This window comes from Eximiradius sp., from assembly GCA_937127445.1.
Taxonomy (GTDB): Bacteria; Bacteroidota; Ignavibacteria; order Kapaibacteriales; family UBA2268; genus JAKIZO01.
On sequence record CAKZLY010000022.1, the window covers coordinates 1 to 47,859 of the forward strand.

The 47,859-nt window shown below is 32.0% G+C and carries 43 protein-coding genes; 10 read left to right on the forward strand and 33 right to left on the reverse strand.

The genetic code is table 11. The annotated features are described in order from the left end of the window. Window positions 1–6: 6 nt before the first annotated feature. A complete protein-coding gene (locus AC6QZF_RS07340) occupies window positions 7–114 on the forward strand; it encodes a hypothetical protein (RefSeq protein WP_499799270.1) in 108 nt (35 codons plus the stop codon). Window positions 115–280: 166 nt separating this feature from the next. On the opposite strand, the gene AC6QZF_RS07345 is transcribed toward AC6QZF_RS07340, so the two are convergent. The 7 genes from AC6QZF_RS07345 to AC6QZF_RS07375 form a co-directional block, all read right to left on the reverse strand. Beyond that, window positions 281–1,171 (reverse strand): T9SS type A sorting domain-containing protein, encoded by an 891-nt coding sequence (locus AC6QZF_RS07345; protein ID WP_499799228.1) that lies wholly within the window; start codon window positions 1,169–1,171, stop codon window positions 281–283. Window positions 1,172–1,274: 103 nt separating this feature from the next. Then, window positions 1,275–2,987, reverse strand: coding sequence for a M2 family metallopeptidase (locus AC6QZF_RS07350; RefSeq protein WP_499799229.1), 1,713 nt, complete (start codon window positions 2,985–2,987; stop codon window positions 1,275–1,277). A gap of 82 nt (window positions 2,988–3,069) precedes the next feature. Beyond that, window positions 3,070–3,972: a hypothetical protein gene (locus AC6QZF_RS07355; RefSeq protein ID WP_499799230.1), complete on the reverse strand. Its 903-nt coding sequence runs from the start codon at window positions 3,970–3,972 to the stop codon at window positions 3,070–3,072. Window positions 3,973–4,127: 155 nt separating this feature from the next. Next, window positions 4,128–5,633: a T9SS type A sorting domain-containing protein gene (locus AC6QZF_RS07360; protein ID WP_499799231.1), complete on the reverse strand. Its 1,506-nt coding sequence runs from the start codon at window positions 5,631–5,633 to the stop codon at window positions 4,128–4,130. Between the two features lie 121 nt (window positions 5,634–5,754). Then, complete coding sequence (locus tag AC6QZF_RS07365) at window positions 5,755–6,258, reverse strand: hypothetical protein (protein ID WP_499799232.1); 504 nt, start codon at window positions 6,256–6,258, stop codon at window positions 5,755–5,757. Between the two features lie 543 nt (window positions 6,259–6,801). Beyond that, a complete protein-coding gene (locus AC6QZF_RS07370) occupies window positions 6,802–7,431 on the reverse strand; it encodes an HmuY family protein (protein ID WP_499799233.1) in 630 nt (209 codons plus the stop codon). Between the two features lie 9 nt (window positions 7,432–7,440). After that, on the reverse strand, window positions 7,441–9,747 hold the full coding sequence (locus AC6QZF_RS07375) for a TonB-dependent receptor (RefSeq protein WP_499799234.1): 2,307 nt from the start codon (window positions 9,745–9,747) through the stop codon (window positions 7,441–7,443). Window positions 9,748–9,984: 237 nt separating this feature from the next. Here AC6QZF_RS07375 and groES point away from each other — a divergent pair, with 237 nt between their 5' ends. Continuing rightward, window positions 9,985–10,272: a co-chaperone GroES gene (gene groES / locus AC6QZF_RS07380; RefSeq protein ID WP_499799235.1), complete on the forward strand. Its 288-nt coding sequence runs from the start codon at window positions 9,985–9,987 to the stop codon at window positions 10,270–10,272. 74 nt (window positions 10,273–10,346) lie between these two features. Then, window positions 10,347–11,969 (forward strand): chaperonin GroEL, encoded by a 1,623-nt coding sequence (groL, locus tag AC6QZF_RS07385; RefSeq protein WP_499799236.1) that lies wholly within the window; start codon window positions 10,347–10,349, stop codon window positions 11,967–11,969. Window positions 11,970–12,033: 64 nt separating this feature from the next. Here the strand turns inward: groL and AC6QZF_RS07390 are convergent, their stop codons facing one another. The 19 genes from AC6QZF_RS07390 to AC6QZF_RS07480 form a co-directional block, all read right to left on the reverse strand. Next, window positions 12,034–12,312, reverse strand: a complete 279-nt coding sequence (locus AC6QZF_RS07390; RefSeq protein WP_499799237.1) for a hypothetical protein — start codon at window positions 12,310–12,312, stop codon at window positions 12,034–12,036. 84 nt (window positions 12,313–12,396) lie between these two features. Continuing rightward, on the reverse strand, window positions 12,397–13,089 hold the full coding sequence (locus AC6QZF_RS07395; protein ID WP_499799238.1) for a hypothetical protein: 693 nt from the start codon (window positions 13,087–13,089) through the stop codon (window positions 12,397–12,399). A 560-nt stretch (window positions 13,090–13,649) separates the two neighbouring features. After that, complete coding sequence (locus tag AC6QZF_RS07400; RefSeq protein WP_499799239.1) at window positions 13,650–14,927, reverse strand: adenylosuccinate synthase; 1,278 nt, start codon at window positions 14,925–14,927, stop codon at window positions 13,650–13,652. Between the two features lie 45 nt (window positions 14,928–14,972). After that, the gene (gene nadD, locus AC6QZF_RS07405; RefSeq protein WP_499799240.1) at window positions 14,973–15,581 is read right to left on the reverse strand and encodes a nicotinate (nicotinamide) nucleotide adenylyltransferase; all 609 of its coding nucleotides are present in this window, start codon (window positions 15,579–15,581) and stop codon (window positions 14,973–14,975) included. A 122-nt stretch (window positions 15,582–15,703) separates the two neighbouring features. After that, complete coding sequence (locus AC6QZF_RS07410) at window positions 15,704–17,077, reverse strand: tryptophanase (RefSeq protein ID WP_499799241.1); 1,374 nt, start codon at window positions 17,075–17,077, stop codon at window positions 15,704–15,706. A 144-nt stretch (window positions 17,078–17,221) separates the two neighbouring features. Then, window positions 17,222–17,896 carry a fructose-6-phosphate aldolase gene (fsa, locus tag AC6QZF_RS07415; RefSeq protein WP_499799242.1) on the reverse strand — a complete coding sequence of 225 codons (675 nt, stop codon included), beginning with the start codon at window positions 17,894–17,896 and terminating at the stop codon, window positions 17,222–17,224. 27 nt (window positions 17,897–17,923) lie between these two features. Continuing rightward, entirely contained in the window at window positions 17,924–18,127 is a 204-nt protein-coding gene (locus AC6QZF_RS07420) for a DUF6485 family protein (protein ID WP_499799243.1), read from the reverse strand. Window positions 18,128–18,130: 3 nt separating this feature from the next. After that, window positions 18,131–18,793: a 16S rRNA (guanine(527)-N(7))-methyltransferase RsmG gene (gene rsmG, locus AC6QZF_RS07425; RefSeq protein WP_499799244.1), complete on the reverse strand. Its 663-nt coding sequence runs from the start codon at window positions 18,791–18,793 to the stop codon at window positions 18,131–18,133. An 8-nt stretch (window positions 18,794–18,801) separates the two neighbouring features. Then, window positions 18,802–19,350 (reverse strand): M23 family metallopeptidase, encoded by a 549-nt coding sequence (locus AC6QZF_RS07430; protein ID WP_499799245.1) that lies wholly within the window; start codon window positions 19,348–19,350, stop codon window positions 18,802–18,804. After that, window positions 19,350–20,114 (reverse strand): gamma-glutamyl-gamma-aminobutyrate hydrolase family protein, encoded by a 765-nt coding sequence (locus tag AC6QZF_RS07435; RefSeq protein ID WP_499799246.1) that lies wholly within the window; start codon window positions 20,112–20,114, stop codon window positions 19,350–19,352. Before AC6QZF_RS07435 ends, AC6QZF_RS07430 begins: the two co-directional genes overlap by 1 nt. 8 nt (window positions 20,115–20,122) lie before the next feature. Continuing rightward, window positions 20,123–21,313 (reverse strand): phosphoglycerate kinase, encoded by a 1,191-nt coding sequence (locus AC6QZF_RS07440; protein ID WP_499799247.1) that lies wholly within the window; start codon window positions 21,311–21,313, stop codon window positions 20,123–20,125. A 69-nt stretch (window positions 21,314–21,382) separates the two neighbouring features. Continuing rightward, a complete protein-coding gene (gene amrB / locus AC6QZF_RS07445) occupies window positions 21,383–22,588 on the reverse strand; it encodes an AmmeMemoRadiSam system protein B (RefSeq protein ID WP_499799248.1) in 1,206 nt (401 codons plus the stop codon). A gap of 5 nt (window positions 22,589–22,593) precedes the next feature. Further along, window positions 22,594–23,478: a 1,4-dihydroxy-2-naphthoate polyprenyltransferase gene (locus AC6QZF_RS07450; protein ID WP_499799249.1), complete on the reverse strand. Its 885-nt coding sequence runs from the start codon at window positions 23,476–23,478 to the stop codon at window positions 22,594–22,596. A 2-nt stretch (window positions 23,479–23,480) separates the two neighbouring features. Beyond that, window positions 23,481–25,118: an arginine--tRNA ligase gene (gene argS, locus AC6QZF_RS07455; protein WP_499799250.1), complete on the reverse strand. Its 1,638-nt coding sequence runs from the start codon at window positions 25,116–25,118 to the stop codon at window positions 23,481–23,483. After that, window positions 25,118–25,558, reverse strand: a complete 441-nt coding sequence (rsfS, locus tag AC6QZF_RS07460) for a ribosome silencing factor (RefSeq protein WP_499799251.1) — start codon at window positions 25,556–25,558, stop codon at window positions 25,118–25,120. The genes argS and rsfS overlap by 1 nt, the downstream gene beginning before the upstream one ends. A gap of 60 nt (window positions 25,559–25,618) precedes the next feature. Next, window positions 25,619–26,200 (reverse strand): DNA-3-methyladenine glycosylase, encoded by a 582-nt coding sequence (locus AC6QZF_RS07465; RefSeq protein WP_499799252.1) that lies wholly within the window; start codon window positions 26,198–26,200, stop codon window positions 25,619–25,621. Next, window positions 26,176–27,156 carry a VWA domain-containing protein gene (locus AC6QZF_RS07470; protein WP_499799253.1) on the reverse strand — a complete coding sequence of 327 codons (981 nt, stop codon included), beginning with the start codon at window positions 27,154–27,156 and terminating at the stop codon, window positions 26,176–26,178. Before AC6QZF_RS07470 ends, AC6QZF_RS07465 begins: the two co-directional genes overlap by 25 nt. Further along, window positions 27,153–28,016, reverse strand: a complete 864-nt coding sequence (locus AC6QZF_RS07475) for a hypothetical protein (RefSeq protein WP_499799254.1) — start codon at window positions 28,014–28,016, stop codon at window positions 27,153–27,155. The genes AC6QZF_RS07470 and AC6QZF_RS07475 overlap by 4 nt, the downstream gene beginning before the upstream one ends. Next, complete coding sequence (locus AC6QZF_RS07480; RefSeq protein WP_499799255.1) at window positions 28,013–29,089, reverse strand: hypothetical protein; 1,077 nt, start codon at window positions 29,087–29,089, stop codon at window positions 28,013–28,015. Before AC6QZF_RS07480 ends, AC6QZF_RS07475 begins: the two co-directional genes overlap by 4 nt. Window positions 29,090–29,309: 220 nt before the next feature. Between AC6QZF_RS07480 and AC6QZF_RS07485 the strand changes: the two genes are divergently transcribed. From AC6QZF_RS07485 to AC6QZF_RS07505, 5 genes are read left to right on the forward strand one after another with little or no spacing between them, the layout of a single operon-like run. Further along, window positions 29,310–29,843, forward strand: coding sequence for a hypothetical protein (locus AC6QZF_RS07485; protein ID WP_499799256.1), 534 nt, complete (start codon window positions 29,310–29,312; stop codon window positions 29,841–29,843). Further along, the gene (locus AC6QZF_RS07490) at window positions 29,844–30,683 is read left to right on the forward strand and encodes an acetyl-CoA carboxylase carboxyltransferase subunit beta (RefSeq protein ID WP_499799257.1); all 840 of its coding nucleotides are present in this window, start codon (window positions 29,844–29,846) and stop codon (window positions 30,681–30,683) included. It abuts the gene before it with no gap. A 9-nt stretch (window positions 30,684–30,692) separates the two neighbouring features. Further along, window positions 30,693–31,310: a DUF2179 domain-containing protein gene (locus AC6QZF_RS07495; RefSeq protein WP_499799258.1), complete on the forward strand. Its 618-nt coding sequence runs from the start codon at window positions 30,693–30,695 to the stop codon at window positions 31,308–31,310. A gap of 5 nt (window positions 31,311–31,315) precedes the next feature. Continuing rightward, complete coding sequence (locus tag AC6QZF_RS07500; RefSeq protein ID WP_499799259.1) at window positions 31,316–32,329, forward strand: glycosyltransferase; 1,014 nt, start codon at window positions 31,316–31,318, stop codon at window positions 32,327–32,329. Beyond that, window positions 32,329–33,084 (forward strand): class I SAM-dependent methyltransferase, encoded by a 756-nt coding sequence (locus AC6QZF_RS07505; protein ID WP_499799260.1) that lies wholly within the window; start codon window positions 32,329–32,331, stop codon window positions 33,082–33,084. The genes AC6QZF_RS07500 and AC6QZF_RS07505 overlap by 1 nt, the downstream gene beginning before the upstream one ends. A 272-nt stretch (window positions 33,085–33,356) precedes the next feature. On the opposite strand, the gene AC6QZF_RS07510 is transcribed toward AC6QZF_RS07505, so the two are convergent. Beyond that, window positions 33,357–35,651: a TonB-dependent receptor gene (locus tag AC6QZF_RS07510; protein ID WP_499799261.1), complete on the reverse strand. Its 2,295-nt coding sequence runs from the start codon at window positions 35,649–35,651 to the stop codon at window positions 33,357–33,359. A gap of 247 nt (window positions 35,652–35,898) precedes the next feature. On the opposite strand from AC6QZF_RS07510, the gene AC6QZF_RS07515 reads away from it, so the two are divergent. Beyond that, entirely contained in the window at window positions 35,899–36,567 is a 669-nt protein-coding gene (locus tag AC6QZF_RS07515) for a metal-dependent transcriptional regulator (protein ID WP_499799262.1), read from the forward strand. A 47-nt stretch (window positions 36,568–36,614) separates the two neighbouring features. Here AC6QZF_RS07515 and rlmD read toward each other — a convergent pair whose 3' ends face one another. From rlmD to AC6QZF_RS07545, 6 genes are all read right to left on the reverse strand, one after another. Continuing rightward, the gene (gene rlmD / locus AC6QZF_RS07520; RefSeq protein WP_499799263.1) at window positions 36,615–38,024 is read right to left on the reverse strand and encodes a 23S rRNA (uracil(1939)-C(5))-methyltransferase RlmD; all 1,410 of its coding nucleotides are present in this window, start codon (window positions 38,022–38,024) and stop codon (window positions 36,615–36,617) included. A 1-nt stretch (window position 38,025) separates the two neighbouring features. Beyond that, the gene (locus tag AC6QZF_RS07525; RefSeq protein ID WP_499799264.1) at window positions 38,026–39,639 is read right to left on the reverse strand and encodes an endonuclease; all 1,614 of its coding nucleotides are present in this window, start codon (window positions 39,637–39,639) and stop codon (window positions 38,026–38,028) included. A gap of 16 nt (window positions 39,640–39,655) precedes the next feature. Beyond that, on the reverse strand, window positions 39,656–41,224 hold the full coding sequence (dacB, locus tag AC6QZF_RS07530) for a D-alanyl-D-alanine carboxypeptidase/D-alanyl-D-alanine endopeptidase (RefSeq protein ID WP_499799265.1): 1,569 nt from the start codon (window positions 41,222–41,224) through the stop codon (window positions 39,656–39,658). 73 nt (window positions 41,225–41,297) lie between these two features. After that, on the reverse strand, window positions 41,298–44,420 hold the full coding sequence (locus tag AC6QZF_RS07535; protein WP_499799266.1) for a peptidase MA family metallohydrolase: 3,123 nt from the start codon (window positions 44,418–44,420) through the stop codon (window positions 41,298–41,300). 66 nt (window positions 44,421–44,486) lie between these two features. Next, a complete protein-coding gene (gene mtaB, locus AC6QZF_RS07540; protein WP_499799267.1) occupies window positions 44,487–45,782 on the reverse strand; it encodes a tRNA (N(6)-L-threonylcarbamoyladenosine(37)-C(2))-methylthiotransferase MtaB in 1,296 nt (431 codons plus the stop codon). Between the two features lie 128 nt (window positions 45,783–45,910). Next, window positions 45,911–46,552 carry an L-threonylcarbamoyladenylate synthase gene (locus AC6QZF_RS07545; RefSeq protein ID WP_499799268.1) on the reverse strand — a complete coding sequence of 214 codons (642 nt, stop codon included), beginning with the start codon at window positions 46,550–46,552 and terminating at the stop codon, window positions 45,911–45,913. 189 nt (window positions 46,553–46,741) lie between these two features. Between AC6QZF_RS07545 and AC6QZF_RS07550 the strand changes: the two genes are divergently transcribed. Next, on the forward strand, window positions 46,742–47,859 hold a 1,118-nt coding region (locus AC6QZF_RS07550), incomplete at its 3' end, for a cache domain-containing protein (protein ID WP_499799269.1).

Below are 47,859 nucleotides of genomic sequence, written 5' to 3' on the forward strand. Positions count from 1 at the left end.
TATAAATTGGGTTCTAGTTATGGATCGATTGGGCTGATTGGTCCGAAAAGAATGAATTATCCAAAGATTATTTCGCTTGTTAAAGCAGTATCATCAGCCTTGTCTTCAGCTTAGTTATATCGTTATATAAAATATACAATTGTTACGTAATTACTTATAAAATTATTGGGGCGTATTGCTCGCCCCCCAATTAAAAAGATTGTAATCAATATTATAAAATATTATAATTAGATTATAAATCATACCCTATTTCTTTTGCCTTAAGACAAATTACAAAAAATTAATTTAAGATACTAATTTTAGAAATTCCAACATTTTTATTAGACTTGGCAATTATTATATAAATTCCATTGGAAAAACTACTAAACGGGACAAATATACTTTCTTGCTGTCCATTAGAAAAAAATGATTTAGAGAAAATATTTTTACCATCTAATGAAAAGACATTAATTTCGACATCACCAAGTATATCGTCAGAGGAAAGCATCAAATAATCCCCATTTTTTATGATGTTAATAGCATTGAATGCAATTCCCTTATCTTTAATGGAAGCAATTAAATAATTGCAAAAAGTTTGACGTGTCTCAATATTAACCGCTGGGAAAATAAATCCCTTATTATTGGTAAGTAGAATATATGCACCCCAAACAGGTATATTAGCTGGCAATTCATCAAAATTAGTGTTATAGAAAAGTCCGAGATTGAAAAACTCGGGTTTTTCACCGGAACTAGCAAAATCAACGTAAGGTTGGCAGGTATTGAAATAATAATTAGCACTATCACTATCCAGCCATTCAAGATTGTCGAAATAATGTTCATTCAAAAAAGGAAAATCACCTGGATCAATATCTTCTGGGTCAAAAACTTGGGAGAAATAAATAAATAATTTAAAAGTACCAACGACTACTTTCTTTGTGGTATCCTGCCCATCAACAAAACCATAAAGCCAGAAATTAGCTTTCCCAGTTTTCAAATCATATTTTAGCTCACCTAATACTTCGTTATCCATAAAGGTAGTAGCTACAAAAAATAATTTTGGCTCCATAAGGACAGTAGAAGCTTGATCGAAAGCAGATTCATAACCATTTTTTGCAGTAAAATACTCTAAAACCTGTTGCGCATTAACAACCTGTATGAAAAATAGAAATAAAAAAGGTAAAAACTTTTTCATATTATACCTCAAAATGTTAATTTATGATTAATAAACGAAAAAAATATGGCATTATTTTTTTAAAAAAAGGCTGAAAACCAGCCCTTCAAAATTTCAAGAAACATTAATTAACAAACTGCTTAGCATAGTATTTAGGGGTTAATTTTTCGCCGGTAGCTTTCTCTATCATATCGTTCCATTCATATTTCGCTCCAACAGAAAAAACCTTGTCAATGAGGAATTTACCAACTTCTTGATGACCGGTGAAACTTAGAACTTTAAATGGATCATCCTTCAATATTTTTTCAGCAATTGTAAAATAAAGTTGCGAAGCAAATAATTCCCCTAAGTGATAGTTATGATAATAACAAGGGCTTGTTGCAATATGAATTTTTGTTGCCCAATCTGGTGAATTACGATTTTCTTGGCGCTTGATCATTTGGTATTTTTCAACTAAATCCCACCAAAGTTTATTTAAATCTTGATCTGGATTTTCATACATTGATTTTTCGAAGCGATACATTACCTGAGACCAACGGCTAAATACCAATTGCTGCAATTTTAGACGTTTATTAGCAATGTCGAAAAGCCTTGCTTTTTCATCATTTGAAATACCCACCATATCTTGAATCCATTGTGCTTCAGCACCTTTGCGACCAAAAAGCATAGCAATTGCCTCTGTGGTAAATATGTGTGCAGGAGTTCTAAGCAAATAAGGCAAATCTTTCGCATAATGCTTTTCATAGAGTGCATGTCCATATTCATGAAGCATAGTTTCCATCCAACGAGCATTAGGACGAACGTTACAAAGAACTCTTATGTCGTTTTCTCTATCGATATTAATACAGTAAGCATGTTGATTTTTATTTTGTTTTTCATATAAATCGCTGCGAGCAATAATATCATCAATTGGAAGGTCTATGCTTGCATAATATTTTTCGGTCAACTTAACAATGTCTTTATCTTTGAAATATTTGTCGAAGTCCACTTCAAAGATATGTGGAGCTTCTTGGAAAAATCTATTTTGATAATGCCAAGGCATCAGTTGTTCCGGCTTTATTTTCAGTCGAGCAGCAAGGAATTCATCAACTTCAGATTTCAATTTTTTGAATTCATCACGAGTTAAATTATCAAGTTCATCAAATAAGCGGCTAATTTCTTCTGGATCTTGTTCAGAAAGTTTCAAACTCATTTCGTGGTAATTTTTAAAGCCCAGTTCACGAGCTATTTCGTTACGTAATTTTACAACAGCAATAATACTATCTGCAACTATTGGCCCAATTTCTTTATGAGCAAGCCAAACTTTTTTCAATTCTTCATTATTAGTGGAGCTTTTCAGTATCTCCTCCACATCATTATCAGTTAGCAGTTTATTTCCAACTTTAGCACGGAACTTGGAATACATTTGTTCGATATTCGAAACCATGTCTGTGAGGCGGTTAATTTTAGCGGTATCAGCTTGCTTCGATAAATACATATTGTAAAGAATGTCCAGCTGACGTTTTAAGAGTGGATCTTTGACAGCATTTGATTCTTTAATTTGCTTTAAAGTATTAAAATCATCTTTATTGAAGAAAATTAGGTTATACTCTTTCTCGAGATTTGCAACTTTAGCCCAATTTTCTTCTTTACTATTGATAGAAGCATCGAAATAAGCAGTATTTAAAGCTTTTTCTAATGGTTTTGCTTTCTCCACATACTTGTTAATAAATTCAGTTAATCTTTTTTCCATTTGAGCAGTCCCTTCTGTTTTTTCTGTTTTCTTGCAAGAACTACTTAATAATACAATTGCGAAGATTGCGGCAATTGTCAACAAAGATAAAGTTTTCTTATACATATCAATTCTTCGAAAAATGAAACATACAAAATAGAATATTTTGGTATACTAATACGTGATAATTCATTAAAAAGTTTCAAAATTAAAATGGTGTCCAAACAAAACTTACAAACGGAAATGCTAACGGCTCAGTAATAAAAGCCAATCCGAAATCCGAAGAAAATTTAGTGCCAGCAAGGCGAATACCGAGTAAAATCAGAGTATTCGAGGGATTATTTACATCGCTGTTCCAAAGTTCGCCTATAAAATGCAAATCATTTCTTGAAGAAAATTTAGTGTCGAGCCCTAATGCAATCCCAAAAGAACCATTCGGGTAGATTAATTCATAGAGTTCATTCTTGAACCTAATTGGATATATTTCTTTATTCCCGTTTTTTAGGAAAAATAATGCAGAAACAGAAGATTTTTCGCCTTGATATGTGGCATTTGCGTAATAATGTACAAATTTATTGCTAGAATTTATGAAAGCAAGATTTGCTCCGCCTCCAAACCAAATAGTAGCAGGTATATCGCTAATAGACATTGCAGGATAGGAAAATTTCACATTAGTTGTGCTTATTTCCTGATTTGGATAAGCAAATGGTAATATGCTATGTCCGGCATACACAGAGAAATAATCCCAGATACCAACACCCGCATAAAAAAATCCTAATTCGAAATTCCCTGCAAAATGATGATTACTAACCGGTAATGCAGTCGGAAGCAAAAAAACCCTATGGCTGTGTCGATAAATTTCTGATATTTTCCTGATTTCAACTATTTCATTTTCAAAAATGGTTGTACTACCAATAATTGTACTGATCTTTAAAGAAATTATATCGCTATTAATATTTTTCCCCAATACCTTAGCAGTAATTACATCACCATTAACAAGACGAAAATAATATGATTGTTCAACTTCAATATCTTGAATTTTGATCCCTGATGAAAACAGATTGGAATTTACTATAATACAAAATACAAATATGCACAGAATAAATTTCATAAGTAAAAATTAAAATATTATTGAAAAATATATAAATTAAAATTTACATATTTTTTGCAGAATTTTACAATAAAAGTTTAATAGCAAAGTACTTGTTCCCACAAAAAAAGCTACACAAAAAGTGTAGCCAAAAAAATTTCAACAAAAAGTTTATATTACCTGATTACACCAAATTTCCCTCTTTCATTTATCTCTTTTATATGATAGAAATATATTCCATTTTGTAACATACTGATTGGAATATATACTCTACCGTTGTTGATAAATAACTTGTTCTCACCAATCTTATTTCCAACTAAATCAAACAAAGTAATAGTTAAATTTTGAAAATTCGAATTATTTATTTTGACAATAGCATAATCCCCGCTGAAAGCGTAAAAAGTATTTTTGGGATCACCCCCTTTGTCATAATATATTTCTGTTGGGAAATCTTTAAAAAAAATCATAGCAACTCTAATCATTTTTACTGAGACATCGCTATCTGTGTAAGGATCTGCAATTGCTGAATAATATACAGTATCTTCACTCCTAATTTTAGCATTGAAAATTTTAACAATATACTGATTGACAGAAAAATGATTAAATTTGAAAGGAGTTTTAATATATATATTCGCAGAACCATTGTAACTGGAATCAGTTTCAGAGCAAATTTCCCATAGGTTCTTCCTTGAAACTGGTCGAAAAAAATAATAAGTCATTCCAGGATATGAATCGAAAAATGATAGGAAAACATAGTAAAAACTTCGAGGCTTATCTCGCTGACTACCACTAACAGGAATTGGTGGTTTCCCAGACAATTCACATACTTTTGAGAAAGAATTAAAAGTATATTCTTGGAACTCATATTTATTTGAAGAATTTTGATTATACAGTTGGATTAAGTGTTTCCAAACTCTTTCATCTTGCCTAAAACCACGCCAAATTTTTACCTGACCGTGAAGAATTCCATCAGTAAAATCAGCATATTGTTCAGCATTATCTCTACTTTTATTTAACAAATTGAAATTAGAATCAAAAATATGTATACAATATCCCCAATAACAATCAGAAATATGGTAAATGCTTACCACTCCAATTTCTCCATTTTCTGCAACCGAAACGTCTTTTGCTATCAGAGAATGCGCTTTGTCTCCTATTGTATATGTTTGTAACATCTCTCCTTCCGTATTGAATTGAATGAGTGTTACATACGATTTTTCTCCATCATTTTTTACTGTATAAATACCTGTTAATATTTCTCCATAATTTTTTCCCATCATTAATGGATTTTCTGCTAACATCAAGTCGTTACCAAAGACTAATCCAAGCTCTTTGTTTGAAATTATTTCCCCATTAGGACTAACGTCCACAATCCTTATCTTACAGTGCTCTTCATCTACTTTTTGCATTAATATTAATCGTACATTATTCCCAACATTATAAACAAGATGTTTTGTCCCTAAATAGTATTCATTAATATTGCCAAAGTATATGTTCCATTCAATATTGTCATCACGATATTCAATGCTGAGATGATAGTGCTCTCCACTTTTTATTTTAAAAAATTTTAAAACACCTACGTTCCCAGTATCAATCAACACATATAAATATCCATTATTTACTGTAAAAATTTGCTCCAAAAGTATTGGGAAATATGTTATCTCTGTCCGATAGATATGCATTGTAAACGGATTTAAGTTCTTGGGAACTCACTTGGTAAAAACCATATAAATAAAAGAAAAAAGTTAGCACGATAAGAATTTTGTTCATTTTCCTTAATCCTTGAAATAAACAACATAATTATTAACCTTTCATTAATTGATCCATAATATCGCTCATTTTTTCACATTTTGAGATTTTTACTAAAATACTATTTGAAAGATTTGGAACTGTCATCGGAGTATCAGGACAATAAATATTAGTACTTGGGTAATTTATGACAAAATTTGTAATACATCTATTCTCCTGATGATCATAGCATTTCGAATATACTGCACAACATTGAGATTCACCCCCACAAGATAACAATATTTGTTGAATTACACCGGATGTGGTATCTTTATATGTTGCAATTGAATAACAATCTCGCCAGAACGGTACTATATAAAGTTGCTCCTCACCATTACAATCAGGAATAGACTCTCCTAATGTCTTCATTAGTTTTTCCGTACCCATATATAGCAAAACTGCACTAACCAAAAGTGGATTTGAACTTAACAATGAATCGAAACCTTTACATTTCTCGTTGTCATATTGCGAATAAAATCCAGAAATAAAATAAAATGATTTACCTGTTGAAAGAACCATACATCTAAATAAATGATAACCCAATTTAATTTCACAATGAGGGAAATCCTAACCATATTTGTTGTTTTCTTTGGCTAACGTAACATACACATAACGAACTTCACTTTGATTAGTTGTGTCACAAACAATGTCATTTTGATTAGAAATTAATGGACAATCAATTGTATCGGCTACAGAATCTGAAGAAACTAACATAATACATAATACTACCTTTAAATAAGGTTGTTTTCATAACAATCTCCTCTTTAAAATGATTGGACATAAGGGAAAAAACTTATCAGTTCTTTGTCTTAAAATAAGGTAATAAAAATCAATTAATATTCCAAACTATTTTAATAAAGATTAGTAATTTTTTATAAACAATAAATTTTAATACTAAATAAAAGTAATATTATGTATAACTCAATTATAATTTGAACAGTATGTTTACTGATATTCACAGAGTTGGATAGATAATTAATATCTTTTTGGATTTACTTGCTTATAATACAAAAAAGGCTACTCCAAAAAGAGTAGCCACTTATTTTATTATCACAAAAAGTATTATTTAGTAAATTTCTTAGTTCCGTTTGGTTGGAAAACATATTTGAATGAGTAGGTTCGATCAATCCTGTTATAAACATCAGATGGAATACTATCTGGATAACCATAGTAATAACTTAATATCTTAACTTTTGCATATTTACCGTCAGCAGTTCTAATAGCAAGAACAACACCCGGAATCGGAGTAATCTCAAAAGTAGAATGATTATAGTTGTACCAACCTTTGCCACTACCTATTGGAATTGCGCGTTCTGTTTCAGACTTTTCTTCATAAAAAGTTGAATCCTTCGGTAATTCCGCAAGGGTCTCAAAATCTACTCCACGAAGCACAAATGCGCCACCGTTTCCAGGACCACGGTATCCCTGATTAATATAAATGCTTGTTCGATGGAAGCAAATATCCCATTCGGTTGTATTAGCGCGTGATTTGTCAATAATTTTATTCTCGCGAAGGCTAAAATAAGTCATTGTGTCGCCTTGTTCAGGGTTGAAAGTTTTGATGTTTTTCACAGTGATACTTGGCAGAAGTTCACCATTGCCACCATTGGTAGTATTATTGTCATCATCATCAGAACAAGCCACAAATAATAAACCAAACAACGCAACAAATAATAATAAATATTTTTTCATAAAAACCTCCTAATTAAATGAAAAATTATATATAAGATTAGCAAAATAAGTTCTTCCAGGATTAGATGGCAGATACATAGGTTTTTTCAAGTCAAAGATATTATCGCAACCAATTTGCAAAGAAAAGTTGTAGAAGAGCTCTTTTGAAACAGTTAAGTTCAAAATTGAGTATGCAGGAGCATATTCATTATCTTGGTCTAATACGTTACTGTTGTTTCTATCTTTAAAACCATAACGTCCGCGGTAAGTTCCACGAAGAAAAGCATTTAAACCATAATTTGCATTATTGTATTCAAATTTAACATTTGCAGAATGTTTTGAGCGATTCCATAATCCGCCATATTCTGAAATTTTAACTCGACGGTCGCCATCGGTGGTAAGCATAAAAATCTTGCCTTTTTTTATATCATCGTAAGTTTCGACATCAATAGCTTCTAAGTACTGATAACCCAAAGAAAGATTAAAATTCTCAAAGAAATTAATTTTCAAATTAGCTTCCAATCCTTGTGTATAAACTTCACTTAAATTAATATACGACCATACCTGAGCACCATTGTTTTTGTTAGCAACTGGAATTGTTTCTATCATTTCAGAAATATTATTCCTGAAAATGTTAACTTTTGTTTCGATAAATGGATTAATATCCCAAATGAAGCCAAAATTAAATGAAATTGATTTTTCTGGTTTTAAATTGCTTATTTTTCTCAAGTCAAAAATTGTATCAACAATTACACCATCATTGACAAGTTTACCAAACAGATCGTTGAAAAAAGCAACTCCAAAAACACTGTATCCTGCGATGGAATTTGTAAAGTTAAGATATAACTGCTGAAATGTAGGTGCTTTAAAACCAGAACCGACAGATCCTTTGAGCACAAATCCATCAAAAAGGCTGTAAGAGAAAGCAATCTTTGGGCTTAAATTATCAGCATAATCGCTATGCCAATCATATCTTAAGCTTGCAATCAGGTTAAGTTTTTTTGAAGCAATCCAATCTTCTTGCAAAAAAGCATAATAAGAATGAGCGTAAACTTTGCCATTATTTAATCTTTGAGCTTCGACAGATTCATAATTGCCGCCTCCACCAAATGTTAGTATATGTTGACGGGAAATCATCCAGTTCCACTGAGTTTCTAATTTGGTCAAAGATTGAGTAAATGAGTATTTATCATATAAAGCACCACCAATTCTATAATTATATTTCGATTCAGTCCTATATTCTGTATGATACAGGCGTGATTCTACATTGAAAAGGTCTGAATATTGATGTTTGCCAGAAATAGAAACACCATAGTCACGCAATTTGCTATTGTCATCGATAGTAAAAGTGTCAGCATTTTGACGAACATTAAAGTAGTTTTTTTGATCCTCAGTATTTATGCGCAAACCGACTTTGACAAATGTATTTGGATCAAATTTATATGTGAAATTATTATGAATAGTATAATTGACATATTCAGGCACGGCTTTTCCATAATACTCATCAGATAATTTGAAACCATCACTCGAAAGCCTATTAACAAATAAGCTGTTTGACAACTTGCCATTAAAGGAATTGATGCTATTCTCAACTCCCAAATCTAATGTATTGTATGATTCATAACGAGTATTAGTACGAATTGTAGTTGCATCCTCATTATCATCTGTTATAAGGTTTATAACACCAGCGAGCGCATTCGAACCATAAAGTGAGGATGACGGTCCTTTGATAACTTCTACTCTTTTAACATTGCCCATAGCAAAACGACGAGTATCGAGTATTCCACCACTCCTACCAATAATAGGTTCACCGTTAATTAGAATCAGAGCATAATCTGGGTCAAGCCCTTGAATTTGAACGCCTCGACCGTGGTCTTCTACTACCACCATTCCAAGCTCTTCACTTAAAACATTATCAAGGCGTAATCTTGAAGCAGATTTTATTGAAGAACCAGTAACAACATCAGTAGCGATTGGATTAGTTTCAATTTGTTTTGCAGTACGAGTACCGGTAACAACAACATTTTCTTTTAATCTATAAACGTCCAGCATAGTTATTTCTAATTTCAAGGGTAGCTTGTCAACTGTAATTACAGTATCTATAGAGCGACATCCTGCTCTTGATAGTTTAAGACTGTAAGTTCCCTGTTTGACATTTTTAATAACAAAAACACCATTAATATTTGTCGATGTTTGCATTTTAAGATCCGGGATACGTACTGAAACAGCGGAGAGCGGCTGCCCTTCTGGATTTTTAACAATGCCTTGAATTTCAGAAGATAAAGCAAAGACTGAATTACAAAAAAGAAATGCTATTAACAAAAAAATTACTTTCATATGCAAATATTTTGATTATACATAAATAATAGTTTAGTTGTGCTTAACATTATTTTTAAATTATGAAAAATAAATAAAAAATCAATAAAAAAATTCAATCAAAAATAAAAATTGGGTAAAAAACTAAAAAATTTTGAAATATTTAAAATAAAAAAAATAATAATTCGTATTTTTGTTAGCACTCACTTATGTAGAGTGCTAATAATTATTAAAATGTAATTTAATAGGAGGTACAATATGAACTTAACACCATTGCATGACAGAATCATCGTAAAACCTGCAAAAGCAGAAGAAGTTACCAAAGGCGGTATCATTATACCTGATACTGCAAAAGAAAAACCAATGCAAGGCGAAGTCGTTGCAGTTGGGAAGGGCAGAGTTGCTGATGATGGTAAGTTAATCCCAATGAATTTAAAAGTTGGCGACAAAGTCCTTTATGGCAAATATGCAGGCACAGAAGTAAACATTGATGGTGAAGAATATTTAATTATGCGTGAAAGCGATGTTTTTGCAATAATTAACTAAACTTTTAAATAAAAATATTGTAATATAATAATAAAAAAATTTAAAAATGTATCATAAACCAAGGAGATAAAATAATGGGTGCAAAAATCATAACTTTTGATGTTGAAGCACGTGCAGCATTAAAAAGAGGCGTGGATCAACTTGCTAACGCAGTAAAAATAACTTTAGGCCCCAAAGGTCGCAATGTAGTAATAGATAAAAAATTCGGTGCTCCACTTGTAACTAAAGATGGTGTAACCGTAGCAAAAGAAGTTGAACTTGAAGACCCAATCGAAAATCTTGGTGCAAGTATGGTTAGAGAAGTTGCATCCAAGACAAGCGATTTAGCCGGCGATGGAACAACTACTGCAACTGTTCTTGCTCAAGCAATTTTCCGTGAAGGTTTGAAAAATGTAACTGCTGGTGCAAACCCAATGGATCTAAAACGTGGTATTGATATGGCAGTTGCAGCAATTACAGAAAAATTGAAAGAAATTAGTCGTGAAGTTGAGAGCAAAAAAGAAATTGCTCAAGTCGGAACAATTTCTGCAAACAACGACCCAACAATCGGTGAACTTATTGCTGAAGCAATGGAAAAAGTTGGTAAAGATGGAGTGATAACAGTTGAAGAAGCAAAAGGAACAGAAACCTCGATGGAAACTGTTGAAGGTATGCAGTTTGATCGCGGTTATCTTTCGCCATACTTCATTACTGATGCTGATAGTATGGAAGCAATTTTGGACAATCCATACATCTTAATTCACGACAAGAAAATTTCTTCAATTAAAGATTTACTCCCTGTTCTCGAAAAAGTTTCGCAAGCTGGTCGTTCGCTTTTAATTATAGCTGAAGATGTTGAAGGCGAAGCACTTGCAACATTAGTTGTAAATAAACTACGCGGCACTTTGCGTGTTGTAGCTGTCAAAGCTCCTGGATTTGGTGATAGACGCAAAGCAATGCTCGAAGACATTGCAATTCTCACTGGTGGAACAGTTATCAGTGAAGAAAAGGGCTTTAAGTTGGAAAATGCAACTCTTGCATATCTTGGAACAGCAACTCGCGTAATTGTAGATAAAGACAATACCACAATTGTTGAAGGTGCTGGCAAACAAGAAGACATTAAGAAACGCATCAACGAAATTAAAATTCAAATTGATAAAACAACGTCCGATTACGACAGAGAAAAACTACAAGAACGACTTGCAAAACTTGCCGGTGGAGTTGCAGTTTTGAAGATTGGTGCAGCAACAGAAGTTGAAATGAAGGAAAAGAAAGCTCGCGTCGATGATGCTTTGCACGCTACTCGCGCTGCTGTTGAAGAAGGGATTGTACCTGGTGGCGGTACTGCATATTTAAGAGCTCTTTCTGTTTTGGAAAATTTGAAACCAGCAAATGAAGATCAAAAAACTGGTATCGAAATAATTCGTCGTGCATTGGAAGAACCTATCCGTCAAATTGTTTCAAATTGCGGATTAGATGCTTCTGTTGTGGCTAATAAAGTAAAAGAAGGAACAGGTGCATTTGGTTTTGATGCTGCTCGCGAAGAATATTGTGATTTGTACGAAGTAGGCGTAATCGACCCAACTAAGGTTAGCCGCGTTGCTTTGGAAAACGCTGCATCAGTTGCAAGCCTTATGCTTACAACAGAAACAACTATTGTTGAAAAACCTGAAAAAGAAAAACCAATGCCTCAAATGCCAACTGGAATGGATTATTAATAATAGTCCGAATAATCGAAATAAAAAGCTCCGCTCTGATCAGAGCGGAGCTTTTTATACTCTCTTAATAATACCACACCCTAAAGAGTATATACCCAATATAAAATAATATAGATAAAGTAATTATAGATGTTAAAAAAATAATTTTAGCTTTTCTTGATGTAAATACAAGTTTACCATCTTCAATATTTTTATCATTGTAATCTTTTTTATCGTTTTCGTAAGGTACTAATTTAAAGAGTCGTCCTTTTATTAAACGCTTAGTAAGTAAAATACTTAGCACTAAAGGAATAATGATAACAATGATATACTTTAACATTTCTTTTAAAACTTCTTCTATCATAACTTTTCAACCTTTACAATTTTAAAGATTTAATAATCAATTTTTTAATTGCAGGAGATGCAATTTTTGCAGTAGCTAAACCACCTAAGCCCCTTCCAGAACGTGATAAACAATTTCTTCTTTAGTAGGTTTTTTCACTTGATCTATCCACTTTTCAATGTCTTCAGCAGCTGACATAATAGCTCCTGCTAAATCTAGTAAAGCAACCCATCCCAATACACTACTAATTTCACTATCCTCATTTTCAGCATCGAGAACTGGGATATATCCACTCCCTGTAAAGTCAGGATATAATCTATCGTTTACTCGAGGACCAGACCAAAACTCTCTAACTGAAATAGCAAATGAACCAACAAAATTGGTATATATTTTTTGCAATTCATTATATGTTTCATTCTTGTATGAATTTTGAATTTCCAAAATAATTTTGTTTTTATAGCCTGTTTGGAGCATTAAATCAATTATCAAATTTGTTTTATTTGAATAGAATGTATCATTAGTATTAATATCCAATTTGTGTTGAATAATATTTTTCAATTCTTCAACAGTAATATCTTTATCTTCAAATAACCAAAAGGTAGAGTACATCCCACCAAAATACCTTGTTTTATAATCTTTTATTGGATTAAAAAAACTTAATGATGGAACGGAACTCTTAAAAGTATTAAGTAAGCGTAATCCTGTTGTTTCCCAGAATCTATCTCTATTAGACAAATAATAGTTATGAAATGCAATAGAATCGATATTATGAATCTCATTCACTACTGGGTTTATCATTAAATTATGCCATTCACCAGATTGTGAAACAAACAATGAATCAGCTTCCAAATTTTCTTCTTGGATGATCGCGCCTAGGATAGATTGATTTGAAGTTATGTTTTCATTCTTTCCGCAAGAACTAAATGATAAAATCATTAATAAGAAAGATACATACATTTGTGATTTGTGATTATCATAATAACACCTGTAATTATTTAAACAAATACTTACTTGTGCTTTGAGTTTATTAATATTTTTTTATTCGCCAAATGCTTTTTCATGATTTTCTGATAATCATTTTAAATTAAGTTGTATCTTGATGAAATTATCATTAAAGAAATAGAAAGAAGGTGAACTCGTATTGGATTTTGATTCTGGAACAAAAGAATAAATTAATTTATGCGAAACTGCCGTAATCGACTAAACTAAGGTTAGCTGCGTTGCTTTGGAAAACGTTGCATCAGTTGCAAGCCTTATGCTGACAACAGAAAAAATAATAGTTGAAAAACCTAAAAAAGAAAAACGTAACTATTGTGTTACGTTTTTTTATATTTTAGTAAATTAAATAAAGTCTGAAACTATGGTTTTATTATTGTATCGGCTCTATCAGGGCTTAATGAAGCAATCTTTATTTTTGCTCCTGTGAATTCTTCAATATAATTGAAATAGTTTAAAACTTCCACTGGTAATTTATTCCAATTATCAATTCCTTTTAATTTTCTTTTCCATCCCTTAAATGCTTTATATTCACATTTAACATTATTAAGGGTATGAATATCAACAGGAAACGATTTTAATGTTTTCCCCTCGTAAGAATAAGAGATACAGGCTTTTATTTCATCGAAATCATCAAGAACATCTAATTTTGTTATGGCAATTTCTGAAATACCATTAACCATAACAGAGTATTTTAAAGCAACAAGATCGAACCAGCCACAACGACGTGGGCGTCCAGTTGTTGCACCAAATTCAGACCCAATCTGTCGCAAACGCTCACCTGTTTCGTCAAGCAGTTCCGTTGGGAATGGGCCATTGCCAACGCGTGTAGTATATGCTTTCACAATACCAATAACGTTGGAAATCGACGTTGGAGGAATACCAAGTCCAGTGCACGCTCCGCCCGAGGTAGGATTTGAGCTTGTAACATAAGGATAGGTTCCATGATCAATATCAAGTAAAGCACCCTGCGCACCTTCAGCAATAATTTTTTTGCCTTCTTTAATTGCATTGTTAAGATAAAGTGTTGTATCAGTAATCAAGTCGTCAATTTCGGCATCAAACGAAAGATATTCTTCCATTAGTTCATCAATATTGAACCTTTCAAAACCATAAATTTTATGAAGAATATTGTATTTTTCTTCCAAATTATTACGAAGTTTTTGCTCGAAACCTTTTTTATCGAGTAAATCAACAATACGAATACCAACTCGAGTAGCTTTGTCGAAATAAGCAGGTCCTATTCCCCGTCCAGTAGTGCCGATAGCGTAACTTTTGGCATCTTTTTCGCGAACCTGGTCGAGTAATTTATGATACGGCATAATAAGATGTGCTTTATGGCTTATGAATAGTCTATTATGAACATCAATACCGTTTTCTTCGAGCATTTTGATTTCACTTTTTAGCGCAATTGGATCGATTACAACTCCATTACCAATAACACAAATGCAATTTGGATGAAGAATACCAGAAGGAATGAGATGTAATACGTACTGCTTTCCATTTATTACAATTGTATGCCCTGCATTAGCACCACCTTGGTATCGAGCAACTATATCAGCGTCTTGACTAATTAAATCTACAATTTTACCCTTTCCTTCATCTCCCCATTGAGAGCCAACAACTATTGTAACACTCATAATTATCCTAATTTGTTTGAAAACAACGATTAATTTAACAATTTTTCAATTAATATAAAGTTTATTTTCAGTAATATATTCTTCCACTTCTTCTGGGACTAAACCCGAAATACTTTCCTTGTTTTTTAATTTTTCGCGAATTTGAGTTGCTGTTATGTTAATAATTGGAGCGTCAATTAAATGAATTTTATCTAAGTAATGTCCCAATATCACCTTAATATTTTGCTGTAAATAAGAATTATCAATATCTGGACGACGAACGATACAAACATTTGAGTTAGCAAGAATTTCTTCCCAGTTTTTCCATTTGTCGAATGCAATTGCTTGATCGGCACCGATTAGTAAATAAAAATCATCTTCGGAATGAATGTTTTTTAGAAAAACAATCGTATCAATTGTATAAGAAACACCACCTTTGACAATTTCATAATCCAAAACTTCAACATTTTTAAACGTTTTCAGTGCTAATTTAAGCATAAAAAGCCTATCGTAATCAGTAGCTTGATAAACTGAAAAGTTTTTTTTAAAGGGTGAAATAGCAGCTGGGACGACATAGCACTTATCAATCTGCATATGAGAAATAAATTTTTCAAGCATTACTAAATGCCCATTATGCACAGGGTTAAAAGTGCCGCCGAAAATACCAACTTTCATTTTCTAATCTTTCGTAATAATAATAGCAAAAATAACAAATACTATTCATTATAAAAAAGAGAGACATAAAAATTATGCCTCTCTAAATAAAATATTTAGCATTCAATTTTAAAAATTTTATATTAGTCGATATATTCCATTTTAACAGTAAAATGACGTAAAAATTCTGCTTCCCATACAATTTTCATCTTCTTAAGGTTATCTCTATTCTTATATGCTTCAATAACTGCTTCGGCTATATAGTCAAGATGATTTTGAGTATAAACACGGCGGGGAATTGCAAGTCGAACAAGTTCCATTTCTGGTGCTATATGGTTGCCGTTATGATCTTTTTTGCCAAACATAACGGAACCAATTTCCACAGTTCTGACACCACTAATTCGATATATTTCGTTTGCAATAGATTGACCTGGGAAAAATTCTGGTGCAACATGTGGAGCAAAACGCTTTGCATCTAAATATACACCGTGCCCACCTGTTGGTTCAATAATAGGAACACCTGCTTCGAGTAATTTATTGCCTAAATATTCGATTTGGCCAATTCTATATTCCAGGTAGTTTTCATTCAATACTTCTTCGAAGCCAACAGCAAGAGCTTCTAAATCGCGTCGAGCTAAACCACCATAAGTAGGAAAACCTTCTGTAACAATAAGAATTGTGCGTGCTTTTTCGGCAATCTTATCGTCATTTGTTGCAATAAAACCGCCAGTATTAGATAAACCATCTTTTTTAGCACTCATAGTGGCACCATCAGCGTAAGAGAACATTTCTTGAGCAATTTCTAAAATTGATTTATCTTGGTAGCCTTTTTCTCTCTTTTTGATGAAATAGGCATTTTCAGCAAAACGACAACAATCTATGTAAAATGGAATACCATATTTACTTAACACTTCTTTAGTTTTGCGTATATTTTCCATCGACACGGGCTGCCCACCACCACTATTATTAGTTACAGTAATCATACTTAATGGAATATTTTCAGCGCCATATTTTTTAATTACTTCTTCGAGTTTATCAATATCTATATTCCCTTTGAAATCATAATGAAAAGCTGGATTCTTTCCATTTTCATTTAGTAAGTCAAGAGCAATTCCATTATTATATTCGATATTGCCGCGAGTTGTATCAAAATGTGTATTATTTGGGATATATTTTCCTTTAACATCAAAACATTGGAACAGAATACGTTCAGCAGCTCTCCCTTGGTGAGTTGGGATAATGTGTTTAAATCCAGTTATCTTTTTAACAATATTTTCGAATTTGTAGTAGCTTCTTGAACCTGCATATGCTTCATCTGAATCCATCAATGCTGCCCATTGTTTGCTGCTCATCGCGGTAGTACCACTATCAGTTAAAAGATCAATTGTAATTTGTTCAGATTTTAAATAAAATGGATTGTAAAAAGCATCTTTTAAATATTTTTCTCTTTCTTGAACAGTAGTTATAGGAATTTCTTCAACAGTTTTAATCTTAAATGGCTCAATTTTTGTCTTCATTTATCACCCATTAAATATTTTTAATTTTGTTAAAAATAGAAAAGCAAATTAATTATTATTTTACTTAAATCAAATCAATTATTTTATTGAAGGATACATAAATAAAAAGCCCGCTAATAAGCGGGCTTTTTTGAAATTATCATCTTATAAACTCATAAATTTTTGTTTTTCTGTTTGCATTTTATCGTAATCTGCTAAAAACTTTTCCAAGCCCAAATTAGTAAGCGGATGTGCTATGGACTGCATAAGAACCTTGTATGGAACGGTAGCAATATCCGCGCCAGCGAGTGCTGCATCAACAATATGTTGAGGATGTCTAATTGAGGCAGCAATAATTAAGCTATCGTAACCTTGGACATCCCATATTTCACATACTTCATCTAAAACTTGTTTGGAACTTGAAGCGATGTCGTCAAGTCGTCCCATAAAGACAGAAACATACGAAGCACCTGCATTTGCAGCGGCTATAGCCTGAGTTGTGCTAAAAACAAGAGTAACATTTGTAGGAATATTACGAGCAGATAATTGACGCACTGCTGCTAAACCCCCAGGTATCATAGGAATTTTGATAGTAGCCTCAGGAAACCAGCTCAAAATTTCATCAGCTTCTCGAAGCATTCCGTTAGTATCAGTTGAAATAACTTCCACTGATAAATGTCCGCCAATAGTCTCATAAATTTCGAGAATTCGTTTTTTAATATCTACCGATGGATCTTCAAGAGCAAGCAGCGAAGGATTGGTTGTTACACCACTGACAAAACCTAATTTTGCACACTCGCGAATATGCTCAATATTTGCAGTATCAACGTATAATTCCATTTTTCACCTTATAATATATCTGAAAAATTACACCTTTTTTTCGTTCACAAGTCGCACAAAATGCTCGAAACTTCTGTCATAAGTTCGTTCAGCGCTATTTGGGAAGAAACAAGCAGGCAACTGACGGGACCGCCTATGATATACGATGCATTCACAACATATTCCTTTTCTTGAACAAGGTTCGTATGAGCAATTACACATTTGCAAATTTCTTTCTTTTTTGCATTCCATAGACTATTCCATTTTTCTTATGTAAACAATCTTTTTGTCATCTTCTTTAAATTTCGGATAACCGAAGAAATCAATATTCATAACATTAAAGTTGAGTGAAGGAAATTTTTTCATTGCAGTATTTAATTCTTCCGAAATATCTCCTCCTTTATAAAAAACAAAATTAGCATTTTTTTTTGCAATTGGCATAGACCAAGTTAGCAAATCGCTAATTTTTGTTACCGCCCGGGCAAAAATGAAATCAAAGTATTCAAAATACTTATCGTTTTGAGCCAGATTTTCAACTCTCATAGAAATTGCTTCAATGTTACGAAGGCCAGTATGCTTTGCGAGCATATTAGTAATTTTAATTTTTTTAGCAATCGAGTCGATAAGAAGTATAGATATGTTTCCAGCAGCAATTGCAATTGGTATTCCTGGCAAACCACCACCAGTTCCAATATCCAAACATCGCGACCTTGCAGGTACTTCAATATATTTTAAAAGCGAAATGCTATGCAGAATATGGTTTTCTAACACATTTTCTTCATCTTTTCGACTTATAAGATTAACTTGTTTATTCCAATAAACTAATTCTTTAGCATAACGTTCAATACGTTCTAACTGTTCTTTATCAAGAACTATTCCATTACCTGATGCTATTGTCCAAAATTCAGTTAAATCCATATTAAAATTTATTTACAATTTTCAATTAAAAACTTTTCAATATTAAGCAGAGAATTTGGTTTATCCAAACCGAAATAATTGCCTCCAAGGTATGGTTTTAATTCTATGTATGGAAATTTGTGTAACTCAAGGTGGAGCATAGAGCAATTATTGCTTGCAGCTATTCTTTGAATATACAATGGAGAAAAGATAGATAATTTATCAGGATTAATTACTTTCCCGACTAAACCAATTACTTGCCCTTGCTTTATGTGTTGGTGTTTACTAACAAAAATTTTTTTCATCTCAGCATACTTTAAAATATAATCATATTTAAAAGATTTAATTAAAACAAAATAAGTAACATCCCAATAATATATGATATTTGGACCAGTAAAAGTTCCAATCTCTAAAACATAGCCATTTTCACAAGATAATACAGGAGTACTTTCCTCGCAATAGAAATCAATACCACAATGAAAACGGTCCCCACGACTTTCCCAAAATGAACCTTTTTCAGGAAAGCGTGGGAGACAATTTAATTCATAATTTTCTATAGGAAGAATAAACTTATGCATTACTTTTTAAATTGTTTAGCTAAGTTAAGAAATTCAATTCCCAACGGCAAAGATAATTGGCTATTACTCATACGTTCTGGATGCCATTGTACAGCAATAATTGGAGATTTATCAGAATCATCGAGCCACTCGAATCCTTCAACAATTCCGTCTTCCGCAAGCGCGTTTGGAACTAGTCCAAGCGCTAAATATTCGACAGCCTGATGATGGGAAGAAGTCACATTATCTCGGAGAACGCCTGTAATTTTGTTTAACTTTGTGTTCGGAAGTATATCAACTGCATGACATTTTTGAAACTTATCATTGCATTGATGAGAAATATTGGATGGATGATCTTGAGGAATATCAACGATCAATGTTCCACCAAGAGCTACATTTAGAATCTGCATACCTCGACAGATTGCTAAAATTGGCATTTTCAAAAGTAAAGCCTTTTCAATTAATTTAAATTCCAGTGTGTCTCTTTCAAGATTAATCTGACAACGAGATGAATCTGCTTCTTTTCCATATCGACCCGGATGAACATCTGCACCACCAGATAGAACCAAACCTTGACAAGTTTCCAATAATTTGGCTGCCTCGTCAGGTGAATAATTAATCATATCAACAATTTCAATATCAATCCCAGCGCTTTTAAGCCATTCTCCATATAATAAATAAAAGTCCGAACCACTTGCTTTTGATATTGCAATTCTAAGTGGCTCGGATTGAACAGATTGAGATAAAAGCATTGTGGTCATTATTATAAACAATAGTTTTGACATATACATTCTTAAATTTCTAATGCAACAACACCCGGAAGCTCTTTTCCTTCTAAAAATTCAAGCGATGCTCCACCGCCCGTTGAAACGTGTGATACTTTTTTATCGAAGCCCATTTGATTAATAGCAGCAGCTGAATCACCGCCACCAACAATAGTTACAGCACCATTTTCGGTAGCTTTAGCAAGAGATTCAGCAATAGCATAAGTTCCCTTTGCAAAATTGGACATTTCAAAAACTCCCATTGGGCCGTTCCAAACAACTGTTTTTGCCTGCGAGATAATCCTTGCAAATTCTTCTTGCGTTTTTGGTCCGATATCCATTCCAATATCTCCATCCCCTATTTCATCAGCTGAAACAACCTTAATATTTGCTTCATTTTCGAACTTGTCTGCAACAACAATATCAACAGGAAGCAATAATTGTACGTTATTTTCTTTTGCTTTATTTAACAAATTAGCTGCTAATTCAATTTTATCGTCTTCTAAAATTGACTTGCCAATATTGTATCCCATAGCTTTGTAGAAAGTAAAAATCATTCCTCCGCCAATAATTATAGTATTGCATTTATCAAAAAGATTATTTATAACATCAATTTTACCAGAAATTTTCGCTCCACCGATTACAGCAACAAATGGCTTTATTGGAGATTTTAAAGCTTTGTTTAAATAATCGAGTTCATTTTTCATAAGAAAGCCGGCATATCTTTCTTCAAAGAGCTTTGCAACCGCTTCGGTCGAAGAATGAGCTCTATGAGCAGAACCAAAAGCATCATTTACATAAGCATCTCCTAAGCGTGCTAATTTTTTGGCAAATTCCATGTCATTTTTTTCTTCTTCGGAATAAAAACGAACATTTTCGAGTAAAACAATTTCTCCTGGAACAGCCGACTTAACTGCTTTTTCTGCAACCTCTCCTATACAATCTTCTGCAAACAAAATTTTATAGCCGTATTTTTCAATTAAATGTTCTGCAACTGGTTTCAGCGAATATTTTGGGTTACGTTCTCCTTTCGGACGACCAAGATGTGACATAATCACCGGGATACCACCATCGTCAATGATATAGTCAATCGTTGGAAGAGTCATTTTTATGCGTGTGTCGTCTGCAACTTTTCCATCTTTATCGTATGGAACATTGAAATCAACACGCACCAAGACATTTTTTCCATCAAAATTACCATCAAGAATTGATTTTATCATAGCTAATTCCTTTTTGAAGTGGAACAGTTTAAAATTGTAAAGATAAACAGAAAGCCAAAATATTGTATATTATTTAAATAGAGCAATAGATGCAAAAGAAACAGCTGACTTTGTTGGCACCTCGTTCCAAATTGCATAATCAATTAATTTTCCTTTTGTAGGATTAATTAATTGCATCAAGGCATAAATTGACGAGACACCACAAATTTTCCATTTATCTTGATCTGCAATTATTTTGTCAAAAAATGTGTTTCTGTCACCTCGTTCGATGGAGTTAATAAGTATCCTATCTTCAATTTCCAACTGCTTAAGACGGGTTTCAGCATCAAAATCATCGCCAAATTTTCTTCCAATATGTGCAAAATCTACACTTGCTATGAACATTACTTTTTTGCTTGATTTTTCAATAACTTCATTAAGAGAAGCCAAAAGATTGTTAATGCTATCGTTTTCGGGTAATTGTCCATTTACTATAAATTCGTATGGAGATCCAACAAGAATAGGCAGAATTTTGAAATTATTTTTGAAAAAATATTTGAGCAACACAACTTGATATTCAACAGAATGCTCAAATTTATGAGAAAAATCGCCAATTGTAAGTTTTTTTCCAATTTTTTCTTTCAAATTATTAAGAATTTCGAGGTCGCATTCTGCAACTCCGAGAGGGGTCTGATAAGGTTTTTCAGAAAAGATAAAATAGTCTGAATATGAGCGATGAGAAGTTCCAAAGATCACAAATAAATCATATTGATTTTCTGCAATTGAGCTATATCCTTTTGCATAGACATCCGTAGTTAAATGACCTATTGAAAAATCTATATGCGGCAGAATCAATGCAGCAGGTTCATTTTCAAATTTAATATCGATGAATTTTTTGAAATATTCTGATGCGAAAGCAAGAAATTCATTGGCTGTTTCCGGATATGAACTATTTGCTGTAAGCATAGGTCGATATGGCTCTATGGAATATTGCTCCTGCACTTCTTTTAGTCTTTGGAAATAATTAGCAGAAAGCAAATAAGCATTTTTATCCAGAAATCGCAAAGAATCTTCAATTAACTTATAAATCTCATCATTTTCCACTTCATTCTTTAACTGCTGAAAGGTAAAAGCACCATTTAGAGAGCGAAGCAGAATATAAAAATCCTTCGTCAACATCAAATTCTGATTTGCTATGCCAAATGGATCTTGCAAGATGATATATTTTTCGCCATCTATAATTGTTTCCACCGTATCGATATCATATCTCAATGGAGAAATAAGTTGTTCGGTCATATCATTCATCTCAAAATAAAGCTTAAACAAAATATTAAGCAAAAGAATAGCATAAGAATAGAATTTAATGCTATAAGTAAGTTTAGTTTCTCACCGGATTTACGAGTAATATCTATCATCAGTTTAGCAGCAATTGGCAAACTAATTAAGACAAATAAAAAAATTAAATTACTGGTAATATAGCTTAGTATTATTGGTGGGATGTAGCTTAGTAACACAAACGCTTTAAAAAGATACAGAGCATTCTGTCGGCCTATTTTAACAGCAAGTGTAATTTTGCCAACTTTTCTGTCAGTATCGATATCGCGAATATTATTGATAGCCAAAAGATTAACAGAATGAAACGCAGGAGTCAAAGAAGAAAGCAGTGAAATTAGATTTACCTCTCTTGTGAAAACATAGAAAGTGCCATTTACTGCAACTAATCCAAAAAAAATAAAAACAAAGATTTCGCCCAGCCCTTTATATGCAAGTGGATAAGGACCGCCTGTATAAGCAAAAGCAAAAAATAGGGAAAGAATTCCTACAATCAATATATAAATATCTGAATATTCGACAATTTCAAGCCCTATTGTAAATGTAATAACAGTTAAAAAAATTGAAACAAGCGACATCTCATTAGGTGAAATAATTCCGGAGGCAACCATCCTTTTGGGCCCAATTCTTTCATTGGTATCAGCACCTCGCTTGAAATCATACAATTCATTAAAATAATTAGATAAAATTTGTATAAAAACAGCACAGATCAAAATAAGAACAAATATTTTAAAACTAATATAGCTATAATTTGAAGCAGCAGCAGTTCCAATAAGAACTGGGACTACACTTGCAGCAAGAGTTTTGGGTCTTGTTGCTATAATAAACACCCTTATTTTGTCTATTGCGTTCATTATTACATCTTTTCAGGCGCAGAAACACCTAAAATGCTCAATCCATTTGCAAGGACAAATCTTGTTGCTTCGCACAAAGCATATCTTGCCGAAGCAATTTCTAAATGGGAGCCAATTATTCTACAATTGTGGTAAAAAGTATGGAAAGCTGAGGCAACTTCCTTCAAGTACTCGGCTAAAATGTATGGTTCAAATTTGTTCGCTGCTTGAAGAACTATGCTTGGAAACTTATAAATATGTTTTATTAAATTTTGCTCATCGGAATTTGTTAATACTGATAAATCAGGGTTAATAATAATCTGGTGATTTTCGTTCTTGATTTTGTCAATAATAGAGCATATTCGAGCATGAGCATATTGAAGATAAAAGACAGGATTTTTTTCGCTTTGTTCTTTTGCGAGCGATAAATCAAATTCCAAGTGAGTGTTTATACTTCTCATCAATAGGAAAAATCTAACAACATCAGCACCGACCTCGTCAATTAAATCATCAAGTGTATAGCTTTTACCAGTGCGCTTACTCATTTTTACTTGTTCTCCGTTTTCAGTCAAAGTAACAAATTGATGAATAAGCACTTTAATTTTATCAGTATCGTATCCCATTGCTTTTAAAGCTGCAAGAACATCCGGGTAAGTAGCAATATGGTCGGCACCGAATAAATCTATAATCAGGTCAAATTTTCTCTCCAATTTTTCACGGTGGTAAGCAATGTCAGGCAGACGATAAGTTGGTTCACCCGAAGATTTAACAATTACTCTATCTTCTTGTAATCCCATTTGAGATAAAGCTAACCATAAAGCTCCATCTTTTTCATAAGCTAAATTGTTATTCTTAAAGTACTCAATTACTTCCTTAATTTTACCATCTTTATATAGACTATCTTCATTGAAAAACACGTCTTGTTTTATATTAAGCTTTTCGAGCGTAGCTTTGATTTTTTGGAAACACCAATTTTCACCAAATTTTCTAATCTGGGATAAATCCTGAAAATCTCCCGTTTTCAACTTATCACCGAAGCTTTTGTATAAATCAGTAGCGATTTCTTTTACGTAATCCCCGTGATAGCCATCTTCGGGAAAAGGGAAATCTTTATCAACAAAAAGTTGCATATATCGTGCATAAATTGAATCAGCAAGTACTTTCATCTGGTTGCCAGCATTGTTGAAATAGTACTCGCGAGTAACATCATAACCAATCCATTCAAGTAAATTGGCAACTGTATCACCAACAACAGCATTCCTCCCGTGTCCTATGTGAAGAAGTCCAGTAGGATTGACGCTAACATATTCAACATTTGCAGTTTTACCACTTCCGACTAAGCTTTTACCAAAATTGCCGCCTTGAATTAAAACTTCTGATAACAATTCTGTCCAGAATTTTTCAGTTAATTTGATATTAATAAATCCAGCACCAGCAACAGTAATATTGAATATCTTGTCTGGATTAATCTCCAAATTGTTAATAATATCATTTGCTATTGCAATCGGTGATTTTTTCAATTGTTTAGAAAGTTTCATAGCAACATTTGTTGAAAAATCACCAAAATCTATGTTTTTAGGTTCTTCGAAATACAAAAAATCAACATCCTTGGCACCAATTTTATCTAATGCAGCAGAAAAAACTTCAAATAAATACTTCATTATTCTATTTCTCCATTGGATAAAAGAAACAAATCAAAAATTTTGGATTGATCAAGTTTTTTGAGCCTTCCGGCTTCACCAAGCGTGTAGAAAATCCCATCAGCCCAAAGTTTTTCAATTTGGTAGTATTTACGAGATTTATCAAGCATAATATGTGCAATTACATCAAAGAAGTCAACAAGTACCCATTCTTTTACTTCAAGTCCCTCACTACGAGGTTTATCTAATTCTATCTGTGTGCAATATTTATAAATTTCATCGATAATCGCTCCTACTTGCGGCTGGGAATTACAACTACAAATAACAAAAAAATCAGTTGGAGCTGTATCTATTTTTCTCAGGTCAATAACGATAGTATTTACTGCAAGTTTATTTTCACAAATCTTTGCAAGCATAGTTGCGAGCTGCTTCGAAGTTTTAGGCTTATTAAGTTTTGCCAATTTATCACCTAAGTTATTAAACAAAAAACAAAAATAGCAAAAAGTTAGGTAATATTAAAATTAGATAATTATAAATCTCAATGGTAAATCAACAGATTTTGAAATTCCTATTCGTTTCGTAGCAACAAACTCAGCTTTGTAGTTATCGTCAAGCAAAAATATATTGCTTTGGTTGATTATCTTAAAATTGTCTTGAATGGTAATTCCTAATGCCTGCGTCAATTTCCCTGGGCCATTACACAAGTTTTTTAAATTATTAGTATTACGATTATACATCATAGTTTCTATCCCAAATAATGGAATAATCGAGCGAATTAATACAGCCGCACCAATATTCTCAGTCTCAGAGACTATGTTCATACAATAATGAACACCATATGATCGATAAACATAGATAGTTCCTCCATTGGCAAACATTGCAGCATTTCTTTGTGTTTTTCCTAAGAAAGAATGGCTTGCCTTATCATTTTCTGAAAGATATGCTTCGGTTTCCGATATCCTACCGCCAAGAATAGAGTCTTTGTTATAAACGATTAGCAATTTACCCAATAAAAATTGAGCAACATCTTTCGTATTTTCTTGAAATTTTTCGCTCGGAATTAGTTTGCCAATTTCATTTAAGGATAAATTTTTATTAGCCATACTCTTAATAATAATTCAATAAAAATCAATAAAAAACAGAATAAATATAAATAATATTTGTATTCAGTATATTCAATTTTTTGAAAAGTAATATAATCATTTTTTTCCAATGAACTTATTTTATTATATGTTTCAACCAATTTAATCTCATTTTCGGAATTAAAATATAAGCCGCCAGTTATTTGGGCAATCTCCTTTAATGTTTTTTCATCTAAATGAATGTCCACTGCAATTAGCTCACCTGAACCATCAGCATATCTTGGCACAAAGGCTTTGCCCGTTGCTCCAATTCCAACAGTATGAATTTTAATATTTCTCTCTTTTGCAATCTCAGCTGATTTGATTGGAGTTATCAATCCACTATTATTAACACCATCTGAAAGAAGTATTATGATTTTACTTTCTGATTTTGAGTTTTCAAGAGCGTTTATTGCAGAAGCTATACCCATTCCTATCGCTGTCCCATCTTGCAAAATACCGGATTTAACCTTTTGAAGTTGAAAAATCAAGTAGCTTGTACTAATTGTAAGTGGACACAACAAAAAGCTTTCAGCAGAATACAAAACAACACCTATTCTATCCTGTTTTCTTTGTTCTATGAACTTCGAAGCTTTCTCGATGGCTACTTTTAATCTGTTAGGGGGAAAATCCGTTGCAAGCATAGAACCTGAAATATCAATAACAAGAACAATGTCATTGGATATGATTTTTTTTTCAATTTGTGTCTCTTTACTAAATGGTTCAGCTATTATTAAAATAATAAATGTAATTAATAAAACCCTTAACAAATGAAGGACTAATATTTTAAAATTAAGCCTATTATTTTTACAATACGGCGAAGTACTTGGGAAAACAACAGCACCTTTCTTTGCTATGTTCCAAAAAAACAACAAATATAAAATCCAGGCAACTGGAATAAGAAATAGCAAATCAGGATATTTAAAGTAAAAATTCATCGACAATATTTATTAAGTATTTTAACTAAGTTATTTATAATTAAATTGATTTCGTCTTTCGAAATGTGCCCGTTATTGTATAATATGTGCTCAATCTTTATTTTTATATTAATAAAACCTGTTAAATCATTCATTTCAAATTTTTTACTCAATTCTAATTTGATATTATTAGTGTTCATTTCAGAGTAATTTAATCCAATTTGATTAATTAGAAAATGAACCAAAACACAATTAACACTCATAACTAAATCATTTTCACTGTACTTATTAATATTTCTTAATATTTTTTGTAATGTTTTGGTATAATTATCTTTGATTCTTTTTCTTTTATAATATTTTATTGCTACTGCGAAAATTAATAATAGAAATAGAACAATAAAAAACACATATAAATAGTTTTGATTACTATAACTTATAGTGTTTTGATTTGCAAAAATTTTATCATAAAAATTAAAATATGGACGATTTGTATCAACTTTTGGATACAAGTATTCAATTTTTAAAGGGCTTAATGTTTCTATTGAAATATTATTATTGTTAATGTTAGTAAAGATTATCTTAGTTTCAGGAATAATGTAGGATGCTTCCACAAAAGAAGTAATAACGAATTTATATATTATCTTCATTAAACCTGCATCATAAGTTGTATCAATGTGCTTTTTCAATAAAAATATGTTATCAGGAAGGATAATATTAGGTATTTGAACAGCATAGTTTTGAGGTATATGGATAGTGAGATTAATCTCATTTGGCGCTCCTATTAATATAGAAGTGTCGGAAACAGCCAGAGAAGCATATCCACAAAAAACTTTTCCCGAGGATATCAATAAGATAAACAAAATAATTAATTGAATTCTCATAACCCTTTGAATGTTTTCAACTTAATTTTCTCCAGCAATGAAATAACTCTTTTATTAGGTTTTAAATTTAAATACTTGCGTTTTGTAATGTTAGAATGATAATTATAGTATTCTTCAATGATTTCATCTTTTTCAAATTTGACAACTCTTTTCTCAAATACATCATATAAATTATTTTGATGTGAGAAACTTAAAATTTTAGTAGTAGCCTTTAAAAAAATATAATTTTGTGAATTATTTTCTCGAAAGTCGAACCAAGAATAATGAATAATTGTATCGCTGTTGATAAATTTTCTCTTTGCATAATTGTAATAATTTTTTGAAATAAAATTTACAATACCATCATCTCCGTAAGAAAAAGCAATCGAATAGTGCTCAAAATCTGGTTGAGAAAATAAACTATCTTTAAATGGGATTAGCATTCGAACCATATTTAGTCCATCTGTTTCAATTTTAAAAAAGATTTGTTTATATAAAGTGTCTTGTTTACGTATTTGCTGGATTTTAGGAAAGCCTCTTTCATCTAATATCGTCTGAATACTTTCTATTAGTTTGCCTGCTGCTAACTTTTCATTTTTTACCTTTCTATGCCTTCGTTTCTCAACTATTTTAGAAGGTTCATAGTATTTATAATATTCTGATAAAAATAAATAAGGAGCTATACATCCCTTGTACCGAGTAATGGTATCAGGAAGAACAAGATACAAAAACCTTTCTGTAATATTGTTGCTATCAGAATTAACAAAGTTTCGGTTTAAAGAATAATGGATTATTTCAACAAATCTCAAATAATTACCTTCATCATAATGATATTTTTCAACGTAAGATATATTGCTATCAACTACTTTACTTTTGCTAATTAAGAAATAGTTCTTTGGGGAATATTCATAGTAATATTTTTCTACTAATGTATCATTTTTAAATATTTCTTCATAGCTTGGGGTTACCCATTCGTTAAGAGATACATTTTTCTTAACAATTTTGTCACTTGATTTTATTTCAATCAAAAATGGAAAAAAATCATTTTCTTTTTGGTAATAATAAAATGCTGTGTCAATTTTATCTACATCCAAATATTGTATAATCTGTTTACTTATGCGAAATGAAAATTTTGAAGGACTTTTGGAAACAAAATTGAAAAAATGGTTATTTTCTTCGCAAGAAGATAAAATAAGTAACAAAACAAGAAAAAGATAAAATTTCATCATTACAAAAGCGTTTTATATCTCGATAGAATTTATTAGATTAAATTAATGAAAATTTGTTTGTTAATAAAATTAAAAAGATTGTAATATGACATCTATTCCATCATATTTGAATCAATTGTTAACGAAACACGTTGGAAGTCAACTTTTTTGTATTTGGATTGAAGGAAACAAAGTAACACTTAAAAGCGGCTTGTTAGAAACTGTACTATCTGACAAAATTATATTAAAATTAGAAGGAGAAGCAGCTAAAACACCTTTAAATTTCTTTGAAAAAGACAAATTGCTTATGCTGAATATTTATAATCTCAATGGGATTGATTTAATAAAAGCGAAAAAAAACTTTAGCTTAGATGATAAACTAAAAGTTAGAGAAATTAAAAAACAAATCTTACAAAATGTAAGAACTTCTCTTAGCAAAGAAGTTTCAGTAGTCTATAAACTTGGCGATAAAATTGTCCTCAACAGAGGTATCTTTGCAAATATGGGAATTTCAGGTGTTGTAATTAAACCTGCACCTTTCTATAATACAGAAGAAAATATTTTTTACAGAAACGTCCTACATATTTACAACAGCGAATTTATAGATTTACTTGAAGTAAAAATATTAGTAGGAAAATAAATGATCTGGTTTGGTAAGTCTAAAATTTCAAATGAGGCTACAGAATTAGTTGAAATGCCAGATGGGCTTTGGGCAAAATGTCCCTCGTGCAACGAAACAATATACAAAAAAGAACTTGAACTTAATTTATTCACGTGTTTTAAATGCAATCATCATTTTAAAATTGGTATAAATGAATATATTAGCTTGATTTTTGACGAAAGTTCTTTTAAAGAGTTCAATATTAATTTAAAAGCAGTTGATGCAATTAATTTTATTGATAGTAAACCATATATCGAAAGAATCAAAGAAGCAAAAAATAAGTCTGGCTTTGAAAATTCAGTCATATGTGGAATTGGAGAAATTTTTTCTCACAAAATGGTTTTCGGAATAATGAACTCTTCCTTTTTAGAAGGTTCATTGGGAAGTTTAGAAATTGAAAAGATTTATCGTTCTGTTAGATATTCGATTGATAACAGAATACCTTTTGTGTTATTATTTAGTTCAAGCGGGAACAGAATACAAGAAAGTGCAATTTCTCTTATGCAAATAGCTAAATTAACATCTGCTGTAAATGAACTAAGAAGTGAGGGAATATTATTTGTTACTATTCTTACTGAACCAACTATTGGAGAAACTGCTTTTTTATATGCAATGCAAGGTGATATTATAATAGCTGAGCCAGGAGCCAACCTCGGATTATCCAATAAAAGCAGCTTAGAACAAAAGTCTAAGAAAAGAATATCTGATAAATTCCCAAAATCTGACTACTATTTTAACAACGGGCAAATTGATATTATAGTCGACAGAAAACAACTTAAAGCCACTATTTCTAAAATAATTGATTGGTATAACAAATAAATTTCATATATGGATTTTTTTGTAGAATTAGAAAAGTTTTTCGGTAGTGAACTTTTTGGATTGGTGATAATGCCAGTTTTTATTGTTTTAGCAAGAGTTACAGATGTAAGTTTAGGGACACTGCGAATAATACTTATTGCGAAAGGTTATAGAAAAATTGCACCGATGTTAGGTTTTTTTGAATCATTTATTTGGATACTTGCTGTTAGTCAGATAATGAAGAATCTGGATAACTTATATTATTTTGCAATGTATGCGACAGGGTTTGCTCTTGGCACATATTTTGGAATGTTCATTGAAAGTAAGCTGTCATTAGGCGAAGTAATAGTAAGAGTAATCACTAAATATGATGCATCTGAATTAGTCTCTCGATTAATTAGCGACAATTATAATTTAACAACAATAGATGCCGACGGACAGTTTGGTAAAGTTAAAATTATCTTTATGGTATTAAAACGCGAATATCTTAACGAAGCCATACAGATAATTAAAAAATATAATCCGAATGCTTTTTATACTGTGGAAGATGTAAAATTTGTTCGTGAAGGTTCTCTCCCTGGAATGAATAATTATCCATTTAGAGGTAAAAAAGATAAAATTAATCGTGCATTTTCAATGAAAAAGTAGATTTTATGAAAATTTTTCTGATCGGCCCTATTAAATCATCATTCGTTCAAAACGATATTAAGATTTTAAGTAAAAAAAATAGATTATTACTTGAAAACTCAGTAATTGGCAGAGGAATTAAAGGGATTTGGAATCTATTCCTTTTAACGCTCAGATCTATTTTTAAAACAACGAAATGTGACGCTGTTTTTTGTTGGTTCGCTGATTATACAACATTAATTCCATCGTTATTAGCAAAAATTTTTGGGAAAAATATTTATGTTGTTGCGGGTGGTTTTGACGTAACTAATCTCCCTGAAATCAACTGTGGTGCAAGGTTACGCCCACTTAGATGGTTTTGTGTGAAAAACACTTTCCGATTAGCTGATAAAATTTTTCCAGTTTCTAATTATGCCCAAAAACAACTTATTACATTAACAAATGTAAATGAAAAAAAAGTAAAAATGATATATAACTGTATAGATACCTCTTTATTTAGTGAAGAAATAACTCAATCGAATAGGAAATTCGTTCTTACTGTTTCTCAGGGTGATAATTGGATAGAATACATTCGCAAAGGAACAAAAAGATTTATTGAAATAGCTAAAGAACTCAAAGATACAAAATTTGTGATTGCTGGGCTGCGGGATCAGGCTTTGCACTTGGCGAGAAAAGATGCCGAAAATGCTTTAAATATCGAAATAATACCTGGTCCTCTCGATCTTTATAATGAAATAGTTCCGCTATATAAGAAAAGTGTTGCTTATTGTCAGTTTTCTATCGAAGAAACATTTGGGGTGGCCGTCCTTGAAGCAATGATTTGCGGTAGTCTGCCAATCGTGTCCGAAGGAGGTGCTTTGCCAGAAATAGTATCCGGTAGCGATGCAGTAGTTGTTCGAACAAAGGAAGATATTTTTAATGCAATTGCAAAAGCAAAAGCATTATCGAATACTGAAAGAGTAAAATTGAGAGATTTTGCTTTTCGCTTCGATATCAGTGAACGTGAACAGATTTTGTTAAATGAAATTAGGTGTAGATAATGAGAAATTGGTTGATATCGACCGAAAAAAAACAGACCGAATATTATGACGGGATTGAAATTCACGCTGACATAGGATTACACGAACAAGCATTCGAGTTTTTTACAAAATATGTGAAAAAAGGAACAAAAGTGCTTGATATCGGTGCAGGTGCAGGTGCTTTTTCCAAAAGATTATATAATAATGGTTACGATGTAGAAGCCATTGATGTAGAAATATTCGAATGGGGACCAAAAGAAATACCATTTTTAAAATTAGACTTAAATAAAGGACTTAAAAACTCAGTTAGTAAAAAATATGATGCTCTATGTTGTCTTGAAGTAATCGAACATCTGGAAAATCCTTGGGGATTTTTTCGTGAAATAAACAGCATCACAAATATCGGAGGAAAATTACTTCTGACGACACCTAATATTACTTCTTTCTGGTCAAGGATATATTTTTTGAGATTAGGTCATTTTCATGGTTTTATGCCTTATGATTTAAGTTATGGACACATCAATCCCCTTTCTGGCTACGAAATAGAACTAATAGCTAAAAACACGGGCTGGAAAGTGCTTGAAATCCGACCTGGTGGTTATTTGCCTGTTTTTGATTTTTCTGAATTTAAGCCAAAGTTGTTAATATCTAACTTATTCAGGTGGCTTGCTTATGTAATTTCTAAAGGACATAAAAGGGGTTGGGTTCTTATGTTTATGCTTGAAAAAATTGATGAAAGTGAAAACGTTTATAAACCCGGTGTATATGAATATTAATTAAATCAGTATTTTATTCTATCTATAAAAAACACAAAAAAATATATTACAATTATTTTTTCGATGGTTTTGCTTAAGCAAATTCCTTCATTTTTCAACTCGTTTAAAAATAATTGAACATATTTTCATCACATATTTAATGTATACGAGATTGAGTTAATTTTCAACTCAATACTAAATTAATAGATTTCGATTGTAGTTCTTCTGAATTATAATTGTTCTTTGTTCGACCATTAACTAATTTTGCAATTGTCGCCAATCAATAAGAATAATTATACTGCAACTTTTATTCCTGCATAAACTGTTCTTGGACGAGCCGGACCATATAAATAACCAGCATCTCGATTTCCGCCAATATCTAAATCTTTTTGAAACGCATCAAAAATATTATACATACCTAAATACAAATTGATTTGTGGAAAAGATAAAATAGAATAATTTAATTTTGCTCCTAATTCAAAAAATTGAGGTGTTTTTCTCAACTCATCTTGTTCAATAAATCCTGCGTAATGAGGAATATACATAGGACCAGTATAAATGCCAGAAATTGACAAATTAACTTGTTTTGAAAAATTGATATTTGAGATGACATTTCCATATACACTGGGAGATTTAAACAATTTATTGGAAAATTTTGGTTGAATTCCACTATTAATATCGCCTGATGACCATTCAATTTGTTCGTTATACAAGCCTTGCTGAAAAGTGAAGCTCGAACGAAAATCAAAATATTTCGAGATTTCTGTTTGTATTTCAAAAGTAACACCTTTAATTGTTGCAGTTCCATCATTTATTCGCATAAAGATTAAATTATTGTTTTGATCGCGTCCAAAGTCTTTCAATACAAAAACATCATTCAATTTTGTTAAGAAACCTTCTATTGAGACGGCAAAAGGAATATTGAATAAACGTGTTGAATAATCAAAGGACGAGGAAATAGAAACAGAATATTCTGGTTTTAAGTTGTCATCGACAAGTATTAGTAACGACTCACCACCAACTTGAGTAATATGCAGATCTTCATCAAAGGCTTGAGGAGGACGGTAACCTTTAGAAATACTGGTTCTCCAATTGAAAGAATTTGAAACCTTACATAAAACATTTAGTCGAGGAGAAATAATTAGGTTTTCAATTTTATTATGCTTCTCAAAGCGAATACCTACAACAGCATTAAGCCAATCAGTAAAATTCCAATCATCTTGAATAAAGAATCCATTGGAAAAAGTAGTTTGATCAATCCTTCTTCCATAAGCAGGCGCTTTATCTAACATCCAATCGTAATGGTATTCATATCCAGTAGTTAACAGATGATAGCCCAACAAATTATTAATCAAATGATCATATTGAACACCGAAGCCAATTGTTTTATTATCAGTAGTACCATAAGCATTTGGGTCGTGTGCGGAACCATAGTAGCTTTCTCTTTTAGTGTTTTGATAGCCCAAATTAACAGTAATTTTATTTAAATCATCGTTTAGATAACGTTCATATTTCAATGTAATAAAATTAGAATTATGAGATGCTTTTTCAGTAATGTAAGTTTGGTGAGGAGGATTGTTAATTGAATCACCGCCACGGATAACGTGATATATTGCTTGATAGCCCAAACTAATTTTACTTTTATGGTCTGGTCTATAAAAAGAACGGATACCAAAAGTTTTAACATTTAATTTCCCAATATCAGAGAAACCATCATTATTTGCATCCCAATTTTTTCTATCGCGTTGAAAGCCAAACACATAGGCACCTAATTCATTATTATCCGATACAATACTACCATTAAAATTAAGCGAATAATCAGGATATTTATTACGCATAAAAGATTGAAATAAATCTATATTAAAGTTGTTTGAATAAGGCTCTTTAGTAATAATATTAATAATTCCAGCAACAGCGTTCCCACCATAAAGAGAAGAACCACCGCGAATAACTTCAATTCTATCAATCATATTAGCAGGCATTTGCTCAAGTCCATAAACTCCATTTAAAGAGGAAAAAATTGGGTTGCCATCAATTAATATTTGGGAATATCGTCCATCGAGTCCATTAATCCTAACTTGGCTAAATCCACAGTTTTGGCAGTTAATTTCTGTTCTTAATCCTGGTTGAAAATTTAATCCATCACGAATATCAACCGAACTCGTAGCCTGAAATGCCTTATTACTAACTACAGATACCTTAACAGGTACTTCTTCGTAAATTTTTTCCGAGCGAGTAGCTGTAATAACAACATCTGCTGTTTTAACGGCAGATTCCTCCATTTCAAATTTAAGTTGTAAATTATCTCCGAGATCCTTTTCAATCGAAAACTTATGATGAATTGGTTTAAGACCAACACCTGTTATGACAAGTTCATAATTACCTTTTGGAATATCTTTAATATGAAATACACCGTTTCTATTTGTGATTGCGCCGAGTGAGGTATTTAATATTCGAACTGTTGCACCAACTACAGGTTTTGCTTCACCATTTTTATAAATCACAACACCTTCTATACAGTTTTCATGAGCAAAAATATTAATTGTCAATAAAAACCAAAATAGAATAAATGCAAATACTTTGTACATAATTTCCTCCAATTTTCAATTAAAAATTTTTCAAAAACAGATTTTAGTCCCATCTAATTTCAAATTTAACTTTTTATAACTTTATAACAAATAAATTAGTAAATTTTTATCGAGATTTTTAGATAAATTAGGGTGAACTTAAATAAATATTAAATTTAATTCAAGATTTTTTAAAAAAAATATTTAGATTTATTTAAGAAATTTATTAGTTTAGTAAAAACTGTCGGATTAATATAATGGATTAGTTATGTTAAGTCAAGCAATTCAAGATTATCTTAAAACAATATATAAACTTGAAGAAGATGGCACAGTATCAACAACAGCAATTGCAAAGGAACTGAACATATCAGGAGCGTCTGTTACGGGAATGTTGAAAAGATTAGCATCTATGAAACTTGTTGATTACAATTCATACAAAGGTGTTCGTTTAACAAACGAAGGAAGAAAAATTGCATTAGAGATTATTCGCCACCATAGATTATTAGAATTATATTTAAGAGAAGCACTTGGATTTCCACTCGAAAAAATTCACGACGAAGCTTGCAGATTAGAACACGTAGTATCTCAAGATTTTTTGCAAAAAATCGAGGAAATCCTTGGCAATCCTGAATATGACCCTCACGGTCATCCAATACCTTCGAAAGACGGTGATATTGAAATTTCAAATGAGAAACCTCTTGTGAACTTTCGTAATGGCGATGTAGTTATAGTCAAACGTTTATCAGACCACGACCCGCAAATGTTATCATACTTCGAAAAAATGAAGATTTTGCCATCAACAATAATTAGGATTGTAGATAAAGCTCCATTCAACGGACCTATAACAGTATTTTTTAATGGAGAAAGCCAAATAATTGGAAATGAAATCTCAAAAAATATATTCGTAGAACTATACGAAGAAAAAGAAGAAAATTAGTTCCAAAACTAACAAAAAAGAATAGAGATGAGGAAAACTCTTCATCTCTATTTTTTTATCAATTCAGAAATTACCTCTACGTGAAAAGTATGAGGAAACATATCCACTGGTTGAACAAAACTCACCCTATAAGAATCATTCAGGAAAGCGATATCCCGAGCTTGGGTTACCGGATTGCAGCTTACATAAACAATTTTATTTGGTGCGATTTTCAATAAATGTTTGATTAGATTTTCATTCATTCCTGAACGAGGAGGATCTACAATAACCACATCTGGTTTAGCAACTGAATTTAACAATTTCGGAATAGATTTTGAATGAAGGTCTGCTTGATAGAACTCAACATTCGAAATGTTATTATTTTTTACATTTTTAGTAGCATCTTCAACTGCGGAATTGTTTAGCTCAAAGCCGAATGCTTTTTTCACTTGCTTGGCAGCAGGTAAAGTAATCGAACCACAGCCACAATATAAATCCCAGATGGTTATTTCATAGGAAAGGTTTGCAATTTCTAATATTTTACCAATAAATATATCTAACTGAACTGAATTAGTCTGGAAAAAAGAAAATGGCGATATATTGAAAACTACGTCAAGAATTTTTTCCTGCAAAACATCATAATTATTGGACATTTGAATAATTCCAGTGGCAACACTGCTTTGCTTATCATTGACAGCCCAGTAGGTAGTTTTGATAGTGTCAAAATCACCTGGTAATTCGTTTACAAACCATTTTGCAAATGCTTCTTCTTCGGAGTTTTCAACTGGGTTTGTAATCAAAATTGCCATAACTGCTTTTTGATAAGAGGAAAAACGAAGAACGATATTTTTCAGAAAACCATTGTTTTTGTAGTAATTATAAGCAGAAATACCCTCATTAATTGCTTTTGAACGAACAGCATTGATTATTTGGTTACCAATTTCAGGTTGAATAAAGCAACGGTCAATATCAATAATTTTATCATAACGACCGGGATAATGCATTCCCAAAGCAAAGTTTTTAATATACTCTTCGCTTGAATTTATTTGTTTTGGAGTAAGCCATCGATGAGAGCCAAAAGAAAATTCCATTTTATTACGATATTCAAAAATATCAATCGAAGGCAGCACATTTTCAATTTTCTGGATCTCGATTTTTCCGATACGAGTGTAAGCATCTTCAATATGTTGTTTTTTCCAGCGAAGCTGCTCGTTGTATTCAAGATTTTGCCACGAACAACCACCGCAAGTACCAAAGAAATCGCATTTTGGCTCAATTCTATTTGGAGATTTAAGAGTAATTTCCTTAATAAACCCTTCCGAAAAGTTTTTCTTATCTTTTGTAATAACGGCAACAACACGCTCACCCGGGAGTGCACCGCCTTTAAGCAAAATCGCCTTCCCATCTAAATGAGCAACTGAAATACCTTCGAAACCAATGCTGTCTATTTCAACTTCTATTTCATTGTTTGATTTCATATTATTCAATTAATAATTTTCTAGAAAAATAACCTGACAAAGTTTTACCATATAAGAACAAAACACAATTTGAACAAGGAAGATGAGACTTAGGAATTCGAATAAAATTCATATTTGAAATATAACGTGAAAAATCAAGGACTTTTCCTTCAATAGAATAAACATATAGCTCATTAAAGCAGCTATTATCAATCTCAATAATTAGTGAAGTTGTATTCTGAAAAGCTCTTATTAAAGGATTAAAGTCATTAACAGATGTAAAATTATTACGAACCTTGAAAGTAACTGGAATTAATGTACTATTAGAAAAAAATATATTCAAATCTGCTTCAAAAGAATCGTCGACTGGTTCATTTGCCTCTAAATATACTTTTACTTTTTCAATTTGACGCGGATAAATTACCAAACCACTCAATTCTTTATCGAGTTTGAAACGGTAGGATTTTCCGTTGTTCCATTGATTGAATGAATAGTTAATAATTGAAAGTGTATCATCGCCGTAATTCGCTAAGAATAAAAATGCCTCTGAATTATTCTGATTTAGAAGATAAATATTTTGGCTGGAAACAATAGGATTAGAAGACGGAATAAAATCTGGATTTTCGAAATTATTTATTCTAAAAATAAAGTAATTGTTATCAATGAAAGGATTTCTATTATTTTGCACTTCGGAAATGCGTATGTTTCTGACAAACTCAGAGCTATCCACTGGATCCAATAAAGCAAATTCTCGTAAATCTTTTAGTTGGTTATTAATAAACCCATAAGGATTATTATATCTTAGCGCAAAGTAAAACATACCACGAGCAATATCACCTTTTACAGAAGAACGCGGTTCAAAAACTAAGTTTCCACTTCTATTTAAGCCAAGACGTGAGCCGCCATCTTCATATGAAACATTACTACTAACAAATCCAAAAGGATAATTTGCTCTTTTGGAATTAGCAATTTCATATGATGGGCGAATATGATATAAATCGCTTTTAGGCGGATCGTTGTCAGCTCCGTATGCCTGTGGCCACGTATGTTCAGTATTAAAGTTGGTAGTATTTACATCGGGAATGCCAGTAGTTTGGACTTTACGACCTGTATAAATACATTCAACATAACCATTTACATTATCGAGGGAGCCCCACATAAATTCGCGAGCATTTTTATATCCAAGCGAGGTATGAGGCTCGACAAATTTTTTAAGCTCCAATAAGAGCTGACGCCCACGCAAATTATCAGTAGTGCGATAAATTTCCAATGGATGAGTTGCTTTTCCAACAATTTTAGATAACAAAGAATATTGGGAGTTATTTGTGATAACCTCACAATTTAGGAATGCATAGTAATTAATGTTGTCTCTTGGAGAAAAAGTGATTGGCAATAAAAATTTTTCACCTGGATTGATTTTCTTGTTACTAAAACCAGAAAATTGAAAAACTTTTGCGCTATCAATTAAGTGCGCGTTTAGTAATAATATTTCGTGCTGAGTGTCGTTTAATATTTCTGCATAAAAGGTAGTATCATTGTTAACAATAACATTTTCGAGTTGGATATCAGCAACCACTTGCGAGTAAAGCAAGTAATTGCTAAACAGGAAAGACAATATTAGAAGATATTTTTTCATTTTTTTTAAATATAGTTTATTTAACATATAACAAAGATAACATTTCTCCGATAGTATTTTCTAAATTTTTATATTCACCTATTGCCCACCCATTTGAAACAATTGCGAAAGCGTAAGTATCTCCATCTAAAGAATTAACATATCCCACTAATGCACTAACGTTTTTATGAGTCCCAGTCTTGCCAATTAAGTTGTTTTCAGCTTTTGTTCCAATCATACGTTTTTTTAGTGTGCCATCAACACCGGCAATAGACAATGATTTTCCAAAGCAGTCTGCGAAATCTGAATTAGCAGCAGAAACAAGCAATTTTATGATAGTTTCGGCAGTAACTTTGTTGCGTCTGGACAATCCTGAACCATCATTTAGAAAAATATTGCTAAAATCGATGTTAAGTTTTTTTGCAAAATCTTGATAACAATTTATTGCACTAATCTTATTATTAGAATTCGAATGATAACTTGCACCAACAATTTTAAACAAATTTTCTGCTAAATAATTATCGCTATTCTTATTAATTTCAGCAATCATACTACATAAATCTCTGCCGAATTCTGACAACTTGGTAACTTGTTTGAAATCAGGAATTCTTTTTAAGTCAATAGTTCCTGTAACTTCTATTCCATTCGCTTTCAATCTATCGTAAAAGGTCCCAGCAACAACTAATTCAGGGTTTTGAATTTTAAAAGAATATTTTTGATTAGAATTAACTGGTAAGCTACCCGAAACTGTAATAATTTGCTTGCCATTTTTTTGTAGATTAGTTTGAATAGATATTCCTTTTGTTGATAATCTTTGTTTAGTACGGCGTTTTCTTTTATCTCCAAAGTTTTGCTCATACGCATAGTAATATGATGAATTCAACTGCTCGTTATGGCCGGGAGAATGTCCTAACGATTTTTTAGACCCACCACCATATATCTTCACATTGTTATTAAGGATAAAAGCGGTGGAAGATGGAATAATTTGGATATTAGCAGGACGGCCCGGCACTGATCCAGCAGAAACAATTATCATTCCAATGTTTCGATTTAAACTTAATGCTGTAACAGGTGGGACGTATTCAACTTCCTCAGTGTCACCGCTATAATGAAATCGAGAAGTTTGCCAATCAAAGAAACTACCGTCAGCATATATATTCCCAACAATTTTTTTTATACCTAAGTTGAGCAAAGTTTCGATTAAATAATCTAAATCGCTCAGAGATAGTAACGCATCTCCACCACCACGAATATAAATATTTCCCACTAAAATGGGTTTAATCTCTTTTGCATCAGTATAGATTGTGGTTTTAAGTACTGGTTCGGAATGTAAAAGTTTAAGAGCAAAAAATGAGGTAAATAACTTTGTAACAGAAGCAGGCACAAGAGGTTCACCACTATTGTAATTATAAATGTGTCGATTATGATTAAGAGAATAAATTGAAATGCCAATCTTTGAATTGGATAAATTTTTATTTGAAACAAGTGAGTTGAGAATAGAAGAGAATTCATCGTAAGATTTAATTGTATCTAATTGAATTTTCTGACCATAAGATAAATTGAGCGATAGAAAACAAATAAAAAAAGAAAGAAAGAACTTTTTCATATAAGTACCAAATTATTTTCCTCTAAATACTGCGTTGGCAATATAAAGAAAAAAGCACTCAAAACAAAATATATTAAAAATCATAACCTAGAGAAAACATATATCGAGGTTTGCTCCACTTAGTGTAATTGTATGACCAAGCTATATCAAGTTTCACAGGCAAACCTAATAAGTATGACCTAACACCGGTGCCAGAACTGAAAATCATATCAGCAGGCACACGTTTTCCGTTGGCATCAATTTTAGATATTTTAAAGTCGTCGGTCCAAGCACCACCTATGTCAAAAAATAAAGTTGACATCACACCTTGTAAAAGCACTGGGACTGGTCCAGCAACAAGTGCATAAAACAAAGGAAAACGTAATTCTGTATTACTAACGAAAAATTTGTTCCCTCTGATTGCAGCAATATCCCAACCACGCAATGGCATAATAAAATTGTTCATAAAAACAAAATCTTCCGGATTTTCGAAAGGATAATCTCTATTTGAATATGAATAATTTATCCAGTTTTCAGTTCCACCAAGGAAATAGCGTTGGGGATTTGGACCGAAGCTTGCACCTATAGAACCACGCATAGCTAAAGAAATAAAATTAGATATTTTAAAATACTGGCGTAAATCTGTTTTCACAGACATAAAACCAACGGAATTCGAATTGAATTTTGGCGAACCTAATATCTCAAAATAACCACGAAAGCCTCTTTCAGGAGCATACCATCCGCCTAAAGAATTGTCATAAACAAATCGAGCTTGGGGAAGGAAAATGAAACGAGAAATACCTGGAACAAAAGAGTTATCAAGGTTCGTCATTTCAGCGCCGATGAAATCGGCACCCCATTCTACGCGTGTAAATAAATCAAAAGGCAGCGAAGTGAGGATAGACAAACCATAATTTCTAAATCTATAAAGGCTATAATCATCCAACATTCTATCGTATTTGTAAAAATATGCAGGATAATGATAAACAGCGATATGGTAATCAATTAAATTTGGCAAATAAGAGTAAGAAAGATAAAATTGGCTGTTTTTCAAATCGGTAAATAAATTAAGTCCAGCATAAATTTGATGATCACCCAAAACATCGCTGAAAAGCATCTGAGTTAATCCCTGCCAACCATAGTAAGTAGAATAACCCGGGTTAACTAAAATAATGTCTGGCGAAAATGTGATTTTATATGTACGTTCGACAAATTCCTGATTTTCAATATTAGCGCCTTTGGCGGAAATGTCGCTTGCAGTTGAACTTTTGATCAAATCCTGGTTTGGTTCAATCAGCTGTTGGGCAGAAAAATCAATTTCAAATTCGCCATAGCCTTGGATTTGATTCTGATTACCAGCAGAAATTGAATTATCCGAAACAGATGAACTGGTAATCGCTTTCTGAACAAAACTTGTTCTTTCTAATTGTTTTGTTCTAAATTGTGTAAGTGGCAAACTATCAATTTTCTTTCTTTCGAAGGGAAGTCTTAGCAAGAAAATATCATAACCACCACCGATTTGAGAGGCAAATAAAAGCTTAGAATTATCTTGCGAAAGCGAAATTTGAGTTATACCTGTAAGAGAATTAGTAATTGGATATTCAGTATTATTTACAAAATCATAAACATAAATATTTCCAATTCCATTGTTATCGGATACATATAATAATTTATTACCATCATTTGAAATCAAAAGAGATGTTTTATTGAATTGAGGAGTATGAGTTATTCTCTGAATTTGTTTTTCTTTAATATTGAGTTTATAAATATCAGAAGTTTCAAAATTATGTTTCCAGATTTTAATATCATTGTTTTTTATACCAAAATCAATGATGTCGTGTCTGTCAGAAACAAAGAAAATTTCGTTACTATTATTGCCCCAAGCAATGTGAGAAACAGAAAAAATATCATCTGTTACTTTCTGAAGGGATTTGGTATCAAAATCGTAAGTATAGATATTGCTTTCTTCTCGTTCAGATGCAATAAAAGCAAGATAACGACCATCTTTCGACCAGCTCACAGAAGAAATCGAGCGAAGTCCAAAAAACAAGCGTTGGTATCTCCCAGTTTTGGCATCAACGATAAAAATGGCATCTTCCCCACCAGATTTAGCAGAAATGGCTAATTTCTGTCCATTGGGGTCCCAAGCAATCCCAGGAGTAAGAAGATTTAAATCTTCAAAATCTTGTTTTCTTAAACTGCTGACAAGTTTTCTTGGTTTTGCTTTGGCATCTACATCCTGGATATAAACAGCGAATATTCCATCATCTCGGTCTGAGATGTAAGCAAATTGGTCGCCATTGGGAGAAATAGCAGGTGAGGTATTGTAGTAATTACCTATATCACGTCTATCAGTAAGTTTCAGAGCAAAATCGCGAGGGTCTTCATAAATTTTCAAATCAGGCCAATATATTTTTTTGATTTCGCGTTCCCACATATCTGAAAAATCTCTTAAACTCATATTAAAAGTGCTTTGAAAGGTTTGCTCTAAATTTTTGTTTAAGTAGAGTTTATTGAGAAATTCAGTAACTTTTGCTTTGCCATATTTTTCAGACACGAACCAATAGAATGTTTGCCCACCCCTGTATGCTAAATATCCATCGAGTTCTCGAAGAGAAGGTAATTGTTCAGATATAGTCAAATCTCGCATAAACATATCGGTTTCAATATCAAGACCGCCTAAGCTTTCGTATTCGCACAATCCTTCGTTAAGCCAGAGAGGAATTTGAAAATTATTGCTTGTCATTAAAGCAGATTGCAAAGTGCCGCCGTAGAACATATCGTTTAAAACAGCGTGTACAAGTTCGTGATGTATTACGTGGCGAAGTTGAGAATAACTACCTTGAAATGGAACAACCACTCTATTTTTAAATAATTCTGTAAACCCTCCAACACCTTCTGGCAAATAGCCGCCTGTAACATTTGTTTGTTGAAAATCATTGTGAGAATCATAAACAATTAACGCAATACGCATCGAGAACTTGTAATTCAACGTGTTTTGAATTGACATTAAAGCTTTCTCGGCAGAAACAGCTGCAAACTCGGCAAGGGCTTTGCTACCAGCATCGTAGTAAACATCAAAATGTTCTGTTTCAATATAATGCCAGTCAAATTTTCTATATTGAACTTTATTTTTTCCGAACTGTGGGAAAATATTTACACTCGATAACAAAAAAATAACAAATATTAATGTTGCATAAATATGTTTTTTTGACATATACACCTCTAATTATGCACTTTTGACTTACTAAAATACTCAAAGTTTAACTTAATAACACAAAATTTATTTTAAGGTTGCAATAATTTTATTATCTGTGTCAATTTCATTTATCTGAACAAGGTAAAATGAATTTTCTAATTTTCGGTCAGATATGATTTTGCAATTTAAGTAATTAGAAGTGTGGCCAAATTGAATTTTTTCGTTTTCAGAATATTTTTCAGGTAAAAATTCGTGAATTTTACCGATTTGCCCTCGATAAAAAGCTAATAACTTCGAATTGGATAATTGTTTGAGAATGTTTGTTCTTTCTTTTCTAATTTTCATTGGTACCTTATTGGGGAAATCAGCAGCAGGAGTATTTCGTCTTTCAGAATAAGTAAAAACGTGAAGATAGGAAACGGGCAAATTTTCGATAAATTTGTATGTTTGCTGGAAATCTTGATCGGTTTCATTCGGGAATCCTGTAATAACATCTAATCCAATACATACGTCAGGATTAATTGACTTAATCGAAAGAATATCTTTGAATAATCTTTCTGAGGTATATCTTCTTTTCATAAGTTTAAGAATTTTATTAGAACCACTTTGCAAAGGGATATGCAAATGCTTGCAAATTGATTGCGAGTTGCAAACGTAATCAATAATTTTCTTGTTAATTAAGTTTGGTTCAATAGATGATATACGAAACCTCACTCCAAAATCGTTTTCGGCAATTAAATGCAATACATCTTCGAAATAATACATATTTTTTGAGTTGTATTCACCAAGATTTATACCACTGAGAACTATTTCTCTGAAGCCTTTATCGGAGACCTCTCTGAATATCTCTGGAAGTTGCTCAAAGGGGATGCTTCGAGGATTACCGCGAGCATTTGGGATAGTGCAGTACGTACAACGGTAATCGCAGCCATCTTGGATTTTGAGGAAGCAACGTGATCGAGCAAGATTATCAGCTGAATAAGCGAAATCAAAATTAAGAGAAATTAATTCTGACACTTCTATAGATTTATTTGATTCTCGCAATTGAGATCCTAATAGTTCTGGTATTTGAAATTTTTCTTTGATTCCATAGACAGCATTGACTTCAGGCATATTTGCCAATTTTTCAGAATTGAGTTGAGCATAACAGCCCAAAACTCCTACAAAAGCACCATTAGATTCACGTTTAGCACGGCGAATAGCTGCTCGGCAATCGGAATCGGCATTGTTTGTAACGGTACAGGTGTTAATAAGAACAATTTCAGCATCGGAAAATTTTTCGGTAATAGTGAAGCCTTTTTCTTCGAGTTTTGTTTTTAAAGTTGATGTTTCGGCAAAATTTACTTTACAACCGATATTAATGAGCTTTACTTTTTGCATCTTCTTAACAGAAACAATTCAATTTAAAAATCAAATAAATATTGAATATTGACGACAATACTCGCAATAAATTTCGTCAAAATGGAAAGCGGTTACATTAATATGATGTAACCGCTGAAAACAAATAACTATTCTTCGGAAATTTCAATAATTTGTTTCAATTCCTCGTAGCCAGCTCCAACACGAATAATTTTAAAATCATCTGTTGTCATATCAATAACTGTTGATTCTCCTAAAAAGTTATATTCATCAGAAACCATAGCAATATCAACCATTGGCGAATAGTAGTCAATAATTTCATGAGGAGTTGGAGCGGGATTATCTTCAATTTTTGCAGAAATAGAAATTATAGGATGTTCAACATATTTGATAAGCAAACGTGAAAGGTCATTATTAGGGACACGAATACCAGAAGTTTTTCTTTTGGGGTCTTGAGCAAATTTAGGCACAAGTTTAGAAGCAGTCAGAATAAAAGTGTAAGGTCCTGGAATAAGGCGACGAATAGTTTTATATGCTAAATTACTAACTTTTGCAAAATCTGCAATATTTGAAAGCGAATCACAAATAAAAGTTAGAGATTTGTTTTCAGGTAATTTCCTGATTAATCTTAGCTTTGAAATTGCTTCCTTATTTGATAGTTCACAACCAAGAGAAAATCCCGTATCGGTAGGATACAAAATAACAGCACCTTCTTTCAAAGCCTCGGCAACCTTTTGGATTTTTCTAAGTTCGGGAGTTTCGTGATGTACGTTCAAAATTTCTGCAGCCATAAAACCTCCAAAAATAAGATTATTGTATATTATAAATCGTAGTTTTAACATTATTATTGTTATAATTTATTTCATAAACCAATAATGTATTTATTTTTTTATTAATTTTACCGATATATAGATATATTATATTAAAGAAATATGGAATTATAAATTAATTTTGTTGCAAAATAATATGGTTTTTATACTATGTTTAATTTCCTGAAAAAATCAGTAAAAGCAAAGTTATTGCTTTTAGCGGGAATTGTTTTAGTATTAACCTCAATTTCAATAATTGTATTTTCGGCATATAATGCAAAAACAATTGCAAAAGAAAATGCAAAAAATCTTGCAAATGTAGAAGCTGAGAAGTTTATTTCGAGCTTTCAGAACATTATCGAAGAGCAGCTATTATTAGTGAGAAATCTTGCCGATATTTATTCTGCAGTAAATTCTCAAACAAACCCTGTAAAATTCACTCGCGTTGGCAGCAATAATATGATTAAAGAACTTATCGAACGCAACAAAAACATTTATGGTATATATATATCGTGGGTTCCGGACAATTCATTCGATGGAATGGACAAAATATACGCACAAATGCCTAATAATCCGCCGTCGGGACGATATACAATTTATTACGTTCGTTTTAAAGATGGTGTTAGAGAAGTAATTGAACGCTCTTACGAAGAAGAGTGGGAAGAAGAAAATAATTCAGATTATTTTGCAAAACCACGCGATAAAGGTATTGAGTGCGTTATTGACCCATATTTATATCCTGTAGAAGAAGATACAGTTTTGATGATTTCGCTTACTGCACCAATCATAAATAACAAAAAATTTTATGGAATTGTTGGTATTGATATCACAGTAGATTTTATTCAGAAGCTTGCTGATAAAGTAGACTTATTTGAAAAAACCGGGAAAATTTCAATTATTTCAAATAACGGGAATTTAGTCGGAGGAACGAGACATAGCCAATTTGTTGGGAATAATGTTGATACAATACCAAACTTCTCTCAAATTAAAAATCTAAGTAGTTTTGTTAAAAATAGTACAGTGTTGGACACAATAATTGGAAACAATATTGAGTTACTTGTTCCTATAGAATTTGGGAAAACAGACACACCTTGGGCCGCACATGTTTTTGTCCCACTTGGTGTACCTTTAAAAAAAGCTAACAAAGCAATTACTACACAGATTATTATTTCATTTATCTTGATCATCATTGGATTGATCCTAATATTTTGGTTTGTAAGCAAAACAACGAAACCAATTTTGCAGCTTGTTGATATTGCAAACAGTATAAAAGATGGTAAAATTGATGA

Coding starts and splice junctions, on each gene's coding strand:
- AC6QZF_RS07345 (WP_499799228.1), bottom strand. CDS start 1,171: ATGAAAAAGTTTTTACCTTTTTTATTTCTATTTTTCATACAGGTTGTT.
- AC6QZF_RS07350 (WP_499799229.1), bottom strand. CDS start 2,987: ATGTATAAGAAAACTTTATCTTTGTTGACAATTGCCGCAATCTTCGCA.
- AC6QZF_RS07355 (WP_499799230.1), bottom strand. CDS start 3,972: ATGAAATTTATTCTGTGCATATTTGTATTTTGTATTATAGTAAATTCC.
- AC6QZF_RS07360 (WP_499799231.1), bottom strand. CDS start 5,633: ATGCATATCTATCGGACAGAGATAACATATTTCCCAATACTTTTGGAG.
- AC6QZF_RS07365 (WP_499799232.1), bottom strand. CDS start 6,258: ATGGTTCTTTCAACAGGTAAATCATTTTATTTTATTTCTGGATTTTAT.
- AC6QZF_RS07370 (WP_499799233.1), bottom strand. CDS start 7,431: ATGAAAAAATATTTATTATTATTTGTTGCGTTGTTTGGTTTATTATTT.
- AC6QZF_RS07375 (WP_499799234.1), bottom strand. CDS start 9,747: ATGAAAGTAATTTTTTTGTTAATAGCATTTCTTTTTTGTAATTCAGTC.
- groES (WP_499799235.1), top strand. CDS start 9,985: ATGAACTTAACACCATTGCATGACAGAATCATCGTAAAACCTGCAAAA.
- groL (WP_499799236.1), top strand. CDS start 10,347: ATGGGTGCAAAAATCATAACTTTTGATGTTGAAGCACGTGCAGCATTA.
- AC6QZF_RS07390 (WP_499799237.1), bottom strand. CDS start 12,312: ATGATAGAAGAAGTTTTAAAAGAAATGTTAAAGTATATCATTGTTATC.
- AC6QZF_RS07395 (WP_499799238.1), bottom strand. CDS start 13,089: ATGATAAACCCAGTAGTGAATGAGATTCATAATATCGATTCTATTGCA.
- AC6QZF_RS07400 (WP_499799239.1), bottom strand. CDS start 14,927: ATGAGTGTTACAATAGTTGTTGGCTCTCAATGGGGAGATGAAGGAAAG.
- nadD (WP_499799240.1), bottom strand. CDS start 15,581: ATGAAAGTTGGTATTTTCGGCGGCACTTTTAACCCTGTGCATAATGGG.
- AC6QZF_RS07410 (WP_499799241.1), bottom strand. CDS start 17,077: ATGAAGACAAAAATTGAGCCATTTAAGATTAAAACTGTTGAAGAAATT.
- fsa (WP_499799242.1), bottom strand. CDS start 17,896: ATGGAATTATACGTTGATACTGCAAATATTGAGCATATTCGCGAGTGT.
- AC6QZF_RS07420 (WP_499799243.1), bottom strand. CDS start 18,127: ATGGAATGCAAAAAAGAAAGAAATTTGCAAATGTGTAATTGCTCATAC.
- rsmG (WP_499799244.1), bottom strand. CDS start 18,793: ATGGATTTAACTGAATTTTGGACAATAGCATCAGGTAATGGAATAGTT.
- AC6QZF_RS07430 (WP_499799245.1), bottom strand. CDS start 19,350: ATGCATAAGTTTATTCTTCCTATAGAAAATTATGAATTAAATTGTCTC.
- AC6QZF_RS07435 (WP_499799246.1), bottom strand. CDS start 20,114: ATGTCAAAACTATTGTTTATAATAATGACCACAATGCTTTTATCTCAA.
- AC6QZF_RS07440 (WP_499799247.1), bottom strand. CDS start 21,313: ATGATAAAATCAATTCTTGATGGTAATTTTGATGGAAAAAATGTCTTG.
- amrB (WP_499799248.1), bottom strand. CDS start 22,588: ATGACCGAACAACTTATTTCTCCATTGAGATATGATATCGATACGGTG.
- AC6QZF_RS07450 (WP_499799249.1), bottom strand. CDS start 23,478: ATGAACGCAATAGACAAAATAAGGGTGTTTATTATAGCAACAAGACCC.
- argS (WP_499799250.1), bottom strand. CDS start 25,118: ATGAAGTATTTATTTGAAGTTTTTTCTGCTGCATTAGATAAAATTGGT.
- AC6QZF_RS07465 (WP_499799252.1), bottom strand. CDS start 26,200: ATGGCTAATAAAAATTTATCCTTAAATGAAATTGGCAAACTAATTCCG.
- AC6QZF_RS07470 (WP_499799253.1), bottom strand. CDS start 27,156: ATGAATTTTTACTTTAAATATCCTGATTTGCTATTTCTTATTCCAGTT.
- AC6QZF_RS07475 (WP_499799254.1), bottom strand. CDS start 28,016: ATGAGAATTCAATTAATTATTTTGTTTATCTTATTGATATCCTCGGGA.
- AC6QZF_RS07485 (WP_499799256.1), top strand. CDS start 29,310: ATGACATCTATTCCATCATATTTGAATCAATTGTTAACGAAACACGTT.
- AC6QZF_RS07490 (WP_499799257.1), top strand. CDS start 29,844: ATGATCTGGTTTGGTAAGTCTAAAATTTCAAATGAGGCTACAGAATTA.
- AC6QZF_RS07495 (WP_499799258.1), top strand. CDS start 30,693: ATGGATTTTTTTGTAGAATTAGAAAAGTTTTTCGGTAGTGAACTTTTT.
- AC6QZF_RS07500 (WP_499799259.1), top strand. CDS start 31,316: ATGAAAATTTTTCTGATCGGCCCTATTAAATCATCATTCGTTCAAAAC.
- AC6QZF_RS07505 (WP_499799260.1), top strand. CDS start 32,329: ATGAGAAATTGGTTGATATCGACCGAAAAAAAACAGACCGAATATTAT.
- AC6QZF_RS07510 (WP_499799261.1), bottom strand. CDS start 35,651: ATGTACAAAGTATTTGCATTTATTCTATTTTGGTTTTTATTGACAATT.
- AC6QZF_RS07515 (WP_499799262.1), top strand. CDS start 35,899: ATGTTAAGTCAAGCAATTCAAGATTATCTTAAAACAATATATAAACTT.
- rlmD (WP_499799263.1), bottom strand. CDS start 38,024: ATGAAATCAAACAATGAAATAGAAGTTGAAATAGACAGCATTGGTTTC.
- AC6QZF_RS07525 (WP_499799264.1), bottom strand. CDS start 39,639: ATGAAAAAATATCTTCTAATATTGTCTTTCCTGTTTAGCAATTACTTG.
- dacB (WP_499799265.1), bottom strand. CDS start 41,224: ATGAAAAAGTTCTTTCTTTCTTTTTTTATTTGTTTTCTATCGCTCAAT.
- AC6QZF_RS07535 (WP_499799266.1), bottom strand. CDS start 44,420: ATGTCAAAAAAACATATTTATGCAACATTAATATTTGTTATTTTTTTG.
- mtaB (WP_499799267.1), bottom strand. CDS start 45,782: ATGCAAAAAGTAAAGCTCATTAATATCGGTTGTAAAGTAAATTTTGCC.
- AC6QZF_RS07545 (WP_499799268.1), bottom strand. CDS start 46,552: ATGGCTGCAGAAATTTTGAACGTACATCACGAAACTCCCGAACTTAGA.